Genomic DNA, 44,761 nt, shown 5'->3' with positions numbered 1-44,761 from the left:
ACGCAAGTATACATAAACGAACGAGTACAGCAAGGCTACAAATCGTCACGCAACCCTTTAAAATCAAGCACCCCACCCACACTTACAAGGCGGGGGTCACTGGTTCAAGCCCAGTATCGTCCACCATCTTATTTAAATAAGATTACGGGATAATAAAGCTTGAAGAGAAGAACACCTTCTACTCTTTACAAACCGCACCAATACACTGGTTCAGGTTCAGTGTTATCCTTAGATTATTTATGTAAGATTATTAATAATTCTGTTTCCGGACGATTAGCTCAGTTGGGAGAGCACCGCCCTTACAAGGCGGGGGTCACTGGTTCAAGCCCAGTATCGTCCACCATCTTATTGTTTCTGAAAACAAGATTTAGTTCACAAAATCTTGAACAGACAAATACCTTCTACGCTTTACAACCCGCACTAATTAACTAGTTCAATTTCAGTGTTATCCGCTAATGTCTTTATCTTTAAAGTAGTAAAGCTGTATTGATTATATTTACTGCTTTTGACTGTCAGCAAAATGCTAGTTATTTATCAAATTTTTGCTGGTAACGATTTTAATTGAACTGCCCGTAAACATATCGTGAAATTGTTAAGTGATAATTGTCATATTTTAAGCTCATATACCAAGTTGTAATGATCGTATATTTTAAAAACTTGGTATGAATGCATATTAAAAAGTCTGCTAGCTAAAAGGTATTGCTAAGTGTATACAAGGATTATTTTTATATTGATTGGCATATGTGCGATTTGCGCAGGTTTTCTTAGTTTTCTGATGAAAGCACATGATAATGACTATGATAAGTCTAGTGAAAAAGTCGCCAAGCTTCCTATTATTGCTCAGCAAGTCATAGACCAAAACAATCCCAAAGTAATTAATATTGCAACCACTATAGAAAACCAATCAATCAACAAAGTTTCTTATGAAGACGATTGGTGTGTTGGTGCGCTCGAATTAAGCGTAGAAGATTTTGCATTTTCTCTTAGCGAATCTAAGGAATGGAGAGCGCGAAGGGGCGATTTTGGTGTACCACAAAAAGACATTTATGGAAATTACTTTGATGATGATGCGTCTTTAGATATTGTTGCCTACATGGAAATGGATATAGATCGGTTACTTGAGCTTGCCTATCAAGATGACCAATACGCATTGGTTGCAGCAATGAACAGGAGTGAGCTGCGAAAAAACACGCAAATTCCTATAGCACATCGATTAATGATCTTGGGTAATACTGCGTTAGCGCCTCAATTTTTGACAACTGTCGAAATAGTGACAGCACAGTTACAATATCAAAAAGAGAGAACATTTACTCCAGAAATTAAAGATAAGATTATGACCGCGCTAGCTTATGCCACTTACGGGATAAATAATTATGACTTGTCCGCCTTAACTGCTTATCTGCAGGTGGTTAGTAGCGCTCCATTTAAAGATAACCTTGATTTAGGTCTTTTACTTTCAAAAGAGGACTATCAAATAGTCAGTGAAAGAGCCAAAGAGATAAAAAGGCAAATTAGTGAATTTCGTGAGCAGGAGAACTTAAGTTATTTGAACGAACAAGACCTTCCTAAAATTGCAATTCATAATTTTCAAAGTAGGCTAGCGGCGCTTTACGTTGAGCATGCTACTGCTCTTGCAGAGCTAGAGTTGTTAACACTAGACGATGGGCCTAGCCTGAAAAAGTCAGCATGTATTGAGCGCCACATAAAACTATTTGAAAATTAGCCACCGATAGTAATGTTATTGATAAAGCAATGTTCTGAGTTAATTTTCAGAACATTGTCGTATCTTATTTTCTATGAATCCTGCAGATTATAGCTTTCTCATAACAATATTTACTTTAGGATGTATTAACGGCCCATTGCCTGATAAAATAGCCGCAATTTTTTAACCTATTTTTTAGTTGCATCGAGAATTGTTTGATAGCGACTAACAACAGTGAGATTTTTATGACCCTAACAACTCGTTTTGCGCCAAGTCCTACCGGTTATCTTCATGTTGGTGGAGCACGTACTGCATTATATAGCTGGTTACACGCTAAGAAAAACGGTGGCGAATTCATTCTTCGTATCGAAGACACTGATCTTGAGCGTTCAACGCAAGCGTCAGTCGATGCGATTATGGACGGTATGAACTGGTTGCAACTAGATTGGGATAAAGGTCCTTACTTCCAAACCAAGCGTTTCGATCGCTATAAAGAAGTCATTGATCAACTACTTGCCGAAGGCAATGCATACCGCTGTTACTGCACCCCAGAAGAAGTTGACGAAATGCGTGCTCAAGCACGTGAAAAAGGTGAAAAAGAGCGTTATAACGGCATGTGGCGTGATCGTACCGATTACCCTGAAGATAAGCCTTATGTTATTCGCTTTAAAAACCCATTAGACGGCGACGTTGTTATCAACGATTTGGTTAAGGGCGAAATTACGATTTCAAACAAAGAATTGGACGATCTGATTATTGCTCGTTCTGACGGTAGCCCAACCTACAACTTAACCGTTGTTGTCGACGATTGGGATATGGGCGTGACTTGCGTGATTCGCGGTGACGACCACGTAAACAATACACCGCGTCAAATTAACATTTTTAACGCGCTAGGCGCGCCATTACCTGAGTTTGCCCACATTCCAATGATTTTAGGTGACGATGGCAAGCGTTTGTCAAAACGTCACGGTGCCGTGGGCGTCATGCAGTATCGCGATGACGGCTACTTGCCAGAAGCTTTGCTAAATTACTTAGTGCGTTTAGGTTGGTCACATGGCGACCAAGAGCTGTTCACCCGTGACGAAATGATTGAATTGTTTGACTTAAACGATTGTAATCGAGCGCCATCGGGCTTTAACACAGAAAAATTAATCTGGGTTAACCAACACTACATGAAGACGTTGGCGCCTGAGTATGTTGCCGAGCACCTAGCGTGGCATATGCAAGATCAAAACATTGATACTAGCAATGGTCCAGCGTTGTCTGAAATTGTTAAAGTACAAGCAGAGCGCGTTAAAACCCTTAAAGAAATGGCTGAAATATCACGTTATTTCTACCAAGATTTTACAGAGTTTGATGCCACTGCTGCGAAAAAACACTTGCGACCAGTAGCACAACAACCTTTGGAAGTCGTTAAAGCTAAGCTTGCTGCCTTAACTGATTGGCAACCTGAGCATATTCACGCCGCGATTAACGAAACCGCTGCTGAATTAGAACTTGGTATGGGTAAAGTGGGGATGCCACTTCGCGTTGCGGCAACTGGTGCCGGTAATTCGCCGTCATTAGACGTTACCTTGGCGTTACTCGACCAAGATAAAGTGTTGGCGCGCATTGATATGGCGTTGGCAGTAATTGCTGAGCGTATTGCTAACAGCTAAACTGTAAAATGACTAGCCAATAAGCTTATGATTGGCTAGGCACTTTTAGTTAGGTGTACAGAAGCGGGCATAGTGACCATCTATGCCCGTTTGTTTTTAAATAGGGTTAGGAGAAGATTTTGCAATTTGGCAATTTCGGTTTAGACAAGCGATTACTCGCAACCATAGAGCACTTGGGTTTTGATCAGGCAACGGAAATCCAACAGCAGGCGATCCCTGCGGCCATGGCTGGCCACGATTTAATCGCATCGTCAAAAACGGGTTCAGGGAAAACGCTAGCGTTTTTGCTACCGGCAATGCAACGACTTATTCGCAATCGCGCACTGGCTAAACGCGACCCTAGAGTATTAATTTTAACGCCAACACGTGAATTGGCAAAGCAGGTGTTTGGCCAGTTGAGGTTACTCACAGGTAACACTCAGTTCAAAGCTGTGTTGTTGTTGGGCGGTGAAAACTTTAACGACCAAGAAAAAATCTTAGCCAAAGACCCGCATTTTGTGGTTGCGACACCGGGCCGACTAGCCGATCATCTCAACCATAAAAACTTTTATTTGCACGGTCTTGAATTACTGATTCTCGATGAAGCAGATCGTATGTTAGATTTGGGCTTTGAAAAAGAGCTTAAACAAATTCACACTGCCGCAGATCATCGCAAGCGCCAAACCTTGATGTTTTCAGCGACTTTAGATCACGATCAAATCAACGATTTCGCCCTCGACTTACTAAACAGTCCTAAGCGAATCACCATTGAACACGGCTCTACCGAGCATCAAGACATCAATAAGCGCTTTTATTTGGCCGACAATCTTGAGCACAAACAAGCGATGTTGAATCACTTCTTGACAAATGAAAGCTATCAACAATTGATTATCTTTACTGCAACGCGTGCTGATACCGAACGTTTATCTAACGAACTTAGTGAGCAGGGTTTAAGTACCGCTGCACTAAGTGGCGATTTGAACCAAAGCCAACGCAATCAAATTATGGAGAGCTTTAGTAAGGGACAGCAAAAAATATTGATCACGACCGACTTAGCGTCACGCGGTTTAGATCTGGTTAATGTTTCCCACGTAATCAATTTTGATTTGCCAAAACACAGTGAAGAATTTGTTCACCGCATTGGTCGCACTGGCCGAGCAGGGAACAAAGGTGATGCCATTTCAATGGTCGGACCAAAAGATTGGCAGAGCTTTAAAAACATTGAAGCATTTCTTAAACAGCGCATCAGTTTTGACCAAATAGATGGCTTAGTCGCTAAATTTAAAGGCTTAAAGCCAAAGAAAAAAGCGGTAGCAAAAAAGCCAACCAAGGCCAAAGCTACAAAGCCAGCAGCAGTTAAAAAAGCGCCGATTAAACGCAACAAAAAAGCTGTGTTTAGTGCTGCAGATGCCGGAGACTTGCCGATTTTGCGCAAAAACATCGGTAAACTGCAAGATAGCGATGATGATGAAGCTTAACTAAATTAATCAATAACTTAGTATAGTTATTTAAACAGCGGCTTGGCTTAGCCGCTGTTGAATCACTTTTAATCGCCAAGCTAACAGCACTGCTGCGGTGGTTAAACCCGAAATAAAACCAATCCAAAAGCCTGCTGCGCCAATAGCAGGGAGCAACCAATCGGTTAATGCTAAGGTTAAGCCAATGCTTAACCCGATAATCCAGTAAGCAAAGAAAGTGATATACAAAATTGCTTGTGTGTCCTTGTAACCTCTAAGCGCTCCCGCTGAAATTACCTGCACCGCATCAGAAAATTGAAATAAGGCCGCCAAAAACATCAAGCTTGCCGCAAGCGCAATCACTTCTTGCTCTGTGGTGTAGATACTGGCAATTTGGCTGCGGAAAATGAGCGTAATAGCAGCAGTTACAACAGCGATCAATAAGCCGAAAATAGTTGCGTGCTTACAAATCGCTTTCGCCTGTTCAAAGTTGCGATTGCCAATGGCAAAACCGACTTGAATGGTCACTGCCATGGCAAAACTCAGCGGCACCATAAACACTAGGCTGGAGAAGTTCATCGCGATTTGATGACTCGCGACAATATTGGCGCCAAAAGGAGCAAGTAATATCGCGACGACGGCGAATAAGCTAACTTCAAATAACAGCGATAACGCAATTGGAACGCCAATAACCAAGGTATTTTTAATTTCAGGCCAGTGTGGCCAGTACCAGCGCTGAAAAATACTGACCTTTTTCAATGGTTTGGCAAAGTAACTGTATACCAGCATAGCGACAAACATTGCCCAATAAACTATTGCTGTCGCTAAACCACAACCCGCACCACCAAGCGCAGGCATACCCAACTTACCGTAAATAAAAATATAGTTGGCGGGAATATTTATCAACAAACCAATAATACTGATGATCATGGTTGGGCGAGTGTGGGACATGCCCTCAGAGTAATTTCTAAGCACTAAATATAGACAAAAACCCGGACCACCCCAAACCACGTAATGTAAATAATCAAAGGTGAGTTGCTTTAACTCAGGCTCTAGTGAAACATTTGGGTAAATGATGCCTTCAAGTAAATAATACAGAACAATTAGCGCCACGCCCAAACTGGCTGCTATCCAGCCACATTGATAAACTGCGTTGGCGACTTTGTTCTCTTCATTGGCACCAGCGTGTTGAGAAACAATGGCCGCCAGCGCCATCACTAACCCCGATACGGTTAAAATAAGGGGCAGCCAGACACTACTGGCAACGGCAACAGCCGCCATGTCAGTCGCACTAACGCGGCCGGCCATAACAGTGTCGGCAAAACCCATTAAATTTTGAATTAACTGGGCAATTAAGATCGGGTAGGCGAGCTTGACCAAGTTTTTAGTGTTGGCGATAAAGGCGTTAAATTTCATTTATTCACTTATGCTGTTTTAGGGAAAAATTCTGCTAGAATGGCAAAAATCTTCATAAGAAAACTCTTCAAAGCGAATAATATATGTTTACCGGTATAGTGCAATCACAAGCTGAAGTTTTATCGATAAATCAGCGTAATAATTTTATTAATATCCGAGTTGCCGTCGATAAAAACCTACTTCAAGGTTTAGAAACAGGTGCTAGCGTTGCCAATAACGGTGTTTGTTTAACCGCGGTTAATTTTACTGGCTTATCTTCTAAAACTGGGCGAGAAGCCGAAGATAATCAAGGTTTTATTGAGTTTGATGTTATTGATGAAACGTTACGCGTTACCAATTTAGGGCAGTTAACTGTTGGTGATAAGGTTAATATTGAGCGCTCAATGAAAGTCGGTGACGAAATTGGTGGCCACATGGTCAGTGGTCATATTCACACACAAGCAAAACTGCTACAACGAATAGTAACAGATGATAATTGTGAGCTAGTTTTTGGTCTTGATGGTCAATGGCAAAAGTATATTTTCGCCAAAGGTTTTATTGGCCTTAATGGCGCCAGTTTAACCATTGGCAAAGTGACTGATGGTCAGTTTAGTGTTCACTTAATTCCAGAAACTTTGTCGCGCACTAATTTAGGCACGCTAGAAGTTGGCCAATCAGTGAATATTGAATTTGACCAACAAACCATGACGATTGTCGAAACTATCGAGCGAATGCGCGAGCAAAAAACGGCTTTGTTCGGCGAATAGATGATTAAGTAATAAAGCCAGATAAATCAGATTTAGCTATGTTAAGGAGAATAATATGACTCGATTAGTAAATAAAACAGTATTAATTACAGGTGCCGCGCAGGGAATTGGCGCCGCCATTGCTAAGCTTTTTATCGCTGAAGGGGCACGAGTGGTGTTGACTGACATCAATCGCACCCTAGGCCAGCAGCTCGCAGAACAACTGGGTGAGATGGCAGAGTTTCGCTATCTAGATGTTAGCGACGAATCTAACTGGCAATCAATATCTACAGGTATTGAGGAAAAATATGGTGTTTTAGATGTGCTGGTTAACAATGCCGGTATTACTGGTTTTTTCACCGATAAAGGTCTCGACGGGCCTCACGATCCTGAACATCTCAATCTCGATAGTTGGCGATATGTTCAGCAAGTCAACTTAGACGGTGTTGCACTGGGTTGTAAATACGGTATTGGGCTGATGAAAAAGTCGAGTGGCGCCAGTATTGTTAATATTTCTTCGCGTTCGGGCTTGGTCGGTATTCCCGGTGCCAGTAGCTATGCCGCCAGCAAAGCGGGCGTGCGCAATCACAGTAAGTCGGTTGCACTTTATTGTGCTGAGCAAGGTTATGCGATTCGTTGCAACTCGATTCATCCGGGAGCGATTTTAACGCCAATGTGGGATGCCATGTTGGGGCAGGGAGAGCAGCGTGAAGCGGCCATTGCAGCGGTGGCTAACGACGTACCGCTTAAAGTGATGGGGGAACCAGATGACGTTGCCTATGCCGCGCTTTACTTAGCTTCGAATGAGAGTAAATACGTCACAGGTATTGAGCTCAATATCGATGGCGGTATTTTAGCGGGCAGCAGCGCGGCGCCAAAAACTGACGATTAATGTTTGTCTGACATCATGTTCACAGTTAAAAAATTTGTTCGTCGTCACCGTCAACGGCTAATTCTATCGTTTGCTTGGCTTCGTCAATATGCATATTAACGTGAATATCACAGCAACAAGCAGGGCATGATTCGTAATAGTCTTGATCGCCGTCACTGGCATCTAAGGTAACGTGAAGATGATGCCCGCAATGTGGGCATTCTATTGTTTGTTGACACAAAGGCTGTTGATTAATGATCTCGTGATTTAGTGCTTGTCTCATCTCTTACCTCCAATCGGCAGTCTGTTTGATGAATAGCCAGTTTAGTTGTGTCCATACTCTTGTCTCGTGTTAATAGTCTTGTGTTGATAGTCTCGTATTAATCGTTTCGTATTGGTTATTTCGAATTAAAAGTCTCGCACTAGTTAAGCATAACAATAGCGATAATTAGCGACTATTCTAGCCAGCATGGCTTTTGCCTGGTCAATATAAATTCCGCCAAACAGATTGGCGTGATTAAGAATGTGATAGAAGTTATAAATTAATTTGCGCTCTTCGTAGCCCTGATCGAGCGGGTATTGATCTTGATACCCCCGGTAAAACTCACTTGGCAACGAGCCAAACAATTCAGTCATGGCCAAATCAACCTCGCGGTCGCCGTAATAACTGGCCGGGTCAAATACCGTAGGTATGTCGCTATCGAAACCAAGATTGCCTTGCCATAAATCGCCGTGAACCATACAGGGAACGGATTTGTGTTGTCCGAGTAAATCGTGACAAATTTGTCCAATGTAGTCGATATTGCCTAGCGATATCGACTTTTCTTGCAGTAGTTGTAATTGCCAAGCAATGCGCTGTTCAGCAAAAAATACCCGCCATTTCTTGTGCCAACGGTTAGGCTGATAGGTCTTGCCAATAAAATTGTCGTGCTGCCAGCCAAATTCTTTGGCGCCGTTAGTTTCTGAAGCGGTGTGTTGATGAAACTGTGCCAGTTGCTGCCCGAGTTGATACCAATTGTTAACTTGGTTTGGTGTTAGTGATAAATGAGATAGCACCAAAAAGCTGTGCTTAGAGCTGCAACCTAAGGTGATAACTTCAGGGCAGTGAATTTGCTGAGTATCGTGAATTTTCTCTAACGAATAAGCTTCTGCTTCGAGTAGCTCATAGTAATGTTTGTCGTTTATTTTTACGAAATAGGGTGTAAGTCCATCACTTATTTTAAAGGTTTTGTTGATATCGCCACCGTGAACTGATTTTTTCTCAGTGATGTGATAGCGCTGACCAACGGCATTGGATATTGCTTGTTCGATAACCTGCCACATAATCTTTCACCTTTTACACGGAAAAACCTGCCTTGTTAACGCTAAGTATAGTTGCTTAATTTAGCTCTGCGTTATTGCTTGGCATAATGTCTTTTGTTTGTTCATTAGTTCCTGATGTAGGCTCTTGAATGAGCTCTTGATATTCAAGAATATTTGCTAATTTTTGATACTGCCAATCACTGTTGGGTAACTGTTGGTTGATGTTTTTTAACGTTCGCCAACTCGAGCGCAGCGCAACTTTATTGGCAAGCCAACTCGGCATCTTACCGTTGGCGTTGGCTATCACTCGATATTGAATATAAAGCTTGTCGTTGGGCAGTGGTTCAATTAACCAGTGAGCCTTGATAATAGAGATGGCAATGTGATTTTTATGGCTAGTGTAATGGTCACTCGCATCTTCGACTTTTATGTGGACGTTACCTTGTCGGTCTTGCCAATATCGGCTTTCAATTAGCATTTCACGGGGGCTGACCGGCCAAATTGCCGAAAATTGAATGCGAAAAATATTGTGACTAGGTGTTATTTGTTCGATTAATTGACTGCCATTGGCATTATCCAACCAATTTGGAATTTTGTCATAATCTTGTAAAAACAGCAGAAAGCCAGCGATAGAGGACTCAACCGTTAGTTCGCTTTTTATCTCGATTAATTTGCTGTTTGCTTTACTTTGGCCATTACTTTTGGCGCTATTAATAGCTTCCAGCTCACTGCTTGTTAGCGCGCGAAAGTAAACTGCCATTTTTGAGTCAGCTATGGAAGCTTGTCGGTAGGTTTGCCAATCTTTAGCTTTATTAGCAGCTATTTTATCGGGTAATGGCTGTTGAGCATGGGCAATATCGGCTATGAACAATAGCCAAATACCGGCAAAAAGTGTCGTGCAATATTTAACAAACATTGCGTTAATAACTTTGCTCACCAACAACAATAACTACCCACAATAAAATTAACCTTTTGATATGGCTATAGACCCTTGTAATCAAGGTTAAATTCCCCTATATTCCCGTGCTCTTTTAGTTTGTTTGGTACAATTCGCGTTATCAAACTGAACTAATACCAAATAACATTTATATTTTCATGTGGCATTTAGTATGTGTCACCACTGAGTAAAGGAAATTTCATGCCTATTATTACGCTTCCTGACGGTAGTCAACGCAGTTTTGAACAAGCAGTTTCTGTAATGGACGTTGCTTTAGATATTGGTCCAGGCCTTGCCAAAGCAACCATCGCTGGTCGTATTGACGGTCAACTTGTCGATGCTTGTGAATTAATTACCACGGATGCAAGCTTACAGCTTATCACCAGTAAAGATGATGAAGGTATTGAAATTATTCGTCACTCTTGTGCTCACTTACTTGGTCATGCGATCAAGCAATTGTGGCCAGATGTAAAAATGGCAATTGGTCCTGTTATCGACAACGGTTTTTACTACGATGTTGACCTTGACCGCACCATTAGCGAGGACGACCTTGCTACTCTAGAAAAACGCATGTTAGAGCTTGCTAAAACCAACTATGACGTGGTTAAGAAGACTGTTAGTTGGCAAGAAGCGCGCGATACTTTCGAAGCGCGCGGCGAAAGCTACAAGATGGAAATTCTCGACGAGAACATTGAACGCGACGACAAGCCGGGTTTGTACCATCACGAAGAATATATCGATATGTGTCGTGGCCCACACGTGCCAAACATGCGTCACTGTCACCACTTTAAGCTGATGAAGGTTGCTGGTGCTTACTGGCGTGGCGACTCAGACAACAAAATGTTGCAACGGGTCTACGGCACCGCTTGGGCAGACAAAAAACAGCTTAAAGCTTATATCCAACGTTTGGCCGAAGCTGAAAAGCGCGATCACCGCAAAATTGGTAAAGCGCTAGATTTATTCCATTGGCAAGAAGAAGCGCCGGGCATGGTGTTTTGGCACAACGATGGTTGGACAATTTACACTGAACTAGAAAAATTTGTTCGTGAAAAACTGCACGAATACGACTACGACGAAGTAAAAGGTCCGTTGATGATGGACCGCGCCCTGTGGGAAAAATCTGGCCACTGGGACAAATACGCTGAAAACATGTTTACCACTGAATCGGAAAAGCGCGAGTATGCGATTAAACCGATGAACTGTCCAGGTCACGTACAAATCTTTAACCAAGGTTTGAAATCTTACCGCGACTTGCCACTGAGAATGGCAGAATTTGGTTGTTGTCACCGCAACGAGCCGTCTGGCGCTTTACACGGTTTAATGCGCGTTCGTGGCTTTACTCAAGATGACGCTCACATTTTCTGTACTGAAGAACAAGTGCAAGCGGAAGTGACTAAGTGTATCGAAATGGTTTATGACGTTTATAAATCATTCGGCTTTGAAGATATTCTAGTGAAGCTTTCAACGCGTCCTGAAAAGCGCATTGGTAGCGATGACATTTGGGACAAAGCGGAGCAGGGCTTAGCCAATGCACTAACCGATTTAGGTATTGCTTTTGAATACTTGCCGGGCGAAGGCGCGTTTTACGGACCAAAAATTGAGTTTACTTTACTCGATTGTTTAGGTCGTAACTGGCAGTGTGGTACCGTTCAGTTAGACTTCGCACTGCCGGGTCGCTTAGGTGCAAGTTACATTGGTGAAGATGGCGAGCGTCACGTACCTGTGATGATTCACCGTGCAATCTTGGGTTCACTAGAGCGTTTTATCGGTATTCTTATTGAAGAGTACACAGGTAAATTCCCAACTTGGTTGTCACCAACGCAAGCGGTAATAATGAATATTACCGACAAACAAGCTGATTATTGCGAAAAAGTCGTTAAAAATCTGAAAGAAAATGGATTTAGAGCAAAACTAGACTTGAGAAATGAGAAAATAGGCTTTAAAATCCGCGAGCACACTTTAAAGCGTGTTCCATACTTGTTAGTTGTAGGTGACAAGGAAATGGAAAATGGCGAGATTGCGATTCGCACACGCGGTGGTGAAGATTTAGGTAAAATGTCGGTTGATGCGTTCATCGCACATTTAAGCGAAGAAGTTAACAACCGAGCATAAGCTTTTACGCGTTGGCTAAGTACGAACGAGCAAAAACGTAATAACACTTAGTCGACAATTTTTAAGTTCTTTGGAGGAACCGACTATCAGAAATGGTCAAAGAGGCGGGCAAAAAGAGCCAGCACATCGTTTAAATGAGTTAATTACTGCGCCAGAAGTGCGTTTAATTGGTTTAGAAGGCGACGCATTAGGCATTGTTTCATTAAACGAAGCAATGGACGAAGCGGAAAAAGCGGGTGTTGATTTAGTAGAAATTAGCCCAACTGCCAAACCTCCAGTATGTCGCGTAATGGATTACGGTAAGTTCCTTTATGAGAAAGCGAAGGAACAGAAAGAACAGCGTAAAAAGCAGAAACAAATTCAGGTTAAGGAAATTAAGTTCCGTCCTGGCACAGATGAAGGCGACTATCAGGTAAAACTACGCAACCTGAAGCGCTTTTTAGAAGGTGGCGACAAGGCCAAGGTTACATTGCGTTTCCGCGGTCGTGAAATGGCGCACCAAGAATTGGGCTTAGAGCTTTTAACTCGCGTTAAAAACGATTTAGAAGATTTAGCACAAGTGGAATTCTTCCCGAAAAAAGTGGAAGGACGCCAAATGGTGATGGTCCTAGCCCCTATTAAACGATAATAGCTTGGTCTAACAAGTAGACATCAAAGCGAGCATTGTTTTAAACATGTGCTCGCTTTGTTATCTCACCACTATTATTTTGAAGCTGGTTATTGAGGCCTGACAAGTAAAGCGCACTATACAGTAAGTAAAGTTACTGAGTAAAAGCACTTTCGCCTGAATAACTTAAATACATTTGGCATTAAATGCGGAGTTTATCATGCCTAAAATGAAAACAAACAAAGGTGCTGCAAAGCGCTTTAAAAAGACTGCCTCAGGCGGTTACAAATGCAAACAAGCTGGTCTTCGTCACATCTTGACTAAGCGTCGTACTAAAGTTAAGCGTCACTTACGTGCTAAAAGCATGGTCGCTGCTTCTGATGTTAAATCAGTCGATAAATTACTACGCAACGCTTAATTAAGAGGAGATTAGCACATGGCAAGAGTAAAACGCGGTGTTGTCGCACGTCGTTCTCATAAGAAAGTTTTAAAGCAAGCTAAAGGTTACTACGGTGCTCGTAGTCGCGTATATCGCGTTGCTTTCCAAGCTGTAACTAAAGCTGGCCAATACGCCTACCGTGACCGTCGTCAACGCAAGCGTCAATTCCGTCAACTTTGGATTGCTCGTATTAACGCTGCAGCTCGTCAAAATGGTTTATCTTACAGCCGTTTCATCAATGGCTTGAAAAAAGCTTCGATTGAAATCGATCGTAAGATCCTAGCTGACATCGCAGTATACGATAAAGCTGCTTTCACTGTTTTAGTTGAAAAAGCGCAAGCTTCTTTAGCATAAGCAGTAAAAAGTAAAATGAAAAGGACGCTTCGGCGTCCTTTTCTCTTTCTAGCCGCTAATAAAGTTGACCTATTAGTCAGCTTGCATCAAAACTAAGTCACTCGCTGTGCAATAGTTAAGGTGGTGGCAAAGTGTTAAATTAAATAGCTACACGGTAGTTATTCAATTTAACATTTCCAATTTTAGAAAAGGTTCAATCATGACTGTCGCTGATCAAGTGCTTGCCGTTAATGACGATTTACCCATCCGCACCGATAAACCCGTTCACAGTGGTAAGGTGCGCTCAGTGTACTGGTTAACCGAAGCAGATAGTGCCCGTTTGATTGCTGAACGCAATTACGACGTGCCGGCCAATACGCCACTGGCAATTATGGTGATTAGTGACCGTATTTCAGCCTTTGATTGTATTTGGCAAGGTCAGGGCGGTATCAAAGGTGTGCCGGGCAAAGGTGCGGCGCTTAACGCCATTTCTAATCATTGGTTTAAGCTGTTTAAAGAGCAAGGCTTAGCCGATAGTCATATTCTAGATATCCCACATCCGTTTGTTTGGATTGTGCAAAAAGCGGTGCCGGTTAAAATTGAAGCGATTTGTCGTCAATACATTACTGGATCAATGTGGCGCGCTTATGCCAAAGGTGAGCGCGAATTTTGTGGTATCGAACTACCACAAGGGTTAACTAAAGACAGTATATTACCTCATTTACTGCAAACACCATCAACCAAAGGCATTTTAGAGGGAATCCCGGGCGTACCTGCGGTTGATGACGTTAATATCACCCGTAAAAACATCGAAGATAACTTCACTGCGTTTAACTTTAAATCTGAGGGTGATATTAGCCTTTACGAAAAACTATTAGAGCAGGGCTTTGAGGTTATTTCAAAGGCGCTTGCTGAGCTTGACCAAATCTTTGTCGATACTAAGTTTGAATTTGGTTACGTTAAAGATAAAGCAGGCAATGACAAACTCATTTATATGGATGAAGTGGGTACGCCAGACTCTTCGCGTATTTGGGACGGCGAGCAATATCGCGCTGGTAACGTGGTAGAAAACTCTAAAGAGGGCTTTCGCCAGCTGCTTTTAAATCACTTTCCTGATCCCGATATTTTATTGAATAAAGATCGCATGGCTGAGCGTGAAGCATTGGCGCGTGACAACGAGCTACCGCTTGACGTATTGCTTTCAGTCTCTAAAACTTATCGAGACATCGCTGAGAAAATTACCGGTGAAAAAATCGTTTTAAGTGACAACCCGAAAGCGGAAATTATCGCGGTGTTGAAGGAGCAATACGGATTAATTGATGGATAACACTGGTTACCACCATGTATTCAAAGGCTCTATTTAACTTGTTATGGTCATAAGACTTTTACTCTCTGGACTTTTATTCATTAGCACACTCCTCGTTACTTTTAAGGGGAGTGCTGCTGAGCATATTAACGTGATCTCAATTAAACGAGAGCCCTACGTTATTGTTGATCACAAGCAAGAGCGCGGGCTGACTTACGATTTAATCGACATATTTAACCAAGTCCAAGACAAATACCACTTCGCGGTAAAAATTATCCCCACTCGACGTTTACATAAACACGCTCGCGATGGTGACAACAATATTGTGATGTGGGATCATCCCGATTGGGGTTGGAAAAACGTTGGCGTTTCGCTGCCACTAGTGACCACGCAAGACATTTATATCGCTCATCGAGATTACGTCAATGGTGATCAAAGTTACTTTGACGATCTCACTGATAAATCAATTGCAGCGGTCAGAGGTTATCATTACCAGTTTAACGACGCGCAAGCACGCAAAGAAAATAAATACAATATCCGCTATGTCACTACGGATACTATTACTATCAAAATGGCGCTGTACAAACGCAGCCAAGTAGCGCTCACCAGTAATATTTCGCTTGGCTGGTTTTTACGGCAAAACCCCGCCGAAACAAGTAAATTAGTGGTGGCGAATAAGATTGACGATCAATTTCAGCGTTACATTTTAACGCCTATGCAATCAAAAGTGTCAATTGATGAAATTAATCACATTCTCAAAGTTGCTGACCAGAAAAACTTGTTAGCTCCGGTCTATCAAAAGTATGGTTTAGCACCGCCAAACTTCACTTTCCAATAAGCTAATTGTTAAGGCTTATTGTAGCGGTACTGACAAGCTTTACACTTTATTCTAAAGTAGTCTTCTAATTGCGATACTGATGCAGTAAACGGTTGAACACGAAAACTGATACCCTCAATTAAACCGCTATAATCAAATAGAGGTGCCATCGTCGTATTGATGATAAATCTTGAGCTATTTATGCTTAGCAGTACATTATGCTCAAACTCTCTTTTTAGCACTTTGAGGTAGTTTCTTTTTAATGAGAAATGTTGCTGCTTAGGAAGCAGTTCAAAAAATGATGAAGGAGTAAGTGGCAGTACAACCTTCATCGATGAATAAATGTTTGGTGAGTTGTAGTAACTAATTTTATTATCTACAAACAAATACCTTCCAACAAGTATATTCAATTGGTCAAGATGCTTTTTGGCTTCGGCGAAGTCTTTATTCTCTAATAATTTTATAAACGGCGATTGTTGTGCTCGTTTTACATTTTGTTCATGCACGTTTGTTCGTTCACCATAGCGCAGCCACTCAGGTGTTACTCCCAGTACTTGTGCGACCCTGTGTAATGCGGTTTTACTTATGTGGTCTGTTGCCATCCAATTGTAAATAGCTTGTCGACTAAATTGGCTTGAACGCGATAGCTCAGAAATAGATATTTTGCGTTCTTTTAGCAAAGTCTGTAGGCGAGTAGAAAATTTTTTAGGCATAACACTGTACTCAAATACGGCTGACAGTTTAGTTATTATAAAGGGTTAAGTGAGTTTCTTATTGATTTAGAGCATAAACTCTACGAACAATCTTATATTTATCTTGTATATAGAAAAAACTGAATAACATTTGTAAATCAATACTTGACAGTTAGGCTGCTCTTTGAACGTTTTGTTGATTTTTTGCATGCTTTAGATGTTTTTATTAGCAAAAGGAAGGTTAACTGATTGTGTCGAAGCAACAAACATTCTCAGATGATCAAGTACTTATCTCTGTAACAGATATTGATAGCCGAATTAAGTATGCCAATCAGGATTTTTGCGATATTGCCGGTTATCGCTTTGAAGAACTCTCTGGCCAACCCCACAATGTTGTTCGTCACCCTGAGATGCCAAAAGCTGCCTTTAAAAGTATGTGGCAAACAATTAAAAGTGGTCAAAGTTGGATGGGGCCAGTAAAAAATCGCTGTAAAAATGGTGACTATTATTGGGTTAATGCCTTTGTTACACCAATACGCGATCAACACGGCCGTATTACTGAATATCAGTCGGTTAGAACCACACTTGATAGCGACGTAACTGAAAGAGCGGAGCACTTCTATAAAAAGCTCAATAAAAAGCAAGATATAAACACTAAACAGTACGATGCTACTTTGTGTTTGCAGTGGATGATGTTAACTGCGTTGTTAGTAAATTTTGCGACTATGTTTTTAATGTCTGAGATCGCCATTTACTTAGCGCCACTTTTACTATTACAACTGATAGGTCTGGGGCTATTTATCCTGTGGCGCAAGCGCTATCTTAAGGTGGTTAATCAGAGTCAAGAGGCCTTTAACAACCCGTTGATGAGTTATTTGTATTCAGGTAGCCGCGATAAGCTTGCTTCTGTCAACCTTGCTTTAAAGATGCGAGCAGCGGAGCTACGAGCTGTTGTTGGTCGAGTCAGTCAAGTATCTGAAGATATTTCCAACACCGCTAACGACTGCCGCGATTTAGGCAGCAATGTCGCCTCGACATTAAATACTCAAAATCGCGAAACCGCGCAGGTAGCACAAGCAATTAATCAGCTAAGCCAAACTATTGATGTTATCTCATCTGAAGTTAATCAAGCGGCCAAATCTTCAGGTAACAGTATTGATATTGCTAGTCGTAGCACAGCGGTTATTGACAGAGCAACATCGGCAATTGTTGAACTCTCTCAGCACTTAGAGCACGGTAATCAAACCATCAACCGACTCACCGATAGTTGTCGTTCGATAGATAACGTACTAGCTGAAATTAGTGGTATCGCGGAACAAACTAATTTATTGGCCTTGAACGCAGCGATTGAAGCCGCTAGAGCTGGTGAACATGGGCGGGGTTTTGCTGTTGTTGCGGAACAAGTTAGGGCTCTCGCTACACGAAGTCAACAATCTACGCAAGAAGTTCATAGTTTACTAGATATTATCCAGATTGAGTCAAAAAATGCCATTACTACTATGTTAACTAGTACAGAACTATCTAGTGGTTGTGTTGATCTTTCACAAGAAACTAAACAAGCGCTTGTTCAAATCAACAGGGAAGTTGAAATAGTTGCCAATGCTAATCAGCATATTTCTAATAGCATCGAGCAACAAGCGGTATTTGCTCAACAAGTTGAGCACAATGTTAACACGATAACCGATATGGCAAGCTCGAGTGAGCAAGATGGTCAGCAAGCCGCAGAGCTCAATAACAATCTACTGTTGCAGCTCAATGAACAGCAGCGTTTAGTCTGTCAATTTGCAAGGTAGGTGGTGGGCAATGGCTTTGCGACAACACAATATTATCAATGTGAACGATCAACTTGAGCATACAAGTGACGTCGTTTTTTTGTTTAAAAATGACGTGTTACATGACTGTAATATAGCTGCGGTCAAACTGTTAGGACTTACATCAAAACAACAATTAGTCAACGCTAAACCTTGGCACTTTGCACCACGACACCAAATTGATGGCATGACTTCAAAGCAGAAAGCAAAACAAAAATTGAATGCTTGCTTACTCTACGGACAACAACGTTTTTTATGGCTTTACCAAGGTGCTGACAAGGCCTTACATTGGTTTGATGTGGTCCTGTCAAAAATTAACTACGGCGGATACACTTGTATTCAAGCCCGTGTCCGAGCTGCGAATCATACTTTTGTTAAGTTTGGTAGCGCTAGTGAATTAGTTGAAAGCCAATTAGAGGCTGATAACTATTACTATCAGTTGTTAGCGCAACACAAAGCGATCATTGATGCAAGCGCAATTGTCTCGAAAACGGACAAGCTAGGAATTATTAGCTATGTAAACAACAATTTTTGTCAGATTTCTGGTTATCGAAGTGATGAACTGATTGGTCGTCGTCACAGTATTGTTAACCATAGTGATATGCCAAAACATGTATTTAAAGAGTTGTGGCAGACCATCAACAGGGGAAATATTTGGCAAGGAGTGATTAAAAACCGTAAAAAAGATGGTAGCTATTATATAGTGAAAACGACAATAGCACCTATTTTGGATAAATCTGGTGAGATTACTGAATTCATTTCAATGCGAGATGATATTACCGATTTATACCGCAAGGATAAAACTATTGAACGGCAGAACAAAGATTTGAATTCAGGACTATTCAATAGTTATAAACTGAGACAGGATCTTGAACAAGGCCACAGTTGCCACCTTGCAGTTTTTCAAGCATCAGATTTGGTTGATATTCAAAATGCCTATGATATCTCAGAGTACCAGCAAGTTTTAGCTGAGTTTGCACGGTTGTTGGTGAGTAACTTGCCTAACGACTACAAGATATATCGATTCAATGAAACGTTATTTGTTGTGATGACAGAGGGCAGCACTTTTTTCAATCTATTTGTTAAACACTGTCGTTTGTTACAAACAAAATTGGAACAGGTAGAGTTTCAAACACAAGAGAATAGCTTTTCTCTCAATTTGACGGCAGGCCTCAGCCAATGGCAAAAAAACAGAGATTTATTGGCGTGCGCGCGAATGGCATTGGCAAGTGCAGAAGAGAGTCATCAAAAATTAGTTGTTTTCACTAGCGAAAACAGTATCCATAGCCGTTTGATAAATACGATTGATTGGACGAAAAAGTTAAAACAAGCATTGTCTACCGATGGAATTGTGATTTTTGGGCAGCATATATACGATAGAAGGTTTAATAAGCGCTCGACCGAAGTGCTAATGCGCTACTATGAACCAGCTAGCCAATCCTATGTATCACCAATTGAGTTTTTGCCATCGGCTAAGAAAGCTAAAATATACCCACTACTGACCCAAGTTGTTGTTAATAAAGCGTTTGAGTATTTTTCTGACAATAGTGAATGTTTCTCTATAAATTTATCCAAAGCAGATATTTTAGACGATGAAACAGTCAGACTAATCATTAATGGGGTGGTGCAATATCGGATTGCTCATCGCGTAACATTTGAGCTAGTTGAGTCTGAAAACTATGACTTGGATGATCAGCAGTTTCTATCTTTTCTATTAAAGCTAAGAGCGTTGGGGTGTCGAATCGCAATTGATGATTTTGGCTCTGGTTACTCTAACTTTGAATATTTGACACGCCTGCCAATTGACGTAATTAAAATAGATGGCTCTTTGATAAAACAAATAGCAAATAATCGCAAACATCAAATAGTTGTCAAAACCATCGTTAATTTCTGTCGTGAATTAGAGGTCGATGTTGTTGCTGAATATGTTGCTAATGAGGCAATTTTGTCTCAAGTCAAAAAGTTGGATATCGACTTGTTACAAGGTTATTACTTTCATCAACCTCAAGCATTGATTTGTTGAGGTTGATGAACGGATACCGCTTTTTACTTACCCCAAATTTGTTCGGGTTTTAGTTTTAGCGTTTTACGTGGTTTGTTATCACTTTGCTCTGTTGGTGCTTTATTGGCGTTGGGGTTGTGATAGATTTTACTGGCGTTAGGACGAGCCGAGTTCTTGTTAATTTTTTTATCAGTATTAGCGCGACTTGCTTTTGCTTTACTTGGCTTTTGTCCTGATGAAGTTTCAATGCTTGGACGCAACTTTTGTTGAAGACTCTTTAAAAAGTTGCGCAAGATTTGGTCTTTACATTCTCTAAAGTGTTGGTGATCAGGCCGGCGAAATAGGGCGCTTAGTTCCGCTTTGCTCAGGTTAAAATCAACTGATTTAAGTAAGTCGATAATTTCCTCAGCCTTTAAGTTTAGGGCTATTTTAAGCTTAGTCAGAATAAGGTTGTTGTTTAAACGCTTTTCGGCAATTGGCTGAGGTCCATCTTTCTTACCGCGTTTCTCTGTGATTAATCCGTTTAAAAAATGAGCGAGTTGTTGATCAGTTAACGTTTGGTAGCCTTGCTCGTTGTCTTTCTTTAGCCATGCAGCAACCGACGCTTGAGTCACGCGAAGGTCGGCAAGAGCAAAAATGGCGCGCATTTTGTCGTCGTTGAAATTGAAGCTATAACGCAAGCGGCGCAAAATATCATTGTTGGTCACAAAGCTACCTATTTATTTAAATCAGGGAAATTAACGCTCGACACGAGCAGAAGCGATATTCTAACACGGATAAGGCGAGCGATAAAACTGGCTATCTTATTTGTATATCAGGAGCGCTGTCGATATCGCCATCGACATTAATCGTGGCAATACTCTGACCACAAAGAAATATTGCTAAGCCGCCATCATCGGTATGCCTAATAAACATGAGTTCGTAGCCAAAGTGACTCAAATTGGTGGCAGACAACCTTTGTGAGATAGAAAGCCTTGCCCACAGCGCTTGCTTATCGGGGCTAGATTGCCTGCGTTCGCGTTGAGCGTCTTGATACTTGGTGCTGTTAGGTATTGTCATCGCGCTAACCCTTGCTCGGCAGTCCGTTATTGGTTGTGTAGTTAGTAGCACTAAAAGTTAAAGTGCTTAACAACAAGTTTAGTTTAACAAACGCTAATTATCGATGTAATGCGATAAAATCATTATTAGTTTGTTGAAAAGTCATATTTTCTCTACATTTCGTTGATATTTTTGTGTAAAATCGACCGTCATTTTATCAACTGAAATCAGTCTAACTAGCGTTAATCGTTGCTTATTATTTGGCTATTGCTGTTACCGTAAGTGCGAAGCTTTTGAGGAACTCATGAATTTAGACGACATTATTTTGCAAGCAGAACAAGCTGTTGCTGCTGCGACCGATCCTGCGGCGCTAGATGCCGTACGCGTCAACTTTTTAGGTAAAAAAGGTTTATTCACCGAACAAATGAAAGGGTTGAGTAAACTACCAAAAGAAGAAAAACCAAAAGCTGGTCAAATTATTAACCAAGCTAAGCAACAAGTACAAAAGCTGCTTAATGAAAAAGGTGAAGCATTACGCACTGCTGAAATTAACGCGAAACTTGCAGCAGAGTCTATTGATGTTACTTTACCGGGTAATACCAATGAACTAGGTGGCTTACACCCTGTCACTCGCACTATTGAGCGCATTGAAAGTTTTTTTGGTGAGTTGGGTTTCAGTGTTAAATCAGGCCCAGAAGTGGAAGACGATTTTCACAACTTTGATGCCTTGAATATTCCTGAGCATCATCCTGCCCGTCAGGATCACGATACTTTTTACTTCAATCCTAAATTAGTGCTTAGAACACAAACATCTGGTGTTCAAATTCGCACGATGGAAGCTGAAAAGCCGCCGCTTCGCATTATTTCTCCGGGCAAAGTGTATCGCAATGACTACGACCAAACTCACACACCGATGTTTCATCAGGTTGAAGGTTTGATGGTTGATAAAAATGTTAGCTTTACCCATTTAAAAGGTATTTTGCACGACTTTTTACACAACTTCTTTGAAGAAGATTTAGAAATTCGTTTCCGTCCTTCTTATTTCCCATTTACCGAGCCGTCAGCAGAAGTTGATGTGATGGGTAAAAATGGCAAGTGGTTGGAAGTCCTTGGCTGTGGCATGGTTCATCCAAACGTATTGCGCTCAGTGGGGATTGACCCAGAAGAATACACTGGCTTTGCCTTCGGTATGGGCGTTGAGCGCTTGACCATGTTGCGTTACGGCGTCAACGATTTGCGTTCATTCTTTGAAAATGATCTTCGTTTATTGAAACAGTTTAAGTAGGGCGAGTAAAAAATGAAATTTAGTGAATCTTGGTTACGTGAGTGGGTTAACCCAGAGATTAGCTCGGCTGAACTGGCTCATCAAATTACTATGGCGGGTTTAGAAGTTGACGCCGTGGACCCAGTTGCTGGCGAATTTACGGGTGTAGTCGTTGGTGAAGTTGTTGAATGTGGTCAACACCCTGATGCCGACAAATTACAAGTCACCAAAATTAATGTGGGTAGTGCCAGTGAAGATGGCGAGTTAATCGATATTGTTTGTGGTGCTAAAAACTGTCGTCAAGGTTTAAAAGTAGCCGTTGCTATGGTTGGTGCTGTACTGCCGGGCAACTTTAAAATCAAAAAGGCCAAGCTGCGTGGTCAACCGTCGTTTGGCATGTTGTGCTCTGAATCTGAGCTTGGCTTAGAGGAAAGTTCAGATGGTATTATTGAATTGCCACAAGACGCGCCAATTGGTACTGACATTCGCGACTATCTCGACTTAAACGACGTCACTATCGACGTTGATTTAACCGCAAACCGCGGCGACTGTCTAGGTATTAAAGGTTTAGCTCGTGAAGTGGGCGTATTAAACAGTCTGGCCGTTAATGCTGTTGAGACCAATCCTGTTGAGCCTACCATTGATGATGCGATTGCCATTAATATTGACGCTGGTCAAGCGTGTCCGCGCTATTTTGGTCGCGTGATCAAAAATATCGACGTAAATGCAACAACACCACTTTGGATGGTCGAAAAGCTTCGCCGTTGTGGTGTTCGTTCAATTGACCCGGTAGTTGATGTCACCAACTATGTTTTACTTGAGCTTGGTCATCCGATGCATGCATTCGACTTGGCGAAGATCGATGGCGGTATTAATGTTCGTTTTGCCAACAAAGATGAAAAACTTGTCTTACTTGACGAAAATGAAGTGACACTATCAACCGAAACGCTAGTGATTGCCGATGACAATAAAGCATTAGCAATGGCGGGTATTTTCGGTGGTTTACACTCAGGCGTAAGCGCTGAGTCAAAAGACATTTTCCTAGAAAGTGCGTTTTTTGCACCACTAGCGATTTTAGGTAAAGCCCGTCAGTACGGTCTACACACAGACGCTTCACATCGCTACGAGCGCGGCGTTGATCCAACACTACAACGTCAAGCGATTGAACGAGCGACTGAATTACTATTGTCTATTGTTGGCGGCCAAGCAGGCCCAGTAGTAGAAGCAGAGCACAAAGAACACGTGCCAGCGGCTAAGCAAGTGAGCCTGCGCCGCGCAAAACTTGACGCTCGTATCGGTTTGCACATCGAAGATGACAAAGTTAATGAAATATTAACCCGTTTGGGTTTTACCGTAGACTTTTCAGCGAATGGACAAGACTGTGTTTGGCAAGTCAGCGTGCCTGCTTATCGTTTTGACATTTCAATTGAAGTTGATTTGATTGAAGAAGTTGCGCGAATTTTTGGTTACAACAATATTCCAAATGTTTCTCCTACGGCTAGTTTGACCATGCGAACGCATAAAGAGAGCCAGCTACCGCTCAGTAAGCTTCGTCAAACTTTGATCAATCGCGGTTATCAAGAAGCGATTACCTATAGTTTTGTTGATCCTAAAGTTCAAAGCTTATTGCACCCAGAACAAGAGGTAATGACACTACCACACCCGATTTCTTCAGAAATGTCTGTGATGCGAGTGAGTTTGTGGACGGGTTTGTTACAGTCGGTAACTTACAATCAAAACCGTCAACAAGCGCGCGTTCGTTTATTTGAAACCGGTTTGCGTTTTATTCCTGATCAAAGTGCTGAAAATGGCGTGCGCCAAGAAGCGATGATTGCTGGTGTTATTAGTGGTCAACGCAATCAAGAGCATTGGACCTTAGAAAAAGCTGCTTCAGATTTCTACGACATTAAAGGCGATGTTGAAGCTCTACTTTCTGTTACTGCTGATAGCGCGGGCTTTGAGTTTAGTAAAGCTGAAGTGAGTGCTTTACACCCAGGTCAAACTGCCGCGATTTACCAAGGCGAGCGCTTAGTCGGCTATGTTGGTGCACTTCATCCAGAGTTAGAGCGCAAATTAGGCTTAAATGGCCGTACTTTAGTGTTTGAACTCGCTGTTGAGCCAATTTTAAGCCAAAAAATACCGCAAGCGCAGGATGTTTCTAAGTTCCCGTCGAACCGAAGAGATATTGCGGTTATCGTTAAAGACGAAATTAGCGCAAAAAATGTGCTACAACTTATTGAAAAGGTTGGCGGAAAATATTTAGTTGATCTAAACTTGTTCGATGTATACCAAGGTAAAGGTATCGAACCGGGTTTCAAGAGTTTAGCCATTGCGATGATTTTGCAAGATAATGAGAAAACGCTTGAAGAAAAAGAAATCAACGAAGTAGTTGATCGAGTGGTTGATACCTTAGAACAAGAATTAGACGCATCGCTGAGGAACTAATCAATGGCGCTAACCAAAGCAGAAGTAGCAGAGCATTTGTGCGAAAAAGTCGGGTTAAGTAAACGCGACGCAAAGGATATGGTTGAAGTATTTTTTGAAGAAATACGTGAGACACTTGAAAGTGGAGAGCAAGTGAAACTTTCAGGGTTCGGTAATTTTGATTTACGGACTAAAGGAGAGCGTCCTGGTCGTAACCCAAAAACTGGCGAAGATATCCCTATTTCTGCCCGTCGAGTTGTTACCTTTAGACCCGGTCAAAAACTGAAAAGCCGCGTTGAAGACGGTAACGCCGACTAGTTGAGCGCGATATTTGAGCATAAAAAATGGCTGCAGTTGCAGCCATTTTTTATTTTAACTCTATAATTAGGGTGCAGCGTTTTCTGCTAGCTATGTCATTGATGATGATTTACCTGTTAGCCTTTTATTAAATAGCCGGTTAATGGAGTAGCCACAGCCTGAAAACAAGGCGCTAAAACACAATGCCAATATTGCGCCAGTCACGAGCGCTTCAATCGTTAGCGGCAGTGCTGGCGCAAAAGTATCAATAGTCGCACCTGCTATTTCTCTGTTTAGGTGCTGCGCTAATGCAATTAACTGTTCGAGGTAGTCAGTTTGACTAATTTTTTGATATTGCAGTTCGAGCACTGATACTCTGTTTTGTAGCGTGTCGACAATAACGGCTATTTCGTTGATTGCTGGATCGGGATTAGCTTGGTAGCGTGCAACCAGTTTTTTCAGGGAACCATCGAAGTGCAAATTCGCAATCACTTGGTATTGGCTGAGTTGGTCTTGTGCTTCAGCTAAATGGCCTGCTAAGCGCTGACTGTATTGTTGAATAAAATTGGGTAGTTGGACACCGATGACAAATACCGCAGTAAACAAAATGCGATCAATAATGTGATGACACCATTTAAGAATAAAGATAATTTCACCAGATGTATAAATATTGGTGATGCTACTCTAAATTTTCCCGCTATCGTCTGTCAATAGACAAAGAATCCTTTCTATTGTTCTAATAATTAGAATGTTTAAGTCGATTTTTACTAATTCAATTCTATTTAATCGGTTGTTATAGTGTTTCTCAAGATAATTGAACGGCTAACTGATGTAGAGGTAAATAGAATGAACAAGGTATTAGTGATTAATAGCGGTATTAGTGGTGAGCAAAGTCAGTCAAATCAATTGACTGAAACATTTATTAAAGTGCTTAAAGCTAATGATAGCGATGCAAAGGTCAATGTGCGCGACTTAGTGTCAGATAACTTGCCCCATTTATCGGGACCAGAAATGCAAGCTTGGATGACTGACGCTAAACTGCGCACAGCAGAGCAAGCAGAGCTCGCCGCACTTTCTGACGATTTACTCGACGAATTATTTGACCACGACACAATTGTACTTGGTATGCCATTGTACAACCTTGGTGTGCCGTCGGTTTTTAAAGCTTACATTGATCGTATTTCCCGTGCAGGTAAAACCTTCAGTTATTCCGAAGCTGGGCCCAAAGGCTTAGTCTTGGGTAAAAAAGTCATCGTTTTAGCCGCTCGAGGGGGTCAATACCAAGGCTCAGAGCACGATAGTCAAACAGCTTACTTAAAGAGCGTTTGGGGATTAATGGGCGTGACCGACATCGAGTTTGTTTATGCCGAAGGGCTTAATATGAGCGCCGAGATTGCTGATAGCGCGTTGGCAAAGGCGAGGGAGAAGATTTCAAGGTTGGCAGCTGGTGCTGGTGAGCAATAAGCTTACCGAAAGCTGGTGAAGCAGGGGAGCCTGAAATAATAAATGGCTGTGATGCAAATAATTAGGGCAATCCATCATGGATTGCCCTAATTTAATCTAGCTAATAAAATTTTTGTTATTTGAGTAATTTAAAGATTTTCTTGGCAATATCTGTGTTATCAATGTTGCCAGCAAATTTATCTTTGCTATGGCCAAATGCGTAAACGTTAACATCGACACCTGTGTGACCACCCGTTGTCCAACCAGTATTAGTGCGGACATCAATCAATTTTTTGACTGCTTTGTAAAGGCTCGCTTGGACACTTGGCGCGCGTTGTTTCTTTTGTTGCTCTGGCGTCAATTGTTTATACGCTGCAACGGCTTCTTGGCCTGAAATTTTTGCTGCAACTAACTTAGCTGTTTCGTCTTTGGTGACGTTAACATTAAGTAACTCACTGACTTTTTTAGCAGTAATGGTTTCAGCCGCTAACTTTTCAGCAATGGTATGAGCCGATTGAGTCATGGTTTTTAATATTGCAGGTCGCCATGCGTATTCACCATTGGCACCAATACTAAAACCACCAGTGTTGTGGTCTGCGGTAAGTACTACTAATGTGTCTGGGTGCGCTTGAACATATTGTTCAAGGTACTTCATGGTTTGAGCTAAGTCATCCATTTCAGCCATTGCTGATGCGACATCGTTACTATGGCCTGCCCAGTCAACTTGGCTCGCTTCAACTAACATGAAATAACCGTTCGGGTTTTCTAGGTGCTTGATCGCCGCTTTGGTCATATCGACAAGACGATGTGGGTTTTTATCGTCTAACGCCCAAGGTAAACCAACATCGGCAAAAAGGCCGAGCACCTTTTTCCCTTTAGGTAGTTGAGTAAGCTGATCTGTATTATCTAAGTAAAAGCCACCCGCTTTTTGGTGTTCAGCGACAATGTTGCGATCATCGCGAATAAAGTACTGCCAGCCGCCACCAAGGACGATATCAGCTTTTAGCTGGCCACTATCGTCTAAATAAGTATCGGCAATTGCATTGTAGTTACGACGATACTCATTGTGGGCGATGTAAGAAGCTGGTGTCGCGTGGTTAATTTGCGAGGTTACCACCATACCAGTTTTCTTATTTTGCTCGTTGGCATACTCTAACACGGTTTTCACTAGCTTTTTATCAGCGTCTAAACCAATGGCGCCATTGTATGTTTTAATGCCTGAGGAGAGGGCAGTCGCTGCTGCAGCAGAGTCAGTAACATAACCAGATACTGGTGCTGGGTATGTAGTTGCGGTACCAACTAAATGTCTATCGAATACGGTTTCTTCGATAACCGGTGTTTTTGGATCATCTTTAAATAAACGGTATGCGGTAGGGTATACTGGCCCCATACCATCAGCCACAACCATGATGACGTTTTTAGGCGTTACTGAATGTGCGGCTGAACCGTGGCCAAAAGCAATAAGTGGGCTTATGGCTAACGCGATACCAGAAATTATTTTTTTCATGTAAGTTCCAAGTAAAGTGAATTATTTATTTTCTAAGGTGAGTTCTAACCAAACCAAACGGTGATCGGAAGAGGCTTGTCGGTCTTTGACTAAGCGGAAGCCTTCATCGCTCGGCTCGGGCCAAAAAATGCCAGAGTCTTTAATGGTAAAACCAACTTTTGATGGCAATACGTAGTCTGCTCGCATACCCCAATGGGCCGTGTGATACTGAGCAAACGGGCTATTTTTCTTATCACTCGCGACACCACCCAAACTGCTCGGTTTAGCGTCTTGTATTTTGGTGTGGTTAATTAGTGCCGCAATAGAGCTATTGATGGCGTCGCCTTCGTCAGCTGAAGCGTTCAAATCCCCTAAAATGACGAATGCTTGATCGTTTTCTAGGCCGCCGTATTGGTTTTTATCGTCGTAGATATAGCTAGCTTGTTCGCCATTTAAATAATCACGCCAAAAACGTATTTCGTCGTGATTACGCTTGCCATTTCGGTCCTCTGGACCATCAAAAACTGGCGGTGTTGGATGGCTGGCGAGAATGTGAACGAGCTTGCCATCGACATTAACTGGAATATCCCAATGAGATTTTGACGACAGTCGAAAGTTTTGCCACGCCTCTTTATTGTACCAAGGCTGATTGGTTGATGGTTCAACTGGCTCAAGTGCGCCTGGCATATCTTGCCATTTAAACTGTTGAAAAGTTCTGATTTGCTTTTGGTTTATTGGGTACTTTGACAACAAGACCATGCCAAAATGTCCGGCAAAGTGACCAAAACCATAGGTGTCAGCAGGTAATTCACCTTTGATTTGATTGTTATTGAAATCAAAAGGCGCTTTTACACCTGTGTTTACGGGTCCTTGGTAGCTGTATGGAAATTCGATAGGCGCTTGCCCATTTTGGCTAACGGCGAGGTATTGCTCTTTAAAAATCTTTAGGGACTGTGCAAAGTCATCACTGCGATCAAATTCATTGAGTAATATAATATCTGGATTTGTTCGTTGAATAATTTCAGCAATATTTTTAATTTGCTGACGATTGCTTCTTAACGCAGTGATTAACTCTGGGCCTTGAGCAAGTGTTTTTCGCGTTGGGTCATAGGGCAAATAATTTAGTGCTTCCATACTGACATTAAACGTTGCGACTTTAATCGTTTGCGTTTTAACGGATTCAGTCGTCATGGTGTCACTCGCTAATTGGCCAGTGTTTTCAATACTACAGCCTGCAGCGAGCAGGCTAAGAGAAAATAGTGAGATTTTTTTGTTCATTCGTTTATTTGTGTTGCTATTTATTTAAGCTTGCAGCCTCGCAAGATGAAATCGAGCAAAAAGCTTTTTACTTTGTCGATATCTTCTTGCTCGTATTCGCGCTGGTTTTTAATGGTCAGAATTTGTGTTTCGAAATCAGCATAATGTTGCGTAGTCGACCAAATAAGATAGATTAGGTTTTCTGGGTCAACATCAGCCATTTCGCCATTGTCAATCCAGTGTTGAAATATTTTAGCCTTTTCTCGAACCCATTTTCTTTGATAGGTGCGGGCATATTCGTTTAATTGAGGTGCCCCTTGAATAATTTCCATCGCGTAGATTTTAGATGCGCTCGGATTGGCAAACGACATATCGATTTTAGAATTGATGAATTTTTCTAACGCCACTCTAGGGCCATCATTAATATCTATATCGCCGATACCGTCATCCCACATATCAAGGGTTTTTTGCAAAACCGCGTGATAAATGTTTTCTTTGTTTTTGAAGTAATAGAGTACATTAGCCTTGGGTAATTCAGCTCGGTCAGCGATTGACTGCACCGTTGCACCTTTGTAGCCATGAGTAATAAACTCTTGCTGGGCTGCATTGATAATTTTTTCTTGGCTCAGTAGACGGTTTATCTCTTGCTTATTTTGCTGTTTTGGCGCAGGTTCATTCGGTTTATTATTATTGGGTTCAATCACTTCATCCATCGATCACATACCTAATCTATGTTATGACTTAGTTAGTGCTAAGTCGTTCTAATATTGGTCATATATTATCGGCTAGTGCCAATCAATTAGGGCATTATTCTAACTGCAATATAGTGTTTGTATACCGTTAGTTTGCCTAATTAATTATTTTTGTTAGCTAATGAAAATGGCTTGGTTTTTATTTAACCAGTATTTGCTTGATTTGGAAACAACTATTCGAGTTTGTATTTGTTGTTTGACCGAACGGTTAATAAACAATGGTGCATCTGGTCAATCAGTTGACCTGTTGAAGATGAAATTTTATTGTCGTTAATAAGTGTTTATTGGACATTTGTTTGTTCATAAATAAGTTCTTTATTTACAGCGCTTTAAGTGTAGATTTTTGCTTTAAGTATAAATTTTCGATGCGTATTTTTTTTGCTTGGTTTAGAATGTAATCAAAATGTAATAAAAAAATGTTCTAATTAACTGGTTATAAAATTAGACGCTTTATTGCATTGCATAGTAATGCGCAAAATAAACACAAAACATGAAACACAAAGGAACTTAATGATGAAAACTCATCGTCTTTCCCAAGTAGCAGGTGCGTTAGTTGTAGCACTTGGTTTATCAACAGCTGCATTTGCTGACGAAACGTCATCAGGCGTTAGAGGTGTAATTACTACTCCTCAAGGTCAACCAGCAGCGGGTACTAAAATTGTTATTACCCATTTACCATCAGGTACAAAGAAAACCGTAACAACTAACTCGCTAGGTGGTTTCCAAGCGAAAGGCTTACGTGTCGGTGGTCCTTACAAAGTGACAATCGACTCTGACGAGTACCAAGATCAAGAAATTACAGATCTATTTTTACAACTTGGTGAAACTGAACGCTTAAATGCGCAATTAGAAGCTGACCAAGTTGAAAAGATTGTAGTAACAGCGAGTGCCGCTGCATTTACCTCATCAGCTGGTAGCAGCTACTTTGGTGAAGAAGCAATCCAAAACGCAGCTAGTTTAACGCGTGACGTTAAAGATGTAATTCGAGCTAACCCATTAGTCTCTATTTTACCTGGTAGCTCAGCACCAATCACTATTGCAGGTTCAAACCCGCGTTTCAACAGTATTACTGTTGATGGTATCAGCCAAAACGATGACTTTGGTTTGAATGACGGTGGTTACCCAACTCAGCGTTCTCCGCTCCCATTTGATGCACTTGATCAAGTAACAGTCGATACAGTTCCTTTTGACGCCAAAGTATCAGGCTTTTCTGGTGGTTTGGTAAATGCGGTACTTAAATCAGGTACTAACGAATTCACTGGTGGTTTCTTCTACGAGCGCTTGTCTGATGGCTTAGGTGGTATCGGTGATGTTCGTGATAACGGCCGTGATATCGAAGTTGAAATCGACGAGAAAACTTACGGTGCACATTTAGGTGGCGCGATTATTGAAGATAAGTTGTTCTTCTTCGCCGCCTACGAATTCTTTGAAGCTCCGCAAACTTTAGAATGGGGTGCTGCAGGCTCAGGTGCTGCTAACGAAACTGATGCTACTTTGGCTGAAGTTCAACAAATCACTGATATCGCACGTTCAGTATACGGTCTAACAGATGAGCAAATCGGCTCTCCAACAGGTTCTCCACTTGAAGAAGATGAAAAGTGGGTAGCAAAAATTGACTGGAATATTAACGATTTTCACCGTGCTGCGTTTACATACCAGTTCAACGAAGGTAACAGAACGCGTAACCTTACTGACAGAGATAGCGAACTTAGACTTTCTTCTCAGTGGTACAACGTTAGTGAAACGCTAAACAACTACAGTGTTAAGTTATACTCTGATTGGACTGATAGTTTCTCAACTGAAATTAGCTACACCAATAAAGACGTTGAAAACCGTCAAAATTCATTTGGTCAAAGTGCTGATGTAACTATTGATAACTTACCGTCGGGTGGTCGTATTGCCTTTGGTACTGACCGTTTCCGTCAAGCAAACACCTTAGACACTGAAACAGAAATCTTAAAAGTAGATGCAGAATACTTATTCGATTTCCACAGTGTTGAGTTCGGTGTAGAGTACCAAGAACTTTCAATTGCTAACGTTTTTGTTCCAGGCTCATTAGGTGTGCTTGAATTTGATAGCATTGAAGATTTCCGTAATCGCCGTGCATCAAGTTATGAATACTCAAACGGTACTGGTAACAACCCAGCGGCAGCAAGTGCTATCTTCCAACGTGAAACTTTATCATTATACATCCAAGATACTTGGGATTACTCAGATGAGTTAACGTTAACTTTTGGTCTTCGTTATGAGCGTTTAGGTTCTGACGACAAACCACCATTTAACCAAAATTCATTAAACCGTACTGGTATCGACAATACTGAAAACCTTGACGGTTTAGACATTGTTTTACCTCGTTTTGGCTTCAAGTATGAAGTTAATGAAGACGTGACCATTAAAGGTGGCGTAGGTCGTTACACTGGTGGTCAGCCAAATGTATGGGTATCAAATGCGTACTCTGAAAATGGTGTAACTAGTGGCTTCTTTAGTGCTGACGACGTAGTAGTTCCTGCAAACGCGATTACTAATATTCTTCCAGAAGCAAGTGCTGCCATTGAAAACGCTCAAAGCAATGGTAATGTTTCACTAACAGATCCTAACTTTAAGTTACCAAACGATTGGCGTTACCGTTTAGCTGTTGATTCATTAATTGATATTCCTGTATTGGGTGAAGATGTTCAGTGGACTAACGAGTTTTTATACATCGATCGTAAAGATACAGCATTCTGGCGTGATGCGTCATTGCAAGAGTCTGATATCTTAGGCAGAACAGCTGACGGCGGCCGTATCTTGTACAGAGATGATGACAACCGTTATGACTTGTTATTAACAAATGCTGATGATGGTGGTCGTTCTAAGATCTTCGCTACTAGCTTAAGCAAGTACTACGACAACGGTGTTTCTTGGAACTTCTCATACACGAACCAAGACATCACAGAAGCTAACCCTGGAACAAGTTCTACAGCGCGCAGTAACTACCGTTTCTCGCCAGCTGTTAACCGTAACGTGGCTGCAGATCACTTAGGTACGGGCCGCTTTGAAATTGAACACAGATTCGTATTTAACTTCGGTTACAAAACTGAGTTCTTTGAAGGTTATGAAACTAACTTCAACGTGTTCTTCGAGCGTCGTTCTGGTCAGCCAGTATCTTATGTACTTAACAGAAACCGCAGCTTATTCCGCGATACGCTTAGCCCGGGCTTTGACAATGGTAACTTCCTACCATACATCCCAACAGCAGGCGATGCCAATGTTGTTTATGACGGTGTAACTGAAGCTGAAGTACTAGCGACGATTGATGCAGCAGGCTTATCTTCATATGCTGGTGGTTATGCACCTAAGAACTCTGTTACAACTCCTTGGGTTAACACGTTAGACTTGAGCTTCCGTCAAGAAATTCCAGGTATTCTCGATGGCCACAAAGGCGAAATCTACTTTGTATTCGATAACTTCCTGAACTTTATCGATAGCTCACAAGGTAAAGTTGAAGATAGTGACTTCGGTACATTGCGCTTGTACGATACAAACATTGACGACCAAGGTCGTTACGTAATTACTGGCGTACGCGATGACTCTTTCTCACTAGACCTAGACCAATCTTCTTGGAAGATCAAAGTTGGTGTTAAATACAAGTTCTAATGTAACTGTCATTTAATTGTCAAAAACCCCGCTCTAGAGCGGGGTTTTTTTATCGTTAATTTTTATTCAAAGTTATTGGCAAATTTACTTTTCTTTTAGAGAAAATAGGTTAGAATTAAAAGTCTGACCATATGGTCAATTTGTGTGGTGGGAATAATTTTTTGTGTTTATTATTCTCAATTGCTCATTACGATATAACTAACCAGCTACCTAAATTAGTACATGAATAAAGCTAGTATTTACAGCTTTAGATAATCACAAAAAGTCAGAAAAAGTGGCGACGAGACAAAAATATTAGAATGTAATTATGTCTAAAATTGATAATGAAACGAATCAAGCAGCAAGTGATCAACAATTAACCGAGTTAATCGCTAGCGCAAAAGTGGCGTATAACAACGCCCACGCGCCTTATAGTAATTTTCATGTTGGCGCTGCATCTCTTAGTGAAAGAGGCAATATTTACCCAGGTTGTAATGTTGAAAACGCTTCGTATGGTTTAACGGTTTGCGCTGAGCGCAACAGTATTGGCCAGGCAGTTGTTAATGGCGATAAAAAGTTAACAACTATCGTGATATACACAGAAGAAGAGCGCTTAACTCCACCTTGTGGCGCGTGCCGTCAAGTGATCAGCGAGTTTTTGCCAGCAAATGCGAAGGTGATTGCCAGTAATCATCTTGGACAGCAAAAATCATGGACGGTGACCGAATTACTGCCCGATGCGTTTACGCCTGAATTTTTAAACGACTAATCTTTTTTTAGACATGACAATGGCGTTGTGCATAACGCTAATTATGTAAACTATAAGGAATTTCATGTTTTTACCCCAAGAAATAATAAGAGCTAAGCGCAACGGCGAACAGCTTTCTAGTGAACAAATTCAAACGTTTGTCGATGGCTTAGTGTCTGGTTATTTTAACGATGCTCAAGTCGGTGCGATGGCGATGGCAATTTTCCAACAAGGAATGAAAGTCGAAGAGACCGTTGCTTTAACTAAAGCGATGATGAATTCCGGCGAAACCTTAACATGGCGCGGCCAAGACCAGTTCAATGTTGACGGTCCTGTGGTTGACAAACATTCAACCGGTGGTGTTGGCGATAAAGTAAGTTTTATGCTTGCCGCTATTGTTGGCGCTTGTGGTGCCTATGTGCCGATGATTTCAGGTCGTGGCTTGGGCCACACAGGTGGTACTGCCGATAAACTCGAAAGTATTGCCGGCTTCAATGTCCAGCCGAGTATAGAGCACTTCAAAGAGATTGTTGCCAAGCAACAAATGGCAATTATTTCGCAAACGGCTAATTTGGCTCCAGCAGATAAACGCCTTTATGGTATTCGCGATGTTACTGCAACGGTTGAGTCTATCCCTTTGATTACGGCGTCTATTTTATCCAAGAAGTTGGCTGCGGGTTTAGATGCGTTAGTCATGGATGTTAAAGTGGGTAACGGTGCTATGATGAATAGTTTGACTGATGCGACCGCGCTGGCACAAAGTATTGTTGATGTTGCCAATGGTGCCGGTGTTAAAACTCAAGCTATTATTACCGATATGAATCAAGTGCTTGGTAACACTGCCGGTAATGCGCTTGAAATGGTAGAAACGGCGCTATACCTGCGCGGCGATTACCTTGAGCCAAGACTTCATCAAGTCGTTGTCAGTTTGGCAAAAGCAATGTTGATCAACACTGGGCTTGCAAGTTCAGAGCAAGATGCTGAACAACAGATCAATAACGTATTAAGCTCAGGCAAAGCTGCAGAACAGTTTGACCAAATGATCTTTGCCCTAGGTGGCCCTAAAAACTTTGTCGAAACGCCATGGCAGTCAATGCAAACGGCAAATGTCGTCAAAGATATCGTGGCACCGCGTACAGGTTTCATTTCAGCAATGCAAACATTTGATATTGGTATGTCCGTCGTGGAACTTGGTGGTGGCCGTGTTGCTAATGACCAAGCTGTTGATCACACGGTTGGTTTCGACCAAATTGTGCCTGTTGGTACTGAAATTAACAGTGGCGATGTTGTCGCTAGAGTTCACGCACGTACCGAAGATGAAGCGAATAGAGCGACTGAGCAATATCTCACTGCACTGAGCTTTGATGAGCAAAAGCCAGAACAAGATCCCGTTATTTATAAAACTATTGGATAATGACTATCTTGAGTAAGAAAAAGGGCACCCAATAGGTGCCCTTTTTTGTCGGTAATAATATAGGAGAATTATTACTAACTATTATTTGTAGCTAAAGCGTACCGAAAATTTTATCACCAGCATCGCCTAAGCCTGGTAAAATGTAACCTTGCTCATTGAGCTTTTGGTCAATGGCCGCGATGTGGAGGTCGACATCAGGATGAGCCTTGCTCAGCTTTTCAATACCCTCTGGTGCCGCGACCATAAATAACGCTTTGATCTTCTGGCAGCCTGATTCCTTAAGTAAGTCAATCGTTGCAATGGCACTTCCGCCAGTGGCTAACATTGGATCAATAATTAATGCTGTGCGCTCCGCAATGTCACTGACAATATTTTGATAGTAACTTTCTGCTTCAAGGGTTTGCTCGTTTCTGGCGATACCGACAACGCTGATTTTAGCGCTGGGTAACATAGCTAAGCCACCGTCAAGCATGCCTAAGCCAGCTCTTAAAATCGGCACAAACGTTGGTTGTTTATCTGCCAGAGTTGGTCCGGTTATTTGACCTGACCAGCAATTAATTGGCGCTTCGGTAAGCTTGAGATCATGAGTTGCTTCCATGGTCAGCACACTGGCAATCTCTGCCGTTAACTCGCGAAACTTTTTGACAGAAATGTCGTTGTCGCGCAATAAACTAATTTTATGTGCCACCAATGGATGTTTACTTGCATATACAGTCATTACGGTCTCTAATCTTCTCTAATTTGTGGACGCTTGATTTACCAAACGAGTTTTTTAAAGTGCTTGCGGCAAAGCGACTCATAACGCTCGTTACCACCAACTTCAATTTGGTCACCTGAGGTCGCCGCTTTACCTGATTCGTCAAGTCGAACAACAAAGTTAGCTTTTTTACCACAGTGACAAATTGTTTTTAGCTCGACTAACTTATCTGCCCACGCCAACAGAGCAGCGCTGCCTTCAAAGGTTTGGCCTAAAAAATCTGTTCTTAAACCATAAGCTAACACTGGAATATTTAAATTATCAACGATATCGCTAAGTTGTTTGACCTGCTCGCTGGTTAGAAATTGAGCTTCATCAATTAATAAGCAACTCAGCGGCAGGGCACTGTGATATTGTTCAACATCGTGATAGAGCGCCGTTGTTTGATCAAATAATTTGGCATCTGCGTGAATACCGAGCCTTGAAGATACTTTACCTTTGGCAAACCTATCGTCAATAGTTGCAGTATAAATTAGCGTATTCATACCGCGCTCTTGGTAATTGTATGACGATTGCAGTAAATGGGTAGATTTGCCCGCATTCATTGCTGAATAATAAAAGTATAGTTGTGCCATTGCCGCCTCTGATATCGCTTGGTTAGCTTATTATTATGATTGAGGTTTAGTAACTCGTTGTTGCTTGCTTTTCTGTTTGGTGGCCAAGTGTATTAAGTAGATTTGCTAACAAACTGCTTGCACCAAAGCGAAAACGAGCTTTAGTTAACCATTCGCTGCCAAGTATTTCTGTTGCCATATCTAGGTAAACCTTCGCATCTTCTGCACTTTTTACTCCGCCTGCTGGTTTAAAACCAACGTGAGGTGCGTGCTCTTTAATTGCGCTAAGCATGATTTTCGCCGCTTCAGGCGTAGCATTTACAGAGACTTTGCCGGTTGATGTCTTAATAAAATCAGCGCCAGCTTTAATTGATAATTCACTGGCTTGTTTTATCAAACTATCAGTGGCAAGTTCGCCTGATTCTATGATGACTTTTAATTGAACATTATCGCCACAAGCAGCTTTACATGCTTTAATTAGTTCAAAGCCAATGTCCGTATTACCTTGCTTTAACGCATTGTAAGGAAATACCACATCGACTTCGTCAGCGCCATAAGCGACCGCTGCCTTCGTTTCAGCAACTGCTATGGCAATGTCATCGCCGCCATGAGGGAAGTTAGTGACTGTTGCAATTTTTACCTCGGCAGTGCCTTGTTCGGCTAAGAATTTTTTAGCCATAGGAATAAAACGAGGGTAGATACAGATTGCTGCGGTATTACCGGCAGGAGACTTAGCTTGTTGACATAAGGCTTTAATCTCATCGGTAGTTTCACTGTCGGTCAAACTGGTTAAGTCCATCATCAACAGAGCTTGTTGAGCATAATCTTTTATATTGAGTGCTTTGGTATCTGATGTGTGATTCATAATTAATCCTAAATTTGTTAATTGCCACCAGGTAACTTGACTGGTGGCTATATCGGGCAGGTGTTATCAGGTGGGGAAGCCTAGGTATAGGCTAAAGGGCGATAAACAAGCCTGCGATTGCTGCGCTCATTAAGTTCGCTAACGTTGCGGCAAGCACTGCGCGCATACCAAGCTGAGCAATGTCTGTGCGTCGCGACGGCGCCATTGAACCAATGCCACCGAGTAAGATCGCTATCGAAGACAAGTTGGCAAAGCCACAGAGGGCAAAAGTAATAATGGCTTGGCTGCCAGCAGATAGTGAGTCTTTAATCTCGACGAAATTAACGTAGGCATAAAATTCATTGACGACAATCTTTTGGCCGATAAAGCTGCCTGCTTGCAACATTTCATCAGCAGGTATGCCAATTAAAAATGCTACTGGTGCAAATAAATAACCCAATAACCATTGAATGGTGACATGATCGTACCCGAAGATACTGGCAACACCGCCGACTAAGCTATTAAGTAGTGCAATAAGGGCGATAAATGCCAAAAGCATAGCGCCGACATTAGCGGCAAGTTTCAATCCCGATGCGGCACCAGATGCTGCTGCGTCGATAACGTTTGCTGATTTAGTTTGTTCCATTTCGGCACTGGCGAGTTCAGCATCGGTTTTAGGGGTTTCCGTTTCAGGGTAAAGTAATTTAGCCATCAACAAACCACCAGGAGCCGCCATAAAAGACGCGGCGATAAGGTACTTTAATTCGACACCTAAACCTGCATAACCCGCAAGCACAGAACCCGCAACAGAGGCTAAACCGCCAACCATGATGGCAAATAACTCTGAGCGAGTCATATGGGCGATAAATGGCTTAACGATTAAGGGAGCTTCAGTTTGACCGACAAAAATATTGGCGGTTGCCGAAAGAGATTCTGGTTTCGATGTTTTTAACAGCTTTTGTAAACCTCCCCCTAATACTTTGACCACCCATTGCATGATGTTTAGGTGATAAAGTACGGCGATAAGCGATGAAAAGAAAATAATGACGGGTAGTACTCGGATAGCAAAGACAAAACCAACGCCATTTTCAAACATAGCATCAGTACCCAAACCACCAAATAGGAAGTTAATACCGTCTTTGGCGCTGTCAATGACACTTTGAACGCCACCTGAGATAGAAGCTAAGACGTCTTTGCCGAATGGCACGTAAAGGACAAAAGCACCGAGCGATAATTGCAGAGCAAATGCCAAGCCGACAGTGCGCCAATTGATCGCTTTTCGTTTATCTGACAGCAATATCGCAATCACTAGAAGCGCAGCGATGCCTCCTAATGAACGTAAAATATTTAGTTCCATATAAGCTCTTTATCGTTTTTGTTATTGATTATTCTTGGCCATCAACCGTTAGTTGACGTATTTTAGCTTTTAACATTTCAATTGCCATGCGATTTTTGCCACCGCGGGTAACAATAATGTCAGCGTGAACCTTAGACGGCTCAATGTATTGGTAGTACATAGGACGAACAGTTGACAAATACTGCTCGGTAATTGATTCGATACTGCGACCGCGCTCTAATGTATCGCGTTGAATACGGCGAATTAAGCAGATATCAAGTGGGGTATCCATATACACTTTAATGTCAAAGCAATCTCTTAGTGCAGGGTCAGATAATAATAGAATACCTTCAACTAAGATGATGCGGCTCGGAGAAAGTTTTTGCGTTTCACTCGTTCTAGTGTGTTGCTTGTAACAATAGACGGGTGACTCAACCGGCGTCCCTTCAGTTAATTGCTGCAAATGCTGAGACAATAAGCTGTGTTCAAAGGCGTTAGGGTGATCGTAATTGGTCTTTACGCGTTCTTCTAACGGCATATGAGATTGATCTTTGTAGTAGGCATCTTCTTTAATGATTGAGATACCATGCTCACCAAGCTCAGGTAATAATTCGTCATAAATGGTTTGGGCAAATAGTGTTTTTCCAGAAGCGGAAGCACCAACGATGGCGATAATAGTTGGTTTTTGAGTTAATGTAGACAAGAGAACACTTCTTTTTATGTTGATTATTGTTGGTAAAAATACGACTAAAATAATTCAACTAGCTTATAGTGCTAACATCAATGTACTCGGTTTAGTGCCTTTACACATTAGCCAAGCTCATTAAGACATAACGTAAACTAGTTTTTTGGGTGCGCCAATAAAAATTGGTATTAGCCACACTTACCAATACTATTACTACGGCTATTATAAAGCAGTTGTGACCGCAATAGCAATTTATTGAACGAATGGTCAATAAAATATACAAATACCGCCTAAGGAGCTGGTAATACCAATCCGTATAAATAATTGTTCACTCAGCGAGAATTTAAAGGCTTAGAGGCAAGGCATTGATTGCAAAGAATGGTTATTCCCTTGTTAAAATCAATAACACAGCATATAAGCCTTTAAAACTCGCCCAACGGGAGCGCATGGAGTACCATGATAACTTCACAAAATGAATTCAATGTAGAGCAACTATATTTTCTTTCATTTTGTTTGTTCTAATGTCACCCACGGCGCTCTGAGCGGTCAATTATTTATGCGGAATGGTATCAGATTATCGCTTTAGATTTTGCCTTGGTATCCTTTAAGAGGTAGAATACCGCCCCGTTTAAATCAGATACGCGCCAGTTATCGAATTTAGCGTGGCGCAACAGAGGCTTTTAATGGCACGAGCAATCATTTTAATGGTCGATAGCTTTGGCATCGGCAGTGCTCCAGACGCTGACCAGTTTGGCGATCAAGGTGCAAATACTTTTCTCCATATTGCCCAGCAATATCAACAGCAGCAAGATTCCCTTTTAGACTTACCCAATTTATCTGGCCTCGGCTTAGTTAACGCTTGCGCTGAAGCAGGTAAGCAAGAATTACCCGTTACGCGTTACCAGGCATCTCAAGGTGCATACGGCTATGCACAAGAGCTCAGCACGGGTAAAGATACACCCAGTGGTCACTGGGAAATGGCAGGTGTACCAGTATTGTTTGACTGGGGATATTTTACCGAGAAAACCAACAGTTTTTCACCTGAGCTGATTGCCAAAATTAACCGCGCAACAGGTATTGAAGGTATGTTGGCCAATTGCCATGCTTCAGGCACTGACATTATTGCCCGTTTGGGTGAAGAGCACATGAAAACAGGCTTGCCTATTTGTTACACCTCAGCAGATAGCGTGTTTCAGGTCGCAGCTCATGAAGAGAGCTTTGGTTTAGAGAACTTGTACAAGTACTGTGAAACTGTTCGAGAAGTGCTAGAAGGTATGAATATTGGTCGTGTTATTGCCCGACCATTTGTTGGCAACGATGCGAGCGATTTTACTCGCACCGGTAATCGTCGTGATTATGCTATTTTACCACCAGCACCAACCGTGTTGGATAAGTTAGACCAAGCCGGTGGTACTGTCATTAGTGTAGGTAAAATAGCTGATATATACGCACACCAAGGTATTAAGGTAAAAACAAAGGCCACAGGTCTTGATGCTTTGATGGACGCCACTATTGAGCACATCAACAAGGCAGAAGACAACTGTCTAATCTTTACTAACCTGGTAAACTTTGACCAAGACTTTGGGCATCGCAGAGACCCGATTGGTTATGGTAAAGAACTTGAGCATTTTGACAGCCGCCTGCCAGAAATATTCGCCGCAATGAAAGATGACGACGTACTATTTTTGACCGCAGATCACGGTTGTGATCCAACTTGGCCAGGCAATGACCACACTCGTGAATACGTGCCAGTATTAGCCTATCACCACAATATCGAGTCAGTTAATTTAGGGGAACGCAAAACGTTTGCCGATATCGGCCAAACGATTGCAGATTTGTTTAAATTACCGTCAATGGATTATGGCGAGAGTTTTTTAGCGCAAATAAAATAATAATAGTGCGCTAGTGGCATACTCAGTCAGCCTCAAAATGCGAGTTTCAGTTGGCATTAAAAACGATTTAGACAAGGCATTGATTGCAAAGAATGGTTATTCCCTTGTTAAAATCAATAACGCCGTATAAATCGTTTTTAAACCAACCCCTCGGGCGTTTCGCAGGAACTTACTTTCATCGTTGCAGCTAATTGAAAGGGGGAGACCATTCCTGCTAGCTGCGCCTTGATATTAAGCTCCTGCGATAACGCTGAAATCACATATTTTGAAGTTGAATGAGTATCTAATAAAAAATAGCCACGCACAGCGTGGCATAGTTAGTACACTCTTGGAGATAACATGAAAAACAAGCCATCACTATTGTCTTCGGCAATAAAAGTAGCATTGGTTAGCAGTGCTATGGCAACACCACAATTTGCTTTTGCCGAGCAAGCACCAGCTGCAGATAAAAAACTTGAGGTGATTGAAGTTACGGCTCGTAAGCGCGTTGAGAACGTTCAGGAAGTTCCTGTATCAGTTTCTGCGCTTCAAGGTGATAACTTAGATGCCTTTAGCTCTGCAGCTAAAGATATTCGCTTTATGAATGCGCGTATCCCGAGCTTATCTGTTGAATCGTCGTTTGGTCGCACATTTCCGCGCTTTTATATGCGTGGTCTAGGTAACTCTGACTTTGATTTAAATGCCTCTCAACCAGTTTCATTGATTGTTGACGAAGTTGTACAAGAAAACCCTATTTTAAAAGGTTTCCCGGTATTTGATGTTGAACGTGTTGAAGCGCTTCGCGGCCCACAAGGTACCTTGTTTGGTCGCAACACGCCAGCTGGCTTAATCAAATTTGATTCAGTTAAGCCAAGTCAAGTATTTGAAGGCTTTGCGTCACTTTCATACGGTAGTGACAATACTTCAGATTTGCGTGGTGCTGTAGGTGGAGGTTTAACCGATAAGCTTTCTGCTCGTGTTTCATTTTTAAATCAAGATCGCGATAACTTTATTGACAACGTTGCTCCTGGTTTTGAACAAAATGACGTTTTAGGTGGCTACACTGATCGCGCTTATCGCATTCAGTTTTTATACGAGGGTGATGACTTCAACGCGTTATTCAATTACCACGCTCGCGACTTAGATGGCGAACCAGTGCCATTTCGCGCAAATGCTATTGCAACGGGCACTAACAATTTAGTTGCTGGCTTTGACGAAGATCGCGTGCAACACGATGCTGCAAGCCGTGCAACTCAAGAAGTTGAAACCCAAGGCGCCAGTTTAAAATTAGAACTTGATCTTGGCGAACACACTGTGACTTCAATCACAGGTTGGGAAAGTGCTGAAATTTTTTCTCGTGCTGACGTCGACGGTGGTTTTGGTTGTAACGGCTTTGGTTGTCCGCCAAACTTCCCATCAAGCGGCCCAGGCGTAATTAATTTGAGCTCTGAAACCGCTGATGCGATCCCAGATCACGATCAAATCACGCAAGAGATTCGTTTAGCGAGTAACTTTACTGGTGATTTCAATTATCAAGTGGGTGCATTTTACTTTAACGAAGACTTAACTATCCAGAGTTTTGCGTATGACAGCTTGTTTACTGGCGGTCAGCAAAATGGTTTTGTTGTTCAAGAGCAAGAAACAACTGCGTGGGCGTTATTTGGCTCATTTGACTACGACGTATCAGAAAAACTAGCGGTGACCTTAGGCCTTCGTTATTCAGACGATGACAAAGAGTACAGCTCAGAGCGTACGCAAAGTCCATTGGCATTTTTAGGTGCACCGGACAATGTTCGCGGCACGGCTAATCCAAGTGATACTCATGTTAGCTGGGACTTAAGTGCTACTTACAAATACTCAGATAACATCAATTTATTTGCTCGTGTTGCTGACAGTTTCCGCGCACCAAGCATTCAAGGTCGTTCATTGTTCGCGTTTGGTGACGGTATTTCTATTGCTGACAGCGAGACAATTTTGTCTTTTGAAACGGGTATTAAGAGCGATATTTTAGACGGTGAAGGGCGTGTTAATGCCTCTGTGTTTTATTACACCATGGATGATCAACAATTGACCTCTGTTGGGGGTGATAGTAATACTGCTCGTTTAGTTAACGCAGATGAAACCGTTGGTTACGGTTTTGAAATTGATTCTGAATTTATTGTTACTGATGAGCTATTTGTAACAGCGTCAGTAAGTTACAACAATACAGAATTAAAAGATGATTCGCTATCTGTTCCAGTTTGTGCTTCATGTACAGTGACAGACCCAACGTTGGTCGCAGGTGGTACAACGTTTGCGCGTATTGGCGGAAATAACTTACCACACGCACCTGAGTGGATTGCTAACTTAACGGCTCGTTACACCAAAGAGTTTGATGCCTCAGAGTTCTACATTTACACCGATTGGTCGTATCGTGATGAGATTGATTTCTTCTTGTATCGTTCGGTTGAATTTACCGGTGATTCTTTGTTAGAAGGTGGCTTACGCACGGGTTACATTTGGTACCCAGATGAGTATACCTATGAAGTTGCTCTATTTGTTCGCAATATTACTGATGAAGTTCAAGCCATTGGTGGTGTCGACTTTACCAACAATGCTGCGATTATCAATGAAGGTCGCTTTGTTGGTGCTGAATTTAAAGTATCATTCTAATATTCAGTAAATATGTGTTGTCCTAGTATAAGTTGACACTATTTACGCTAAAACGCTCGATGTACTTCATCGGGCGTTTTGTATTTTAAGGCCATGTGTGGCCTTCGTTGATTATAGATAACAACTGATTCCTCGACCATTTTTCTCGCTTCACTTAA

General features: G+C 41.8%; 39 protein-coding genes and 1 tRNA gene. 23 read left to right on the top strand and 17 right to left on the bottom strand.

The window, feature by feature from the left end; genetic code table 11:
- Nucleotides 1-267: 267 nt before the first annotated feature.
- The 4 genes from J7384_RS18180 (at nt 268) to J7384_RS18165 (ending at nt 4,817) form a co-directional block, all read left to right on the top strand.
- A tRNA-Val gene (locus tag J7384_RS18180) sits at nt 268-343 on the top strand.
- A 432-nt stretch (nt 344-775) separates the two neighbouring features.
- Nucleotides 776-1,723: a hypothetical protein gene (locus tag J7384_RS18175; protein WP_209115967.1), complete on the top strand. Its 948-nt coding sequence runs from the start codon at nt 776-778 to the stop codon at nt 1,721-1,723.
- Nucleotides 1,724-1,947: 224 nt separating this feature from the next.
- Nucleotides 1,948-3,360, top strand: coding sequence for a glutamate--tRNA ligase (gltX, locus tag J7384_RS18170; protein ID WP_209115966.1), 1,413 nt, complete (start codon nt 1,948-1,950; stop codon nt 3,358-3,360).
- Nucleotides 3,361-3,479: 119 nt separating this feature from the next.
- Complete coding sequence (locus tag J7384_RS18165; protein ID WP_209115965.1) at nt 3,480-4,817, top strand: DEAD/DEAH box helicase; 1,338 nt, start codon at nt 3,480-3,482, stop codon at nt 4,815-4,817.
- 30 nt (nt 4,818-4,847) lie between these two features.
- On the opposite strand, the gene J7384_RS18160 is transcribed toward J7384_RS18165, so the two are convergent.
- Nucleotides 4,848-6,212, bottom strand: coding sequence for an MATE family efflux transporter (locus tag J7384_RS18160; RefSeq protein ID WP_209115964.1), 1,365 nt, complete (start codon nt 6,210-6,212; stop codon nt 4,848-4,850).
- A gap of 83 nt (nt 6,213-6,295) precedes the next feature.
- On the opposite strand from J7384_RS18160, the gene J7384_RS18155 reads away from it, so the two are divergent.
- Nucleotides 6,296-6,958, top strand: coding sequence for a riboflavin synthase subunit alpha (locus tag J7384_RS18155; RefSeq protein ID WP_209115963.1), 663 nt, complete (start codon nt 6,296-6,298; stop codon nt 6,956-6,958).
- Between the two features lie 55 nt (nt 6,959-7,013).
- Entirely contained in the window at nt 7,014-7,829 is an 816-nt protein-coding gene (locus tag J7384_RS18150; protein WP_209115962.1) for an SDR family oxidoreductase, read from the top strand.
- A gap of 25 nt (nt 7,830-7,854) precedes the next feature.
- Here J7384_RS18150 and J7384_RS18145 read toward each other — a convergent pair whose 3' ends face one another.
- The 3 genes from J7384_RS18145 to J7384_RS18135 form a co-directional block, all read right to left on the bottom strand.
- Nucleotides 7,855-8,091 carry a CPXCG motif-containing cysteine-rich protein gene (locus J7384_RS18145; protein WP_209115961.1) on the bottom strand — a complete coding sequence of 79 codons (237 nt, stop codon included), beginning with the start codon at nt 8,089-8,091 and terminating at the stop codon, nt 7,855-7,857.
- 143 nt (nt 8,092-8,234) lie between these two features.
- Entirely contained in the window at nt 8,235-9,131 is an 897-nt protein-coding gene (locus J7384_RS18140) for a fructosamine kinase family protein (RefSeq protein ID WP_209115960.1), read from the bottom strand.
- 55 nt (nt 9,132-9,186) lie between these two features.
- Nucleotides 9,187-10,026 carry a hypothetical protein gene (locus J7384_RS18135; protein ID WP_209115959.1) on the bottom strand — a complete coding sequence of 280 codons (840 nt, stop codon included), beginning with the start codon at nt 10,024-10,026 and terminating at the stop codon, nt 9,187-9,189.
- Nucleotides 10,027-10,248: 222 nt separating this feature from the next.
- Between J7384_RS18135 and thrS the strand changes: the two genes are divergently transcribed.
- The 6 genes from thrS to J7384_RS18105 all read left to right on the top strand — a co-directional run bounded on the left by thrS (nt 10,249) and on the right by J7384_RS18105 (nt 15,682).
- Nucleotides 10,249-12,159 (top strand): threonine--tRNA ligase, encoded by a 1,911-nt coding sequence (thrS, locus tag J7384_RS18130; RefSeq protein ID WP_209115958.1) that lies wholly within the window; start codon nt 10,249-10,251, stop codon nt 12,157-12,159.
- A gap of 85 nt (nt 12,160-12,244) precedes the next feature.
- On the top strand, nt 12,245-12,787 hold the full coding sequence (gene infC / locus J7384_RS18125; RefSeq protein ID WP_209115969.1) for a translation initiation factor IF-3: 543 nt from the start codon (nt 12,245-12,247) through the stop codon (nt 12,785-12,787).
- A 199-nt stretch (nt 12,788-12,986) separates the two neighbouring features.
- On the top strand, nt 12,987-13,184 hold the full coding sequence (gene rpmI / locus J7384_RS18120; protein WP_209115957.1) for a 50S ribosomal protein L35: 198 nt from the start codon (nt 12,987-12,989) through the stop codon (nt 13,182-13,184).
- 18 nt (nt 13,185-13,202) lie between these two features.
- A complete protein-coding gene (gene rplT / locus J7384_RS18115) occupies nt 13,203-13,559 on the top strand; it encodes a 50S ribosomal protein L20 (RefSeq protein WP_209115956.1) in 357 nt (118 codons plus the stop codon).
- A gap of 199 nt (nt 13,560-13,758) precedes the next feature.
- Nucleotides 13,759-14,865: a phosphoribosylaminoimidazolesuccinocarboxamide synthase gene (locus J7384_RS18110; RefSeq protein WP_209115955.1), complete on the top strand. Its 1,107-nt coding sequence runs from the start codon at nt 13,759-13,761 to the stop codon at nt 14,863-14,865.
- 130 nt (nt 14,866-14,995) lie between these two features.
- Nucleotides 14,996-15,682, top strand: coding sequence for a transporter substrate-binding domain-containing protein (locus J7384_RS18105; RefSeq protein WP_209115954.1), 687 nt, complete (start codon nt 14,996-14,998; stop codon nt 15,680-15,682).
- A gap of 8 nt (nt 15,683-15,690) precedes the next feature.
- Here J7384_RS18105 and J7384_RS18100 read toward each other — a convergent pair whose 3' ends face one another.
- Complete coding sequence (locus tag J7384_RS18100; RefSeq protein ID WP_209115953.1) at nt 15,691-16,374, bottom strand: helix-turn-helix transcriptional regulator; 684 nt, start codon at nt 16,372-16,374, stop codon at nt 15,691-15,693.
- Between the two features lie 230 nt (nt 16,375-16,604).
- On the opposite strand from J7384_RS18100, the gene J7384_RS18095 reads away from it, so the two are divergent.
- Together J7384_RS18095 and J7384_RS18090 are read left to right on the top strand one after the other, a co-directional pair.
- Nucleotides 16,605-18,146 carry a PAS domain-containing methyl-accepting chemotaxis protein gene (locus tag J7384_RS18095; protein WP_209115952.1) on the top strand — a complete coding sequence of 514 codons (1,542 nt, stop codon included), beginning with the start codon at nt 16,605-16,607 and terminating at the stop codon, nt 18,144-18,146.
- A gap of 10 nt (nt 18,147-18,156) precedes the next feature.
- Nucleotides 18,157-20,187 (top strand): EAL domain-containing protein, encoded by a 2,031-nt coding sequence (locus tag J7384_RS18090; protein WP_209115951.1) that lies wholly within the window; start codon nt 18,157-18,159, stop codon nt 20,185-20,187.
- 23 nt (nt 20,188-20,210) lie between these two features.
- Here the strand turns inward: J7384_RS18090 and J7384_RS19475 are convergent, their stop codons facing one another.
- Both J7384_RS19475 and J7384_RS18080 read right to left on the bottom strand, forming a co-directional pair.
- Nucleotides 20,211-20,873, bottom strand: coding sequence for a DUF1456 family protein (locus J7384_RS19475; RefSeq protein WP_209115950.1), 663 nt, complete (start codon nt 20,871-20,873; stop codon nt 20,211-20,213).
- 91 nt (nt 20,874-20,964) lie between these two features.
- A complete protein-coding gene (locus J7384_RS18080) occupies nt 20,965-21,225 on the bottom strand; it encodes a hypothetical protein (RefSeq protein WP_209115949.1) in 261 nt (86 codons plus the stop codon).
- A gap of 283 nt (nt 21,226-21,508) precedes the next feature.
- Here J7384_RS18080 and pheS point away from each other — a divergent pair, with 283 nt between their 5' ends.
- From pheS to J7384_RS18065, 3 genes are read left to right on the top strand one after another with little or no spacing between them, the layout of a single operon-like run.
- Complete coding sequence (gene pheS, locus J7384_RS18075; protein WP_209115948.1) at nt 21,509-22,489, top strand: phenylalanine--tRNA ligase subunit alpha; 981 nt, start codon at nt 21,509-21,511, stop codon at nt 22,487-22,489.
- Between the two features lie 12 nt (nt 22,490-22,501).
- On the top strand, nt 22,502-24,913 hold the full coding sequence (gene pheT / locus J7384_RS18070; protein ID WP_209115947.1) for a phenylalanine--tRNA ligase subunit beta: 2,412 nt from the start codon (nt 22,502-22,504) through the stop codon (nt 24,911-24,913).
- A gap of 3 nt (nt 24,914-24,916) precedes the next feature.
- Nucleotides 24,917-25,210: an integration host factor subunit alpha gene (locus tag J7384_RS18065; RefSeq protein ID WP_209115946.1), complete on the top strand. Its 294-nt coding sequence runs from the start codon at nt 24,917-24,919 to the stop codon at nt 25,208-25,210.
- Between the two features lie 90 nt (nt 25,211-25,300).
- On the opposite strand, the gene J7384_RS18060 is transcribed toward J7384_RS18065, so the two are convergent.
- Nucleotides 25,301-25,798: a DUF2937 family protein gene (locus J7384_RS18060; RefSeq protein WP_348523889.1), complete on the bottom strand. Its 498-nt coding sequence runs from the start codon at nt 25,796-25,798 to the stop codon at nt 25,301-25,303.
- 237 nt (nt 25,799-26,035) lie between these two features.
- On the opposite strand from J7384_RS18060, the gene J7384_RS18055 reads away from it, so the two are divergent.
- Entirely contained in the window at nt 26,036-26,653 is a 618-nt protein-coding gene (locus tag J7384_RS18055) for an NAD(P)H-dependent oxidoreductase (protein WP_209115944.1), read from the top strand.
- A 115-nt stretch (nt 26,654-26,768) separates the two neighbouring features.
- Here J7384_RS18055 and J7384_RS18050 read toward each other — a convergent pair whose 3' ends face one another.
- The 3 genes from J7384_RS18050 to J7384_RS18040 are packed head-to-tail and all read right to left on the bottom strand — an operon-like array spanning nt 26,769 to nt 30,088.
- Nucleotides 26,769-28,139 (bottom strand): alkaline phosphatase, encoded by a 1,371-nt coding sequence (locus tag J7384_RS18050; RefSeq protein ID WP_209115943.1) that lies wholly within the window; start codon nt 28,137-28,139, stop codon nt 26,769-26,771.
- Nucleotides 28,140-28,160: 21 nt separating this feature from the next.
- Nucleotides 28,161-29,396, bottom strand: coding sequence for an endonuclease/exonuclease/phosphatase family protein (locus J7384_RS18045; protein WP_209115942.1), 1,236 nt, complete (start codon nt 29,394-29,396; stop codon nt 28,161-28,163).
- A 20-nt stretch (nt 29,397-29,416) separates the two neighbouring features.
- The gene (locus tag J7384_RS18040; RefSeq protein WP_209115941.1) at nt 29,417-30,088 is read right to left on the bottom strand and encodes a TetR family transcriptional regulator C-terminal domain-containing protein; all 672 of its coding nucleotides are present in this window, start codon (nt 30,086-30,088) and stop codon (nt 29,417-29,419) included.
- A gap of 549 nt (nt 30,089-30,637) precedes the next feature.
- On the opposite strand from J7384_RS18040, the gene J7384_RS18035 reads away from it, so the two are divergent.
- The 3 genes from J7384_RS18035 (at nt 30,638) to deoA (ending at nt 35,904) form a co-directional block, all read left to right on the top strand.
- Nucleotides 30,638-33,763 (top strand): TonB-dependent receptor, encoded by a 3,126-nt coding sequence (locus tag J7384_RS18035; RefSeq protein ID WP_209115940.1) that lies wholly within the window; start codon nt 30,638-30,640, stop codon nt 33,761-33,763.
- A gap of 307 nt (nt 33,764-34,070) precedes the next feature.
- Nucleotides 34,071-34,511, top strand: coding sequence for a cytidine deaminase (locus J7384_RS18030; RefSeq protein ID WP_209115939.1), 441 nt, complete (start codon nt 34,071-34,073; stop codon nt 34,509-34,511).
- Nucleotides 34,512-34,575: 64 nt separating this feature from the next.
- The gene (gene deoA, locus J7384_RS18025) at nt 34,576-35,904 is read left to right on the top strand and encodes a thymidine phosphorylase (protein WP_209115938.1); all 1,329 of its coding nucleotides are present in this window, start codon (nt 34,576-34,578) and stop codon (nt 35,902-35,904) included.
- Between the two features lie 91 nt (nt 35,905-35,995).
- Here deoA and upp read toward each other — a convergent pair whose 3' ends face one another.
- The 5 genes from upp to udk form a co-directional block, all read right to left on the bottom strand.
- A complete protein-coding gene (gene upp / locus J7384_RS18020; RefSeq protein WP_209115937.1) occupies nt 35,996-36,622 on the bottom strand; it encodes a uracil phosphoribosyltransferase in 627 nt (208 codons plus the stop codon).
- Between the two features lie 38 nt (nt 36,623-36,660).
- Nucleotides 36,661-37,236 (bottom strand): thymidine kinase, encoded by a 576-nt coding sequence (locus J7384_RS18015; protein WP_209115936.1) that lies wholly within the window; start codon nt 37,234-37,236, stop codon nt 36,661-36,663.
- 46 nt (nt 37,237-37,282) lie between these two features.
- Complete coding sequence (gene deoC / locus J7384_RS18010; RefSeq protein ID WP_209115935.1) at nt 37,283-38,080, bottom strand: deoxyribose-phosphate aldolase; 798 nt, start codon at nt 38,078-38,080, stop codon at nt 37,283-37,285.
- A 91-nt stretch (nt 38,081-38,171) separates the two neighbouring features.
- Nucleotides 38,172-39,416, bottom strand: a complete 1,245-nt coding sequence (locus tag J7384_RS18005; protein WP_209115934.1) for a NupC/NupG family nucleoside CNT transporter — start codon at nt 39,414-39,416, stop codon at nt 38,172-38,174.
- A gap of 28 nt (nt 39,417-39,444) precedes the next feature.
- Nucleotides 39,445-40,098 (bottom strand): uridine kinase, encoded by a 654-nt coding sequence (gene udk / locus J7384_RS18000; protein WP_209115933.1) that lies wholly within the window; start codon nt 40,096-40,098, stop codon nt 39,445-39,447.
- Nucleotides 40,099-40,763: 665 nt separating this feature from the next.
- Here udk and J7384_RS17995 point away from each other — a divergent pair.
- Nucleotides 40,764-41,972, top strand: coding sequence for a phosphopentomutase (locus J7384_RS17995; RefSeq protein WP_209115932.1), 1,209 nt, complete (start codon nt 40,764-40,766; stop codon nt 41,970-41,972).
- A 339-nt stretch (nt 41,973-42,311) separates the two neighbouring features.
- Nucleotides 42,312-44,603 (top strand): TonB-dependent receptor, encoded by a 2,292-nt coding sequence (locus J7384_RS17990; RefSeq protein ID WP_209115931.1) that lies wholly within the window; start codon nt 42,312-42,314, stop codon nt 44,601-44,603.
- A 47-nt stretch (nt 44,604-44,650) separates the two neighbouring features.
- On the opposite strand, the gene J7384_RS17985 is transcribed toward J7384_RS17990, so the two are convergent.
- Nucleotides 44,651-44,761, bottom strand: a 111-nt coding sequence (locus J7384_RS17985; protein ID WP_209115968.1) for an integrase core domain-containing protein, incomplete at its 5' end; no start/stop codon positions are given.

The organism is Endozoicomonas sp. G2_1 (assembly GCF_017744155.1).
Taxonomy (GTDB): Bacteria; Pseudomonadota; Gammaproteobacteria; order Enterobacterales; family Alteromonadaceae; genus JAGHQT01.
This window is presented reverse-complemented; position numbering and strand designations above follow the sequence as displayed.

Excerpts from the sequence above, each read along its gene's own strand:
- J7384_RS18175 (WP_209115967.1), top strand. The coding sequence starts at position 776 with ATGAAAGCACATGATAATGACTATGATAAGTCTAGTGAAAAAGTCGCC.
- gltX (WP_209115966.1), top strand. The coding sequence starts at position 1,948 with ATGACCCTAACAACTCGTTTTGCGCCAAGTCCTACCGGTTATCTTCAT.
- J7384_RS18160 (WP_209115964.1), bottom strand. The coding sequence starts at position 6,212 with ATGAAATTTAACGCCTTTATCGCCAACACTAAAAACTTGGTCAAGCTC.
- J7384_RS18155 (WP_209115963.1), top strand. The coding sequence starts at position 6,296 with ATGTTTACCGGTATAGTGCAATCACAAGCTGAAGTTTTATCGATAAAT.
- J7384_RS18150 (WP_209115962.1), top strand. The coding sequence starts at position 7,014 with ATGACTCGATTAGTAAATAAAACAGTATTAATTACAGGTGCCGCGCAG.
- J7384_RS18145 (WP_209115961.1), bottom strand. The coding sequence starts at position 8,091 with ATGAGACAAGCACTAAATCACGAGATCATTAATCAACAGCCTTTGTGT.
- J7384_RS18140 (WP_209115960.1), bottom strand. The coding sequence starts at position 9,131 with ATGTGGCAGGTTATCGAACAAGCAATATCCAATGCCGTTGGTCAGCGC.
- J7384_RS18135 (WP_209115959.1), bottom strand. The coding sequence starts at position 10,026 with ATGTTTGTTAAATATTGCACGACACTTTTTGCCGGTATTTGGCTATTG.
- thrS (WP_209115958.1), top strand. The coding sequence starts at position 10,249 with ATGCCTATTATTACGCTTCCTGACGGTAGTCAACGCAGTTTTGAACAA.
- rpmI (WP_209115957.1), top strand. The coding sequence starts at position 12,987 with ATGCCTAAAATGAAAACAAACAAAGGTGCTGCAAAGCGCTTTAAAAAG.
- rplT (WP_209115956.1), top strand. The coding sequence starts at position 13,203 with ATGGCAAGAGTAAAACGCGGTGTTGTCGCACGTCGTTCTCATAAGAAA.
- J7384_RS18110 (WP_209115955.1), top strand. The coding sequence starts at position 13,759 with ATGACTGTCGCTGATCAAGTGCTTGCCGTTAATGACGATTTACCCATC.
- J7384_RS18100 (WP_209115953.1), bottom strand. The coding sequence starts at position 16,374 with ATGCCTAAAAAATTTTCTACTCGCCTACAGACTTTGCTAAAAGAACGC.
- J7384_RS18090 (WP_209115951.1), top strand. The coding sequence starts at position 18,157 with ATGGCTTTGCGACAACACAATATTATCAATGTGAACGATCAACTTGAG.
- J7384_RS18080 (WP_209115949.1), bottom strand. The coding sequence starts at position 21,225 with ATGACAATACCTAACAGCACCAAGTATCAAGACGCTCAACGCGAACGC.
- pheS (WP_209115948.1), top strand. The coding sequence starts at position 21,509 with ATGAATTTAGACGACATTATTTTGCAAGCAGAACAAGCTGTTGCTGCT.
- pheT (WP_209115947.1), top strand. The coding sequence starts at position 22,502 with ATGAAATTTAGTGAATCTTGGTTACGTGAGTGGGTTAACCCAGAGATT.
- J7384_RS18065 (WP_209115946.1), top strand. The coding sequence starts at position 24,917 with ATGGCGCTAACCAAAGCAGAAGTAGCAGAGCATTTGTGCGAAAAAGTC.
- J7384_RS18055 (WP_209115944.1), top strand. The coding sequence starts at position 26,036 with ATGAACAAGGTATTAGTGATTAATAGCGGTATTAGTGGTGAGCAAAGT.
- J7384_RS18050 (WP_209115943.1), bottom strand. The coding sequence starts at position 28,139 with ATGAAAAAAATAATTTCTGGTATCGCGTTAGCCATAAGCCCACTTATT.
- J7384_RS18045 (WP_209115942.1), bottom strand. The coding sequence starts at position 29,396 with ATGAACAAAAAAATCTCACTATTTTCTCTTAGCCTGCTCGCTGCAGGC.
- J7384_RS18040 (WP_209115941.1), bottom strand. The coding sequence starts at position 30,088 with ATGGATGAAGTGATTGAACCCAATAATAATAAACCGAATGAACCTGCG.
- J7384_RS18035 (WP_209115940.1), top strand. The coding sequence starts at position 30,638 with ATGATGAAAACTCATCGTCTTTCCCAAGTAGCAGGTGCGTTAGTTGTA.
- J7384_RS18030 (WP_209115939.1), top strand. The coding sequence starts at position 34,071 with ATGTCTAAAATTGATAATGAAACGAATCAAGCAGCAAGTGATCAACAA.
- deoA (WP_209115938.1), top strand. The coding sequence starts at position 34,576 with ATGTTTTTACCCCAAGAAATAATAAGAGCTAAGCGCAACGGCGAACAG.
- upp (WP_209115937.1), bottom strand. The coding sequence starts at position 36,622 with ATGACTGTATATGCAAGTAAACATCCATTGGTGGCACATAAAATTAGT.
- J7384_RS18015 (WP_209115936.1), bottom strand. The coding sequence starts at position 37,236 with ATGGCACAACTATACTTTTATTATTCAGCAATGAATGCGGGCAAATCT.
- deoC (WP_209115935.1), bottom strand. The coding sequence starts at position 38,080 with ATGAATCACACATCAGATACCAAAGCACTCAATATAAAAGATTATGCT.
- J7384_RS18005 (WP_209115934.1), bottom strand. The coding sequence starts at position 39,416 with ATGGAACTAAATATTTTACGTTCATTAGGAGGCATCGCTGCGCTTCTA.
- J7384_RS17995 (WP_209115932.1), top strand. The coding sequence starts at position 40,764 with ATGGCACGAGCAATCATTTTAATGGTCGATAGCTTTGGCATCGGCAGT.
- J7384_RS17990 (WP_209115931.1), top strand. The coding sequence starts at position 42,312 with ATGAAAAACAAGCCATCACTATTGTCTTCGGCAATAAAAGTAGCATTG.